Raw genomic sequence first — 50,983 nt, forward strand, 5'->3', positions numbered from 1 at the left:
AGAAAGACTTCCCCGACTGTCATGAGAGCTGTGTAACGACTTCGTTACATGCTGTCGCGCCCGGCCTCGCTGCGTGGCTCGAGCGGGCTCTGGGGCTGGCTAAGGCAGTGGGCTGACTAGAGCACGCCAGTCCTTGCAGAAGCGTTGGGGCTCAGTAATTGGAGGCTTTATCCGCTCCTTGCACTTCCGCTGCGTTGTGGTGCTCCAGCCAGGCATTCAGCAGGTCGCTTTTTGTCACCCGATAGCCCAGCTGGCGGGCGGTGCGTAGGAGCTCCTGGCGGCTATGGCACTGGCCCAGGACCTGCTGGAGCGCCGGGCTGCTTTCTGCATCAGCCACCAACCGCTCCAGATCAGACCAGCTCATCTACTCAAAGCAGAGATGGGCTCAAGCTCGCGTGAACTGGTGCCTGCTGCCAGGTTCCCTGCGGCACATTGCGGCACATTGGTGCATTGGTGGGGCGTTGCGATCGCAGGAGCGATCTGCTGAGAGCAAATCAAGCCAGTAGCAAGCCCTCAGCTCGCAGTCTTGAGGGCAGCCACCTCTGCCTTGAGGGCCTGCAGCTCATCTAAAAGCGCGCTCACGAGCTTGTCGATATAGCCCTTATTGGTCAGGTCACTGGCCGCAACCGGCGGGTCAGCTGCTGCAGGACAAGAGCCAAAGGTCACCTGGCCGCTGCTGTTCTCAATTCGCCAGGCCGATCTAGAAGACGGCAGCTGGCAGCGAAAGAAGGTGCCGTCGTAGTACAGGTAAACGTCCCGGCCATTGAAGGTTGAAACACCGCCGCTATTGGCAAAGCGCAGCGGGCCGTTCATCACATCGCCAGCCTTATTGACGTAGGTGGTTGCCATCGCAGCGCTGAGCACGCCATCGGCCGTCATGCTCAACCCAGCACCCACCTTGATGCCGCCCAACACCTTGGCCGTCGCTGCGGGCAGGACGTAAAGGGAGGAGGGCACAAACACCTTGGCGTCAGTGCCCAACCTGGCGCTGTTGCCGGCATCAGCCGACACCGCACTCGGACCAGCCGGGCCCTGCAGGTTGGCAGCAAGCGACCAGGCCACCACTCAGCTCAGGGTGTACACGTCGCCCGTGGCGTTATCTAAATACAGATCACCAGGAATCGAACCTGGGATGTCAGCTGCAGGGGCGCCGCTGCCGTTGAACCAGCCCGTACCGCGCGTGCCCTGCACGCCGGCTGGTCCTTCCACGCCTTGAGCGCCAGCAGGGCCTATTTCTCCTTGAATGCCAGCAACGCCTGCAGGGCCTTCAATTCCCTGGGGTCCCTGGATCGAGCCGCCATTCACCCAGGTGCTGCTGGCCGCATCCCATACCTGAAAGGAGTCATCGGCCTGCACGATGTACGCATCGCCCTGGGCTGCACCAGCTGGCAGCTCCGTTTCTGTCGCCACCTGGCCCTTAAAGGTGATGCCCAACCCCGCAGCACCCTGGATGCCCTGCTGGCCTTGAACACCATCAGGACCAATCGGACCCTGGATGCCGGCTTCTCCTTGTGGTCCTTGGACGCCTTGAACGCCATCAGCGCCAGCAAGGCCTTGCACCCCTTGGGCGCCCTGAATGCCTTGCTCACCCTGGGGACCTTTAAGAGAGCCGCCTGCTACCCAAGCCATGGTCAAGCGGGCCAGCAGCCCGGTGTGTCAACAGCAGCTATTGCCGTATCTCACCGCTAGCCGCTAGCAGCTAGCCGCAGCCGCGTTCAGCAAAGCTGCAGGGAGCACAGGCAGGGACGTTGAGCAAGCTGACTGGACTAGAGCGACCCGTAGGGGATCTTGCGCATGGCGCGCACAGGTGAAATAAATATCTTGGGCATCCAAGAGAACAAACCACTATCCATACTCAACACGTAGCAATCACGAGTATCCCTTTCTGATGATGTCCAGTGAATAATTGGTATAAATGCTTCTGAGCCACCCCAGTGAAATGCTGGGTTTAAGCACTGGGCTGGCACGTATGGGGGGAATAGGTAGTCACGCCTTGGCACTGCGTATGGGTTGATCCCATCTCCATAGGCTGGATCAGCTACGTTCGGCGTAGCTGTTGGCTTGAGATGGAAGTAGGCAATCTCCAGCTCGTAGTGCGCTGGCATGTACCAGTCGTCGTAGCCGTTGATATTTAGTGCCGCACACCACTGGGCAGCAGGGTGAACACCATTTTGGATCATCCACTCGGTGTTCGCCCAGCCGTCATGCCTGCTGCCGCAACCACCGCTTGGCCCATAGTCCCTATAGGTCGGGTTATAAGCCTGCGGGTAAACCTCGGGCATGCCGGTATTTGAGCCGCCAGTAGCGCCCGCATCACGCGGCGCGACAATTAGGTAATGGGTGGGGTTGCCATCTGCCGTATGGCTAATCAAGCCAGCAAAGTAACCGCCGCCAATCGGTGCGCCCACCTCTGGAATAACAGGAGCAAGCGGCTCAATGCCAAGCGGCACCCAGGTCCCCTGATTTGCCATATAGGCATGGGGAACACCAGAAAGCACCTGGAAATCACTAGTAGCTGCAGGGCCTTGCGGCCCCGCTGCACCAGTAGGGCCCATGACGCCTTGCACTCCTGCTGGACCGGGATTTCCTGCAGGGCCTTGCGGTCCCTGGGGGCCTTGAGCGCCTTGGCTGCCTTGCACGCCGGGCGCTCCTTGAGGGCCCTGGGGACCTTGAGGGCCAAGGGGACCTTGATCTCCTTGCGGGCCAGCAGGGCCCTCAGCACCAGGCTCGCCAACTGCCCCTGCTGCCCCAGCTGGTCCAGCAGGGCCTGGTGCTCCTGCCGCTCCTTGTGCACCAGCAGCACCAGCCGGCCCGGCAAGGTTGAGCGCTTCTATCCAGCTCATTGACCCTGACCCGCGCCAGAGGTGGCGCTGTCTTGGCTTATGGCTGAATCAAGGGAGCGTGCCTCAAGATTTGGATCCAGCTCAGCCATTGCAGTAGCGGGCGCAGACGCCACTGCCAAGACAGCAAGGTTTCCCCAGCGACCTTCTGCTGCTAGGTAGTACTGCGGCACACCAGCATCAACGCGGAACTCGGTATTACAGGCAGCGCCAGCGGGTCCTGCTTCTCCAGTAGGGCCAGGCTCGCCAGGAGGTCCAGCGACGCCGGGGGGTCCATCAAGGCCAGCAGGGCCAGGTTCTCCAGGTGGACCATCTATGCCAGTAGGACCAACATCACCAGCTAGGCCGGCCACACCTGCAGGGCCACTTTCACCAGCCGGGCCCGCTGGTCCAGCAGGACCCTGCTGCCCTGCAGGGCCTATTTCACCTGCAGGCCCGCTTTCTCCAGCCGGGCCAGCAGCACCTGGTTCTCCGCTTACTCCAGCAGCACCTGCAGGACCTGTTGGACCAACAAGGTTCAAGCTCTGGTTCCAGGGCATCAATCAGCTGCAACGTTGCCGCGCGCACCAAGCGGTGCGAATTTGCGTAGCGCACCTCGCGGTGCGACCTGCTCGCTATTGCCGATCAACCCTCCAGCACATAAAAGTTGCCGCTGAGGTTGTCCAGGTAGTAGTCACCTGGATTAGCACCACTGATCGTCAGCGGCGGTGGTCCAGCACCGTTAAACCACTGAGTGCCGCCGTTACTGCCAGGCGGCATGGCCCAGCTGCCATCAGCACAGAGGAACAAGGCGCTAGAGCCATCGCTGGGCGGCACACCACCAGCACTGCTGCCGCCACTCCAAGGCGTCAGGCTCCACTGCTGGGTTGCGCTGCCGTCGTAGGCACCGCCCGCAATGCCAACACCAGGGATCAACGGCAGCACGCTGCCAGGCGCTGTTCCACCGCCTCCTCCATCGGGTGGTGGGGTGACCTCGGGCTGCCAGATCGGACAGCCCGCCAAGCTCACCAGCAGCGTTGCCGTAACACCGCTGCCGGTGAGCTCTGTTGTGATCGTGTAGTTCCTACGGCTGGTGTAGCCGTGTCGCAGCCGGCCATTGCCATCGCCGCCTACGGGCCAGGGCAGGGTTTCGCTCACCCCATCGCCCCAGTCCACCGTCACCGCATTGGGAGGCGTGGTGCGCGGATTAAGCAGCAGCTCGATCGGGTTTAGGCCGCCCGACTCCGGGCCAGCTGGCTGCCAGCTCAGCTCCAATTCACCAGCTGGGATCGGCGCACGGCCAAACCCGAGCTGCTCCCAGCGCTGCACCTCATTGGACGGCACCCACACCGCCTCACCAGGGCAGCCAGCAGGTGGCAGCAGGCGGATTAGCTGCGCGCTGATGCGACCACTGCTGATCGCAACGCTGGTGCGCATGGCAATGGTCATCTGCTGATCCTCGTTAAATCAGGGGGTCATCCAGCAGCAGATCACTCAGCTGCTGCTCAACCGGTTGCTGCGCCAGTGCCGTGGCCTGCTCCACCAGCTCTGCCTTGGTTTGGCTGCCATCAAGCTCGACGCCATAGACGCTGGAGCAGTGCTCAAGGATCTGCGCCTTGGTCATGGCCTGAAAGTCAGGCGCTGGTACTGGCACTAGCTCGGGCTGGGCTTCTGGCTCGGGCTGAGCGGCTGTTTCGGGCTCTGGTTCCCATTGCGCTTCTGGCACTGCTTCTGGTTCAACAGAAAGCAGTGGCTGAGCTACTTCCTCGGGCTCTGGCGCGAGCGGAGCAATCAGATCGATCCCACCGAGAGGTGGTGAGACAGGTGTACCTGCTGCAGCCTCTTGCAGCTGCCAGCCCAGGCTTTGCCAGCCGCCTAGGTGCACCGGCCATATAAAGCGGTGCTCTGCTCCAGTACTGATCCGCACCATCCCCTCAGGAATGGCTGGATCACTTAGGTCATGGCGCACAGGAGTCACCATCAAGCAGGAATGGTGGCGGTAAGGCCCACGTGCATCCCCTCTGGGGTCTCGGGGCTCACCTCCGCTTTGGCAAAGCAGACCGCTGGCAGGTCCACATCCGCTAAATCAGCAGCATTGAGCTGGATGTCACGTCCACTGATGAACGCCTCCACCCGCCCGCCTTCTGCTGGCAGCGCCACGGTTGCTGCAACTACCCAGCTACCGGTTGTGCCATCACGCAGCACAGGAGCAAAGGAAACCTGAATTTCAACTGGAGCAGCAGAGCCTGGGTTACTTGCTACTACTGAGAAGCGTGACGCTGCATCGAGCTTGGTTGTAAGCAGCACCTCTTCTCCAGAGAGGAAGGTGCGCTCCAAGTTGCGTATTGCGCTGCGGTTGGTCCAGCCCACCAAGGTGGTCTCCGCATCAAGCAAGGGATTGCCGTTCATGGCTCAGTTAGCAGGGGTGATGTTGTAGAGGCGACCAGCAGCGCGGCTCTGCAGCACGGCAAAGCCCACGTACCAATCGACGCGGGTGCGAAACACCGGGGCATCAGGTACCTCGCCCAGGTCGCGCACCGAAATGCCATAGCGACCCTGGAAGGGGCCCTGCAGGCCGGTGACGCCTTGATCACCAAAGGTGCAGCAGTAAATCGAGCTGGTGCCGCCCGCCTCGTCGTAACCCATCACCTCAATGCCCTGGGCATCGCGGTCGACTGTGACGAGCTCGCAGTCCTGGTAGCGGTGCACCGTCATCCCAAAGGAGTTGGTGCTGGTCTGATAAACACCACCACCAATCGAGGCGCGGGCCAGGGCATTGAGCTGACGGCGCATTGCCTTGCTCATCACCAGCACCTTGCTGCCGCCATAGGCATTCACCGAATCGATTAGCTCATCGAGGCGATCGAAATCAAGCGGTGCACCAGGAGCAGTGCTGCTGCCACCGCTGCCGCCACCACTGCCTGCGTTGTCGATTGCCATCGCATCGCCTGGCTGCAGGCGCTTACTGAGGCCGTCAAATGCCCTGGGGTTGGCGCTGCTATCGCCATTGATCACCGTTGCCTCCAATGTCAGGCGCATGGAGCGCACCTTCATCTCGATCTGGCTGGCACGGGCCTCAGGGCCCATCAGGTCGACGATCGAGCGATCCACATCCACGTCACCACCAAATAGGTGCACCGCTTCTGCGCGCTGGTCCACCACGCCATAGCTCTGGGTATAGCCCTCATTGACAGCGCGGAAGCCAACAGATGGCAGCTCCTGTTCTGCGGAATAGAACAGGCCGCTGCCGGCAATATTCATGAACGGCAGCTGGGCGAGCAGTTCGCCCTCTGAAAACGTCTTGAGCACAGCTAGATGCTCAAGTCGGTTTTCGTATTTGGCTGCCTCGATCAAGGTGAGGCCCATGGCATAGGGGGCAGCGCCCCGGGGATGTCAGGGGCTATTGCCGAGCACCTGGCCTCAGCGGCGTTACCCGTTCTCGTCTCTCCTCAGAGTTGCTCCAGCGGGGTCTGCCGGCCTGGAAGTGTTTCGATCGCTAGTTGTCTGCTGCTCTGGTAGCTCTCGAAAACCAGCGCCAGCACCCGGCCGATCAAGGAGCGCGGGCGTTGGCGCTCGCAAGTGGCCGAACTCCAGAGCCGGCGGCTGATCAGCCAGCGCTTGATCGCTTCTGTGAGCCGTCCGCGGCGGCTTGCGAGCCAGAGAGAGCGCTCCAGTTTCTGTCGCCTGAACTTGCGGCGCTGGTGGATCTCATTCATCACGATGCCGTGCAGCTCCCATTCCACAGAGTTGCCACACTTCTCCCTGTAGTGGGCATCGAGCGCCAGCAGCTTCTCGTCGTCGAGATTGCGCGTCAGCTGGCAGTAGAGCTCGTGGCTCTCAGGCATGAGGCACATCAACCGACCTGTCCGACCTGCTCCACAGTCTGAGCTGAAAGACGTGAAGTGGCGGGGCGGCAACAGCAAAGGACTGCCTTGCTGCCATGACCACAACCTCTCCTGCTGCCCAGGCGCCCTTCAGCGGTGAGCGCTGGCAGCAGTTCTGGAATGCCTGGAAGTCAGAGCCACAGCAACTCGAGGGGATTGAGCAGTTGCGGCTCGCCGTGATTGCTGCCGACCCAGCGATCCTCACCGAGGCCGCGCCCTGGCGGCAGACCTTCTCATCGGCACTCCCGGCTCCAGAGACACCAGGCAATGCCAATCCCCTGCCGGTGGCCTGGGAGAACCAGAACGACAACGCATCAGGCACCGGCTACCGGGAGTGTTTCTCCAGTAGCTGCGCCATGCTCGCCCGATATTGGGGCAAGGTCAGCTCGGACGACGAATACAACGCCATCCGCGCCAAGTACGGCGACAGCACAAGTGCAGAAGCCCAGCTCTCGGCCTTGCGCTCCCTGGGGCTGACGGCGAACTTCGCGACCAACGGGGGGCAAGCAGCTTTAGAGCAACAAATCAACCTGGGAAGGCCGGTAGCCGTGGGCTGGCTGCATCACGGTTCTGTATCTGCGCCATCAGGTGGGGGTCATTGGAGTGTGGTGATCGGTTTCACCGAGGCGGTCGCCATTCACAACGACCCCAACGGAGAAGCTGATCTAGTCGCTGGTGGTTACACCGCGAATACCAATGGCGCAGGCCAGCACTACAGCTGGAAGAACTGGAAGCCCCGTTGGGAAGCAGATGGCAAAGGCACCGGCTGGCTGCTCACCTGCCAGCCGTAAGCAGGCAGTGGAAAGGGTTGCACGTGTAGATGCATGAGCGATGAGCTGACGCCCTTGCTGCCACCTGCCCAGAGGGGCGGTAAGCCTCCCTTTGATCGTGAGCGCTTTGTCTTTAAGACCCTGGCGGTAGTGATCTGCACCCAGCTTTTGATCTATTCCCTTGCTGCTGGGGTCTGCGGTCAGCGGGCCTTGGCGGGCCGGCCAGTTGGTCAGGTATGCCCCGGCACGCTTGAGAAATTGCAGATGGGTTTTGATTCCACCCTCAACCTGCTGCTGGCGCTACTGGGAGGTGCAGCGCTGACGAGGGTTGGCAGGCCGCCTGCTAGCTGAACTTCTCTGCACCTTTGACAGAAAGCACCAAGCAGTAGCAGAGCTAATCAGCCCACCAGCTGGAGGTGCCGGCTACTGAACAGCTCTCCGGTGCAGTTCACCGGCAATAACGCAGAGCGACCAGCCCGGTACCAGGCATCCACCAAAGCAGCGCTAGAGCGGGGGTAGAGCTCTCCCGCCAAGATCCAGAGCTCGTCATGCAGCACCTGCGTCTGATCTGGCGTGCCTACGTACCAAGGCGACTCAGGGTCTTGCGACAGCTCCTCGTGGAGCAGCAGCAATCCCTCAAGTACGCAGTTAGCGAGCTCAGGCGTCATCGGCTTTGCTGGCCCCACCTTGCGGTGCGGCTACCCAAGAATGTCCATCCACGCACACCAAGGTGCGCCAGATCAAGCACTGGCACCCAGAGGGTTGTGCTGCAGGACAACGCAAAGGGGGGCAAGGCAGTGGTGTTAGGGGACTAGCCCAGCAGCGCTCAAAATGAAAGGAGCTAGCGCAAGAGATCACAGCAGTGCTGCGGTCGCCGGCGGCTGCTGTGAACTTGCCACAGCGGAGCTGTGGCTGCTAGTGAGCATTTGTTGCGCGCATGCAGCCGCCAGCTGTGATCTCTTGCACAGTGAAAGAAGGCGCCAGTGAGTTAGGTGCCGGCATGAGCGCCTGCATTCCCTTGCCCGGCCGCTCCAGAGAATCCCCCGCTCACCCCGGGGGTTTTCTGTTGCTGGCCATTTGAGCAACTCTGCGCAGCCTCTTGGCCTGCCCGCTGCATCAGCGCGGCAACGGGCAAAGCAAGGGCCCTGGCATACGACAGGTACGCCAGCCCCCCTTGGTAGTGGACACCTCCACACCGATCAGCGCAGCGGGGTGGTTGCTTTCAGTGATCGGTTCAACCCAAGCAATCGCATCAGCAATTGCGTCATCAAGGCTGCTGTATTGCGCGTCGAGCTCACGGTGCGGCTCGCAGCCAGCATCGATCAGGCGGTAGCAACGCTCTGCCCCTTGGCTAGTTGAAATCTGCATCTGCTTTCTTTCAGTTCTGCCGGCCGCACCTAGCGGTGCGACCCAGCTCATCACCATGGCTAGCCAGCAAACCACTTGGCGGTATCGAGCAGAACACTTTGATCAGTCGTTACAGCCAACCCCGATAAGCACTGCGCTGCTTGCGGGCACTGGCCTTGGAGCGAGCAGAGCCGAACTGTGGACTAGTCCCGTTACGGCGGCGTCTTACCCAGCTGCCCTGGCGAATCAGGCGGCTATCGGCAGCATTGGCTTGCTGCACTGACACCAAGCTTCCATAGCCCGTCTTATGGCGAGCACTAGCGCGGCTGCGGGCCTGGCTTGTGCTGCTGGCTGGCACCACCGTGGCGGTGCTCCTGCGGCTCCAGAACGCCAGGTAGTAACGCCAGCTCGCCATGGCTTTGAGCTCACCGGCGGTTGTTGCGGCCGCCATTGGTCGTAAAGCCAGCGCGGTAGAGCTCACTGGCACTCATGGCCTGGGGGTTGAGCACCTCGCCAAAGCCACCGCTAGCTGCTGGCGTTATTGCCAGTCCAGGTGTCCCCGTGCCCATGGCACCGCGCTGTTGAAACAGGAAGCCATAGACGGGGTGGATGCGCAGCTGATCGAGGAAGTCAGCGGTGCTCAGTGGCCGCCCGTCATCGCCCAGCAGGGGCTGGCCCTGGCTGTCGAGAGGTTCGAGCACATCACTCCCGTCCTTGCCGGCGCTGAGGCGAAAGCTCTCCCCTAGCTGACCTTTAAAAACATCAAAGAACGTGCCGCGCCCATCGCCGCCGGTGCGGCCCTCGGCTTCTGAGAAAGCACGCTCCAGCAGCCGTTCCTTGCGCAAGGCCAGCACAAGAGCTTGGGCGCCATCGCGTTCGGCAGCCACGGTTGCCACCTTCTTGGCGGAGGCTTCTTCCATATGCCGTTCGCGCAGCTCAACCTGCTGCTCCAGCAGCTGCTTCTGCCGTTCTGCCTCCTGCAGCCGGGAGTATTCCTCTGGATTGATCTCAGAGAAGCGGGTCAGCTGCTGACGCACACCCCGCAGTTCTTTCTCAAGGTTGTTGCTGCGGCGCCGTTCAGCCTTAAGGGCTTCGCTGAGGCCGTCCTTCCCTTGAGAGGCCGAGTCATGGCAACTGGGCGCAGGATCGCTTGCATCTAGCGAGTAGCTATCGCTGCTGCCGGCCCGTGCATCGGCCTCAACCCCGTCGTTGGGGTCGTCGGCGTAGGTGTGCGGCTCAAGTTGGTCGTTGCCCTCACCCGCGCTGCGGGCAGTGTTGGTGCTGGAGGCTGTGGTGCTAGTGGCCATGACCCGTCTCGGCTGTCAGTGGAATCGGCAGCCCATCGCGGCGCTGTCAATACCTCTTGCCGAGGCCAATACGTCGTTGGCTCAAGAGGGTTGCCGACTACGTGCTTCCAAGCTGCGAATGGCGTCCAGAACACCGGGCAAGGCTTCCTGGCAGATCAGCAGCACCTGTTCAGCATCTAAATCGAAGTACTGGTGGGCAATGACATCGCGGAATCCCATGGCGCCCTTCCAGTCGATCTCAGGGAAGCTGGCCGCCAGGAGGCCTGGGCGGAGCTTCTCTAATCGCTTTAGAGCTTCCCCGGCTGCTAAGAACTGCATGCAGATCACATCGAGTAGGTCCTGGCCTTCCTCCTGCTCGAGCAGAGCTGGATCGTTCAGTAGGGGCTTTGCCTTGCGCTCGATCCGCTCTAGGGCCTGTCGCAGTGGCGTCAGCAGTAAAAGCAGATCACCACTCACGCGCTGATGCCCTCTTTGAGGATCGCCGCTCGTAGCGCCGGGTTCATGCGCTCTCGCAAACGCACCAGGTCAATAGGGCGCTGCAGCAGCTGCTCCAGCTCTTCTTTGAGGTGCACCGTCGCGAAGGGTGTGAGCGGGTCAAGTTCCACCCAGACATCCACATCACTGTTAGCGGTGGCTTGGTTGCGAACCGTGGAGCCAAACAGGCCGATGCGTTGCAGCTGATACCGCTGCCGCCACTCGCTCTGGCGCCCGCGCAGAAGCGAAAGGAGCTCCTGAAGGCTGGGTGATGGTTGCGCGATCGAGCTGGTCATGGAACCAGTGGCATCCAGCCAGTATCGACTAGTTCGGCCGCGCAGTCAGCTCTGCTGACTTGTGACGCCAAGTGCTGGCATACAGGATGACCACATGAGGAACAGTCAGACTTTCGCGCCTGGTTAGGAGCCTTTAAGGCCAAATCAGGTTGAGAGACCAACCAGGGGACTTCGGAGGTGGTGGGAAGTCGCTGCATGCGCTCACTCCAACCGATTCGGCTTGAGCGTGCCAAACACCCGTTCACCAATCAGCGGCTGCACCAAGCCGCCGATGCCGCCTGAGCCGTAGCTGGCACCAAACTCCAGCACGGTGAAAAAGGTGTACTGGGCATAGGGATCGAGATCCGCATCACCTGCGGCATTGAGCAGGGTTAGATCACCAAGCCAAATTGCGCCCTCGCAGGGGGCCACAACGGTTCTGCCGGCAGTGGAGACGCGCCGGCCGTTTTGACTCCACTGCAGCTCCCTACTCAGCCAGATCGCACCAGGATTGGGAGGCAGCCGGGTGGCACGGCAGATAATCCCTTGAAAGGTGAAGTCACCGGTATCAACACCAGGGCCGTTGTCTCGGGCGGTGATGTAACGGGAGCGTTCAAGGAAGCACTCGAGCACGTGGCTAGCCACCACAGCAGAGGTGGTGTCACCAGGAATGGCGTTTTCGCCCAGAAGTAGCCGGGCATTGGCAAATGGCTGCAAGGGGGTTGGGCCCCATAGCGCTGAGTTGCGGTTGTGCTTGCCACTGGTGAACTGGCGGGGTCTGATCATTACCAGCGCTCAACCCCTCAGCAGGGCCACGCTGCCAGTCATCACCGCGGCAGTAGCTGTGATCTGAAGCCAGCTGGCCAGGCCCGGCAGCAGCAGGCTCAGCTGGTCGGCATAGCGGCGCCGCTGGCTAAGCAGGGCCGCTGCGCTGGAGCGGGGATTGGCATAGACGGTCTCGCTCTCCTGCCGCAGTAGTGCTGTGTCGTAAGCGATCACATCGGCTTTCTGCAGCGGGGCATCGCCGCCGGCTGCAACCGATCCAGCGATCGGGCCGGAGGAGGAGCGCTTCTCGATTGCCTGCTCCTGCTCAGCTCCGCCCACCAACAGCTGCTGATCGATCAGGGCCACCGCATCGAGCAGGGCGCGGGCGCTGAGTACCCCAGCTGGGTGGTGGCGCTCCAAGTCCGCCATTGCCCGCCCGATGGCATCAAGGCAGGGAACTGTTGCCGGCAAGGCCAGCGCCTGGCGGATGGCTTCTTGATCCTGCGGTTGCCAGCTCACCGCGGAGCCTGAATTCAGCAACGGGCCAACTACGCAGCATCGAGGGCCATTGCCGACCATGCAAAAACCTGTATTACAGTTAGTCCATTCGTCGTACTGGGTTAGCCCTGCGGGCCATGCCGCTCACCGTCAGGCTCGATTCCGACACCGAGCACTTTCTCAATGACCTGCTTGAGGAAACCGGCCAGGACAAAAGCTCTCTGATCCGCCAGCTAATCCGTGAGCGCTGGCAGCAGGGGCAGCCACGCCCCTCCATCACCCAGCAATTGGGAGGCCATCCCGAGGCCTTCCTCGACACCCTGCCTGCAGGCAGCGCGGAGCGGCAGCAACGGCGCCGGCTTCTTGGCCAGCACCTACAAAAGCGCCGAACGGAGCGGAGCTGATGCAGCGGATCTTGGTCGATTCCGGCATCCTGCTGAGCTACTACCAGCAACAGGAGGCGCTCCATCAAGCGGTTATCGACTTCTTTGACCAGAACACGGCTCTGCTCATCACCTCACCTATTTGCATCGCTGAGGTGCTCTGGCTGCTTGGCAATCCAGGTAACCCCGGAGTGCTGGCTGCTCAAAACCACCTGCTTAGCGCCGTGAGTCGCGGTGGCATTGAGGTCATCAACCTGCTTCCAGAGGACTATGCCCGTGTCGCCGAGCTCAACGGGCGCTACGCAGATCTGCCAGGTGATTTCGCCGATCTCACCTTGGTGTCCATCTCCGAGCGGCTTGATGTCGCTGAGATCCTCACGCTTGACAGCGACTTTGATGTCTACCGGCGTTTCCGCCAGCAACCCTTTTGCCGGATCTCTCTCGGCTGAGCAAAGGCCCTAGGTAGATGCCGGGGCGATACCGGCCAGATCCCCCAGCCATTGCCGCAGGGCCTGCTCGCTAATGATTCCCCGCTCCTGCAGCTGCAACATCTCGCTCACGGTCGGCTGGGGCTTGGGTGCTGGTGCAAGCGGACTGATCTCAACGGTCAAGGCAGGGCCTTCTTGCACAGGCAGCGGTTCACCGGTGATGGCGCACCAGTGCTGCAGCAGAGAAGAGAACATCGAGGCCTTTTGTATCGCCTGGCTCTGCAGCAGGGCATAGGCCTGGGAAGCGGCCATTGAGATCTCCATCGCCGTGCGCGGTGCCCCCTGGGCAGCAGCGGGGATGAGGGCATCACGGCGCATGCCTTGATCCAGCGATTCCAGCCAGGCGCGGTGTTCCGCCAAAGACCGGGCCTGGATTTCTACAAACTGGAAGCTGGCACCTTCCGGCAGGTCGATGACGCTGTTGGGTCCCAGCACCACCGGCTCACTGGCTGAGCTGCTGCCCATCGGGCCAGCCACGCCGGTGCGTACTCCCACCGGCAGTGCAGTTCGGTACAGCAGCTCCTGGTAGTCGCTCTGGCAGCGGAAGTGGTTGAGGTACTGGTGCGCCAGACCCAGATGGGGCAACTCCCCCTCGCCAAAAGCAGCGCCATGACTGGCATACCAAATGGCGGGTAGTTGGTTGATGCCGCGGTAGTGACGCTGATCAAGGCGTTGCGTGCGCCAGCCGCTGGGGGCCTGGGGATCGGCCACCAGGGTCTCGGTGCTTAGGTCCATGCCAGCCCCGCCGGGGCCATCACCAACAAGAGAAGCCGTCAGGTACTGCCAGGGGTGGGGCAGGGGCTCCGGCGGTGGTGCTGCCTGATTGGCGGGCGCTAGTGCATTGGGGCACCGCTCCCGCCAGGTGATCGCATCTGGCAGGGCATGGTTGCCTGGCAGGTACCAGTGCAGAACATCTCCCCGCTCGATAAGCAGCAGCCGCGGCAAGGAGAGCCGATCGCCACTCCGCAACGCCTGTTGGCGATCACCCTCACTAGGCCAGAGGTGGACCGGCGGGATCACCCCTACAAGGGCAGCACCATCTCTGAGTACCAGCAGATCAGCGGCTTCTAGAAACACGCCCAGGTCGGTGCCGCAGCCATCCACATCGCTGATCACCGCCTGCAGCGTGGCTGGCAGCTCCCGCCAATGACTGGAGGCCAGCATTCCAGCAAAGGTGCGCAACGCATCGCGGAAGAACCCGGAGGGCAGGGCCGCTTCCAATCGCCGCCGGTAGGCGCTCTCGGGTTCGCGCTCTCCACGGGGCAGGTAATGGGCCTTACGGCCATTGAGGAGCTGCCAGCAGTCCTGCACTAGATCCAGCCGCGGCAGCAGTGCCGCCAGGGTTGAATTCAGGGGCCAGGGCAACAAATTAGTAATGGAGATAGGCGACACCACAGCAAGCAGCACTGCTGGCTATTGCCGGTGCCCCCGCGCTGAACCCTCAGTACAGAGCAAGAAGGCATGGCGCGTCTGGACCAAGAAATTGCGGCTGGATGGTTCTCAAACCCACGAACCACAGCTAATGTTGTCGAAAGTAAATACACAGCCGCTACCTTCAAAGACGGCTGAGGCCCCTTGATTGACACCCTGATGTTGGTTATCGGAAAGCAATCAGCATGCCGAGGCGGTTCTCGGAGTAGCCGAATATCAAGTTAGACATGCGCAGGAAATATGGAAGACACTGATAGCGGTAAACCGCGTAGACTGAAATATGCCGACATCATAGATGCTTTTCTGCTTAATGAATGGCCGATGGAGGGCCGCCTTCCCGTTGGTTTTGAGGGAAGAATATTCGAGGAAATAGTGCAACAAATTCTCGACAAGAATGGCGTTGAAAATAAAGTCGAAGAAAGGCACCTGCCAAAGACAATTAGTTCCGACTTCCATGAGGCGGCTTTTTTGGCAGGAAGACCACTTAGGGCAAGGCGTAAATACTACCTACCCGACTTCACGCTGACAGATAACATATGGATTGAGGCAACTCTTTGGGAATCCGAAGCCCACAAGAAGACATTCTTGTATGCACATCAGTGTGACCGCCTGATCGTGCTCTACCTTTGCTCTTCCGGTGCTGTCCGCTTCAGGAGTTCCTTTAAAAATACGATTGTAATCAGCGTATATGACTACTTTCCACCAGGCCAGATAGGCCAATATATCCATAGTCTACGCAGGCTTGAAACTATCGTAGGAGGTTCGTGATGTTGTTCAAAGTGACATATACTCGATGGCTAAAAACACATAATCGCAGCCACCGAGATTATAACATGAGAAAGTCTTTCCCTTGGCATATCATAAGCCGCTTGGATTTCAGTCCAGCTGTACTACAGGCAAGCACCACCGTACACAATAACAAGGGTATTCCACTTGGTTCAGTGGTCTTGGATAGGTACGAGCATCGGACACAAGACCTGCGCCACCAGTTTGATGTCACAATCAACGACGTGCGTGCCGGTAAAGCCTTCGAGTTTCGAATTGTTTTCTCTGATGATGGCGTCCTTATTACCATACATCCTTTGGGTAAGGATACGGCGGTTCGGGCAGTTAAGGATTTCTTGGCAGGCCGCTATAGCTCTTATGACGAGCGCCCCGACAAGAAACTAGCTCACGCTATCTTCAAGGAAGCAGTGTTACGGTTGCTCAGGAATGCTGGGGCAATGAGCGAATATAAGATAGATCAACCCTATCCAGGTGTTGCTATATCAGATCTATTTCAAGAAGCCGCAGCGGCAGTCAATCGAGAACTTCATCGGCGAATGACTTATACTATAGACTTGTCACAAGAGAGAAAATTGTGGAAATGTCTACTGTTGTTCCAGTATGAGGCGCATGCAGCTACGTACAAGTATGCATCGCAGTGTGGCAGGTATTTGTCTCTATATCTCATGAAAACAAGAGCCGTGCCTGATCCCAATGTATTTGACAATGCCGAAGTCGTATCCATCTATGACCATTTCGATTTTTCGGCAGAGCCGGACATCAGACGACATTTGGGAGAACTGGAAAAGCGTGTTGAAATTTTTCGGAAGTATGTATAACAACGGCTTGCAGCCGACGTTTGTCCGCCGTGCTCCGCAACGCGGCTGAACCCTGATCGTAAATATCAGAATTCCCAACTGCCTGTCCGGCATCCAAAATGTCCAAGCGAACGTGGTCAACCGTTAATTCTGCTGTTGTCCAGCTCAGTCAAGGGGAGCTGCTGAATCTTGTCGCCGAGCTCCATCGATTCTCTAAGCAGAACCAGACCTTTCTCCATGCCCGCTTTGCGGATGCAGAGGCCATTTTGGAAGAGTGCAAGGTTATTGTTGGTGATTGTCTACGTCCAGATATGCGACGCAATCGTCCACTGCAAGTCCCCAAAAAATAAGGGTGTTGCCGATTTCTGCAAAGAAATTGCCAAGCCAATCGCCCAAGCAGATCTGATGCTCGTCTTGCTGGAGCTGGGCAATGTATTTGAGGTGGAGTACGGCGATGTTGATGCGGGCTTCTACAACGCTTTGCTCACCATGGCCAGCCGAGCTGCTGAAACCATCTGCTTCCTCTCCAAGAACTGCAGCAGCCCTTCATTGATCGATTCGCTCAGGTCGTGCAGTCTTCGTCCGGCATCGGCTGGGGCTAACACGACGAGCCTGTTGAGATCTATGGCGCCGCTTTAACTGATCGAGATTGATGCACCCCTCGGCAGCGGCCATCACTCCAAGGATTCATCCGTTTGGCTTAGCGCCATCGCCACCACTCGCACTGAGCAAGCGGCTGCAATCTCAGCCCAACGCTCCGGTGTGAGCCCCAACTGCTTGGGGATCTGATCTGCGGTTATGCCCTGCCGCAGCAACTTCTGCCCCCTGGCATACAGCTCCCGCCAGCGGCCTGGCACTGAGATCAGAAACCCCTTATCGCGCAGGTAGTGGGTGATCTCACCATTAACGAATGGTCTGGCGTAGGCGATGAAGTTGGAACTGCTGCGGTTCACCCGCTTGCAGTCATAGCGGCGTGAGGCCTTGATCAACCCAATTGCAGCCAGCTGCTCGAGGTCTTCTTTGGGGTGGCCGGTGCGGCGGGCGTAGTTGCCCGCCACCTTGGCCGCAAAGTGCAGATGCTCAACCACCAGGGCATCAGCAGCGCCGTGGGGCGAACGGCAGGGTCGCTGCCGGCAGTGTTTTTGGGAGGTAGGGCTCATGGCAGGGTGGCAGTGAGGGGAGGGGGCTTTGCCCCCATCAGCGGGAGAAGAGCAGCGGTCTTGCGGCAGTGCTGCCGCTGCCACGCCAGTGCTGGTTTTGCAGCCAGATCACCCCCTGACAGAAGGCATCCACCAGGTCGTCATGGGCGGCATTGGGAAAACCCAGCAGCTCAGTGATCAAGTCGTCGTTGCCAGGGCAGAAGCCCAGTTGGCCGGCCTCAAGCAAGGGCGCAACGGCATGGGCGCGGCTCACCTTGCTGCCTGCTGGCCGCACTGCGATCAGTCCAGGGATCTGGCGCTGGAGCAGCTGACATACCGCCGGGCCATTGGCGGCGTCTTCTATCAACACCGCATCGGGGCCTAGCCCCTGCGCTTTAAGCGTGGCCAGGCACTGGCCAAGGAATTTGACAACACCCGGCAGATCCAGGTGGTGGTGCTGACTCCAGAGCACCTCAATGCGGTGACTCGGTGCTGCTGATCTGCCGAGTGCACTTACCGGTGCAACTTCTCCACTGCGCGTAGCAGCAGCGGTGCGATGCAGCTGCAGGCCCTGGCCATGGGCCTCAATTGCAGGGTGAATCGCTCGCTGCTCTGCAAGGAGACCGAGCAGGACAAAAGCGCAGTAGTCGTTGCCCTCGCCGCCCTTAAAGCTCAGGTCACAGCTGAGTACCAAGGGGGAGAAGGGCTTCTGCTGGCCTTTCTGGGGCTGGCCCCTATGGACCGGGCCCCTTTGGGGCTGCTCCCTTAGCGGTATCTGCAGCAGCCAATGCCGCTGAAACAAAAGGCCCTCAGCTGGTGATGGCCGCTGCTGGTAGAGGGCGTTCCACCAGTAGCTGCCCGCACGGATGCGGATCTGCTCAAGCTCCGCAGCAGGAAACCGCTCTGGGCATAGAGGTTGACCGGGCTGGCGCCAATCAGGCTCAAGGCTGCAGGTATCTGGAAAGCGCAGTTGCTGCACCGGATGTTCAGCAATGGCGGGCAGGTTGAGCACTTGCCAGTGCTGCGGTGCGGCGCCGCTTTCTTGGCTAAGTAGCCAGCCGATCAGGTCGTCCTGATGCCAGCGGGTGAGCACCACCACCTGGGCGGCGCCATTTACGCCTGGTTCCGATCTAGTTAGCCAGACGGACTGGAACCACTCGATCAGCTTTTGGCGTTGAGCTGCGGAGTTGGCATCTTCTGGGCCCTTGTAGGGGTCATCGATGATCCCCAGGGCATAGCCCTTACCCGTGAAAGGTCCTCGCACACCGGCAGCGATGCAGCCGCCGCGCTCGGGGGTTAGCCAGTTGCCCACCGCGGTGGAGTCTTTTGAGAGGGGATGACCAACCGCGCGGTAGTAGTGGCGAGCTTCTCGGCTATGGGCATAGGCCAGCTCGGCTGAATAGGAAGCAATGGCGCAGAAGCGTGTTGGGTAGCGGCTCACCCAGTAGGCGGGAAACAGCTTGGAAACCAGGAGCGATTTCCCCAGCCTTGGAGGACAGCAGACGATCAGGCGATTGAGCTGGCCATCAGCAATGCGCTGCAGCAGGGCGATCAGGCGCTCAGCCCAGGTGTGGAAGGCGTAGCCGGGATAGGCGGCCACGATGAAGTCACGAAAGCTCTGCTGGCCCTCCTGCTGGGTTTGGCTGCGGTTTGGATCAGGAAAATTCAGCAGGCCCCAGTCAGCCCAACGGTCGGTGGCCGGATCCAGCAGCAGGCCGGCCATCAGCTTCTGCTCCCTGCCGCCTGCCCGTCTGGTGCCTTGAGGGGAGCGCGCAGCAAGCCGCCGATCTCGGCGATGACCCGGAAGGCTCCAACAGCTGCTGAAAACTGCTCAGCATCCATGGCCCGGCGAGCGCAGTCATTGAGGGCAAAGATCTGCTCGGCCTGGTGCCGGCGGCGATCGGAGATCAGCTCCTCGACCATCCGCTCGCGGGCGAGGTTGAGGTAGCGATTGATCGTCTGGCTGTTGGTCACCCCCCAGCTTTCACGAGCTTTTTCGTAGATCAGCGCCAGAGGAATGCGCTGGGCGATCCACAACTGCCCCTCAGCCACGCGGCGCTCCACCTCCAGTCGTGACGGCCGGGGCGGTGGCTGGGCCGCATGTCCCTTGGTGCGACGCGGTGGGTTGGCGTGCCCAATCGGTCGGGCGGGATCGGTGGGCTCGTAGATGGGCTGGCCGTTGTCGTCCTCCGTGCTGGCGGCAGCGCGCAGCTCCTCCACCGGATCAGCAGCGCTGAAGTTGTGGGCGCGCGGCGGCATCAGCTCAGAACGGCAGGGGCTGGGTCTTCGGGGGGCGGATGGTCCAGAAGGGCTTGCCGCGCTTCTCCGTGGCGCTGCCCTGCTGGATCGCCGCTTCCTTGGAGGCCTTGAGCTGCTGCTCGATCTGCTGCACCACCGGTGGGAACTCGTAGCTCAGGCGCCCGGTGCTGTGGGCAAAGGCCCAGTCTTTGTGGGAGAAGGAGGGATCCAGCTGGCCGCTGGCCATCGCCGTGTTGAGGGCCTCCAGGAGCGGCTCGAGCTGCTGCTCCAGCTCCTTCTGTTGCGCCTTGATCGCGGTGACCGCGTCCAGCAGATCATCGAGATCAGCCCCAGTTACCGCATCGGCGACTGGGGCTGGGGGAGCAGCAGCAAGCAGGAGGTCCGCCATCGAGGAACATCAGAACAGTTGCCCGGATGATTCCGAGCCTGCTGAGTCTAGCGGCCAGCACCTACAAGTCAGTTTACTGAGTTAGCTCACATTGATCCTGGCTCTCAGAAGGGCCTGCGGGCGGAGCAATAGCAGCTCCAGGCGGCGGCCCAGGCGCTCAGGCACTTCTCACGGCTGTAGAAGGTGCTGCAAAAGGCCTCGCCGGGCTTGCTCCAGATCGTCTGACCAAGCTCGTAGTGGTTCCCCTGGGCTGCTTCCAGCACCATGTAGCCGCCGAGCTGGGCGGCGGTGGAATAGGGCCGGCCGTGGGCCGAGAGGGTCTTGAGGTCGTAAAGCACCCGCACCTCGTGGCCCCGGCGCTCACTCAGGGCCCGTGAGACGTAGGCGCCGTCAAAGGCCCCCGCCACGTTGCGGGTCAGACAGCAGCTGAGCCGTTCGCTGGCGATCACCTCCACTTCATCCCAAAGCGGCAGCTGCAGCAGCGGCAGGATCCAGTCCCGGTACTGGTGGTGCCCGCAGAGGGTCTCGGCGTCCAGCAGAGCTTCTCTGGTGCTCTTGCCCGCCAAGAAGCGGGCCTGGCTGTAGTGCTCAAGGGCTGCGTGCACGGTGGTGCCGCGCGGCTCCCAGATCGACCGCTTGGCCTCGATCGAGCGCTTGGCGTAGTCGCTCAGGCCATGGGCCAGCACGCCGGTGATCGACACCGGAAATAGGTGCTCGCCCAGCCAGTACCGGTGCGCTGCCTCATCCCGCCAAAGGCCGGGGATGGGGTCAAGCCAGGTGGAGGTGGAGGTGGTGGTGGTCATGGCCGTTTCAGTTGTGACGCGGTGTGACGGTGGGCGTAACAGCCGAGATGGGCGGCCTGCAGTGGCTTTTTGGGGTGCCTGTAACGATGTAACCCTTTTTCAGATATAGAGGCATTAGCAAGCAGCAGCGTCTAGTTGAGAAGGTGTGAATTTGTCTTTGAATTCATAGGGGGCTCTATGTGCTCCCTGAAGCGTTACATCGTTACGGATACCCAGATTGCTTGCGGTGCATGGGATCTGGGCGTTACCGCTGCTGTTATGTCTGGCCGTTTTGTAACGGCTGCTGGTTACAGCACGCTCAGGGGAATGGCGACTGCACGGCTGATCATGCCGGCGCCACAGAAGCGCACCGGTCCGGCCCGTTGCGCACCGCCCAAGCGCAACAGCACCACAGGCCAGCTGTTCTGCCAGGCGGAATCAGCAAGAAACTGCTCAATTGCCTTGGCGGTGTTACTCACCAGCAGGCGGTCCTGATCCACCCGCAGTCCATGGCGCCCCAGGGTCTGGGTGGCCAAGCCCGCGCTGACATCGAGGCAGGTGCTGTGGCGGGCGGCCAGCTCCACCAGTTCACCGATCGTGCGGGTGACGGGCTTGTCGTCGGTCTCCACCCGCACCTGGCGCTGCAGGATCGTCTGGATGCAGCGGGCCTCGTCTGGCACTTCGGTGCTCTGGCTGTAGCTCTCCCAGTCGTGGCAGGCAATGCAGTGCTCGGCCTCCTCCTGGGTGGGGACGAAATCACTGAGCAGCGACCAGGCGCCGGCCATCAAGGTGCCGTATTGATCACCCAGGCGCTGGGAGTCGAAGTGGCGTGCGGCGGCAGAGGAGAAGACCACCACCGATTGGCGGATCACCGGGATCAGCGACACGGTGCGAGCGATCAGCCGCCGCGCCAGCTCAGGGGTGACGTGGTGCTCGAGATCGCGATCGAGATTCTGCCAATGGGCTTCTCGTTCCTCCTTGCCCATCTCGTTGGGGCTGCGCAGGGTCAGCTGCGCGAAGCGGCTCTTGTCCGCCCCCTGCTTGAGGGCGGTGGCGATCGATGACATCAGAAACATCGAGCGCACCCGGAAGCGGCTGACATCCCCACTGGGTGAGCCCTTGAGCATCTCGGCGCTGCTCTCGCTGCTGGCAACCCGTGCCAGCGAAAGGATCGCCTGCATCCGCTGCTGGTCGCCCTTCTCGTTGCTCTCGGCCTCATCAAAGACCACCGGCACGGCATCCGAGCAGATGGTCTGACGCAGGCCCGCCTCGGTCGTGGCGCCCACTACCACCAGGCTCAGGTCGCCGAGCAGCGGTGCCACGAAGCGATCGAGGATCTGGCTCTTGCCCGAGCCGGCGCCGGCAGTGAGCCAGATATGGGGACGCCAGCGCAGGGCGCCGCAGATCGGAGCCAGCACCACCCAGCCGAGCAGGAGGGTGCCTGAGGCCGGCACCTCCCAGCGGAAGCGGTTGGCGATGCCCACGATCATTCCGGCCTCCGCCACGCTCAGGGGCTCCACTCCGCAGGGGCCCTCCAGGCGCTTGAGCCGCTGATAAATGAACCGTGAGCGAAAGGGCCTGGTGATCGGGTGCTCACCCTCAGGAGTGATCAGGCGATCGCCGAGGTGCAGCACGGTGCGGCCCTCATCCCACCAGGCCCCGCGGCCGCGGATGCGCTCCACCGCAAAGATCCCCATCGCGGCCGAGCTCTTGTGCAGATCACTGGCTGCTGCCGGCCAGTTCACACCGGTCCGGCTGGGGTAGAGGCTCTCCCAGTACTCCAGTGGTGCCAGGGCCACCAGGTGGGTGGCGGTGTGGCAACCCCGGGGCAGGCGGATCACCTGACCGGTGCTGCCGGGTTGATAGAAGTTCGCGTCCGCGTCGTAGCCAAGGCACTGAAACGGTGTGGCCGGGCTTGGGGGTGCAGCAGGCGCTGTCTCTGGCGGAGCACCAGCGTCATCGCCAGCAGCACCCGCGTCAGCGGAGCTCCATGGCTGGGCTGCTTTCGCCAGCTGTCGGCCGGCCTGCCGGGGTGTCCAGTCGGCATCGGCCAGGTCCCAGCCTTGGGGCAAGTCCGCCGGCAGGGCCACCAGTTGCAGCTGGCAGTCGAGCGGGTGCAGCAGGGCGGCCAGGCTCTGCATGGCCGCTAGGCCGGCAGCATCAGCATCGGGCCAGAGCGTCACCGAGCGGCCGGCCAGTGGCGTCCAGTCGGCCTTGGCAAGGGCTTTGGCGCCATTGGCCCAGGTGAGCACCACGTGCTGCGGGAAGAGGCGGGCGGCCGCGTCAGCAGTGCCCTCCCCTTCCACCACCAGCACCAGTGCCTCGGGGCGCTGCAACAGATCCGGCAGGCCGTACAGCGGTCTGGGGGTGGGCCAGTCGCAAGTGAATGGATCGCGGCGGCTGGGGCGGTGCCAATCGCTATCCAGCCAGACGCGATGCAGGAAGGCCTTGCCGCCGCTGCGCAGCCGGATCCGCTGGATCCAGAACAGCACCTCCCCGGCACCGTTGCGGTAGGCCCATTGGGCGGTGGCGCCGCGGTTCAACGGCGGCAGCGGCGCATCGGCAGGGGGCTTCTCGGGCATGCGCCAGGGCTTGCCGTTGCGATTGCAGCTCTGGCTGGGGATGCTGACCTTGTCGCCAGGCACCAGACCAAGGAAGGCCTCCACCTGCCGGGCGGCCTCCACAAAACTCCAGCCCTGCCGACGCATGAGCAGGTCGATGCCGGAGCCGGCACCACCGCGCTGGTCCTTGCCGCCGCACTGATTGCAGAACCAGGAGCCGCTGCCGTCTTTGTCGTCAAAGCGGTAGCGATCCGTGCCGCCGCAGAGTGGGCAGGGCTGATGGCGATCGCTCAGCTCCGCGTCGCTCAGCCCTGCTAGTGCCGCAAGGATCTCCGGCCAGCGGCCCCGAGCCGCAGCAATGGCATCGGCCATGGGATGTCGCTCACCAGCCCTGGCTGGCAAGCGCCTGGTTACCCGTAGAGCCGCGATCGGGCGCGGGAACCAGGGACTCACGGTGGATCACAGCGTCGAGCACCTGGCGCAGGGCGGCTGAGCGACTCAGGGAGCCGTGCCGACGCCGCGCATCAAGCCAGGCCAGTTGCTCTTGGGTGATCGAGACACTCACCGGCAGGGCGTAGTCAGACATGGGATCTCCGCTCGTGAACTACAGCCTAATGCTTTAGGCCAGCTCTCGCTAGGCTGAGCCAAAGAAGGATAGAGGCTAGTCACTATCCTGATCGCCTGTAATCCCAGTGGCCCCGATCGTCTTGCGCGACTACCAGCAGCAACTGCTGGCCGATCTCCGCGCCGCCCTCAAGGTCCACCGCCGGGTCTGTGCGGTCATGCCCACCGGTGCGGGCAAGGGCCAGACCATCGGCGCGATCGCCCGCGGCGCGGCCGGCAAGGGCCGGCGGGTGCTGGTGCTGGCCCACAGGGCTGAGCTGATCGAGCAGCTCACCGGCACCGTGCGGGCCTGGGGGCTTGAGCCCGATGTAATCGCCCCTGGCCGCACGCTGCAGGGCCGGCAGGTCGCCGTGGGCTCGGTGCAGACCGTGGTCCGGCGGCTTGAACTGCTGCCGGCGCCAGATCTGATCATTCAGGACGAGGCCCACCACCTGGTGGCAGGCAACGTCTGGGGCCGGATCATCGAGGCCTGGCCAGGCGCCCATCTGATCGGAAAGACCGCCACCCCCGAACGCCTCGACGGCAAAGGGTTGGGCGTAGAGGCCGGCGGCTACTTCGAGGCCCTAGTGCTCGGGCCCTCAGCGGCCTGGCTGGTCGAACAGGGCTGGCTGGCCCGGCCCAAGGTGTTCTCCTGGCCAGGGGCGCGCAACAGCAAACTGCGGCGCCGGTATATGGGCGAGTTCGACCTGGAGCAGGCGGCACGCGCCTTTGGGGATCGGGCCGCCATTGGCGATGCGGTGTCGCACTATCGCCGCCGCCTGCACCCGGGCACCGCCATCTGTTTTTGCTGCACGATCGAGCATGCCGAGCAGCTGGCCGGTGCCTTCCGCGCTGCGGGAATACGGGCCGCATCGGTGAGCGGCGCCACCCCAGCTGATCAGCGCAAACGCCTGATCGCAGGACTCGGCACCGGCGAGGTGGAAGTGCTCAGCAGCTGCATGATCATTTCCGAGGGCACCGACATCCCTTCAGTGGGTGGCGCGATCCTGATGCGCCCCACCGCCAGCCTTTCCCTTTACTTGCAGATGGTCGGCCGGGCCCTGCGGCCCGCACCGGGAAAACAGGAGGCCGTGATCCTCGATCACGTCGGCAATGCCCATCGCCACGGCCTGCCCACCGATGAGCGCCAGTGGGACCTGGCCGGCCGCCGCCGGCGTGAGGGTGTCTCGATTCCGATCAAGGACTGCCCGCACTGCTTCTGCAGCTGCCCCAGCCCGGTAAAGGTCTGCCCTGACTGCGGCTACCTGTTTCTGGTCGAAGAACGCGATGAGCGGCGCCGCGGTCTGCAGCAGCTGGAGGGCGAACTAGTTGAAGTCAAGGGCGCAGCCCGCCACCGGCCCAAACCCAAGCCCAACCAGCAGCAGAGGCCCCGGCGCACGCACCCGGCAGCTGGCTGCCGGACCTTCGAGCAGCTGCTGGAGCGGGAGCAAGAGCGGGGCTACAAGCAGGGCTGGGCCAGGTATGTCTGGGCTGCCAGGCAGCGCAGCGCTTAATGCCTGACTGGCTTGCCGCCTGCTCCCAGGAGTTCAGCCTCCAGGCCCAGCTGTTGGGCCGCCGCGACAAACGGGGCATCCAGGCTGCAGAGGGTGGCGCCACGGCCGCTGGCGATTGCTAGGTGCAGGGCATCGGCCGCTCGCAGGGACGTGCTCCAGCCGCGCAAGCAGGCGTTGGCGTTGCGGAAGTCCTGCGGCTCCAGTTCCAGCATCAGCAGGCCTGGCGCCAGGCTGCGCTCAAACCCCTGCAGCACCGTCTCGGCTTGCGCCTGGCTCAGTGCCTTGGTGCGCACCTTCAGGCCGAGGGCGGAATGGAGCTCGGTGACACTCCAGGAGCTGATCGCCAGCGGTGCACTGGCTTCAGTGAGAAACGCCGTTGCCGTGGCGGAGTGCGCTTCCGGCGTCAGCACCGCCAGCAACACGCAGGTGTCGATGTAGAGCATCAGGCGCCGGACTCATCCCGCAACGCCCGCATGGTCTCCACGCCGCTGGTCGGCTGCTCGGGCAACGAGCCACGCAGGGTTGCGAGCTGGGGCAGCAGATCACGCACGCTGCAGCGCGGCACCAGCTCGGCGATGGCTTTGCCGCGACGCGTGATCACCACCGCCTGCCCAGCCTCCACAGCATCCAACAGGCTGGAGAGCTGGGTCTTGGCTTCCGCCACCGTCACCTGCACCATGGCCGTTGACCATCTGGATGACCAACTCTAGGGCGGGCTGATGGCCCGGCAACAGGAGGCATGGCCTCCTCCCCCAGCGAACACGAAATCCAGCAGCGCATCCGCCTGGCCTGCGGCCGCGGGCGGGTACGGCTCTGGCGCAACAACACCGGTGCCCTGGTCGACCAGCAGGGGCGCTTCGTGCGCTTCGGGCTTTGTAAGGGCAGCAGCGACCTGATCGGCTTGCGCTCACTGGAGATCACGCCCGAGCTGGTCGGTCAGCGCATTGCCCAGTTCGTTGCCCTGGAGATCAAGACGGGTTCCGGAACCGTCAGCCCCGAGCAGCGGGCCTTTCTGCAGCTGGTGCAGCAGCTGGGCGGCTTGGGCGGGATCTGCCGCTCGATTGCAGAGGCCCAAGCGGTCCTGGACCTGGATCCCATGGCCGGGTCGGTCCAATGAACAGGCCCGAACTCCGCAAGCAGCTGCAGGCCTTGGCCCGTCGCTATCCCGGCATCCACCCATACACGCTGGTCCTCCGCTTCCAGGGCCAGACGGGCCGGGTTCTCACCGTTCAACAGGTCAAACAGCTCTTGGCCGAGCCAGGAAATAACCGAGACCAGCCTGCCAAGCTGTAACAAGCTATGGCTAGCAGTGCCAAGCAGCGCTTAGGATCGGGCTATGGCACAAGCAAAGAAGCCCGTCAAGCGCACCTACCAGGCCGTCCTTGACTGGCAGGACGAGTCCCGAAAAGCCTTTGGGAAGATGCTGCTCAACTGGCGGCGCCGTAACGGCTGGACCCAGTACACCGCCTGCGAATGGGGCACAGAAGCCGAGTTTGAGGTGATTTCCTACGGGAATCTCTCGGTGATCGAGCAGGGCAAGGCCGGCGAGCTGCGCCAGAAGGCCTTCTTTCAGCTCGAGGAGCTCAACCGTCGCCTGGCGGAGAAGGACTGGGGACCGGTCAAGTCCCAGCGGTTGAAGGACCAGTTGAAGGATGCGGAGCCCCTGCACGGCGATGACGACAAGCTCTGGGATGCCGTGGACTTCTGGAGCTGCTACATCGGCTATGTGCCGGTGCCCAAGGCCTTTCAAGCAGCGCCCGCGCCGACCCTCACCTCGAAGCGTGCCGAGGAGATCTGTCAGAAATGGCGCCAGCACGTGCGCCGCGTGATCAAGGAAGGCGGTCTCGACGTCACCCAAGCACTGGAGCAGCTGGTCAAGGGTGCACAGAAGGAGCACCAGAAGCGTTTCTCAGAGGTGCTGGCCATCGACGACTACAGCTCGGTTGAGCTGGCTCAGCTCTGGGTGGATGGCGAGGAGTTCCTTCCCGAGCAGTGGATCGGCGCCTGGGAGCAGAAAGCGCTGGGTGCCTGATCGGACCGCTCTGGCGGACGCAACCAGGGCCGACCTGGACGATTGCAAGCAAAGTCTGGGGTTGCGCCTAGCGTTAGCAAGCCGCTAAGCTCAGGCCAGCGGGCACAAGCCCGGCTCTCTGATGTCATGACCCAAACCCCCGCACGCGCAGGCGTGCCAACCGGCGCCCTCGCGTTGCTCGACGAAAAAGGCAGCGCCGAGCGCGCCCTTACAGCCGCCCTAGCCTCGTTCCAGGAGCAGGTGCAGGCCGTTCCTTCCCTTGATCTAGCTGCTGTGGTCGAAGCAGCCAGACCAGCCTTTGCCTCGGGCATTGCCTTCAGCGCCCAGCTGGTCGACATCCGCGGCCGCAACAAGTTGCGGGTCACCGTGATGCACTCCGGTGGAGCTGAAGTCACCAGTGAGGAGTGGGCCGACGAGGTCGACGACCTGCTGCGGGCCTCCGGGTGGATGCTGGCCATGCTGCTGGGCATCCCTTTGGCCAAACAGGCTCAGCCTGTAGAGCCTGAGAATAAAGGGGCAAAGAGCCTCGCATCTGTCGGGATTCCTGGTGCTCCTGCTGGGCCTGAACCCAGCAGAGAGAAAGAGGCTGTCCCAGTGGTTGACCTCGATGTCGCTCTGGAGCCGCTCACGCCCCAGGAGATCGAGGCCACCCACCAGCGGATCCTCGCCCTGCCCCAGGCAGCACGCCAGGAGCTGACCAAGGCGTTCCGCGAGCACTTCCAAGTGCCGCGCAATGCCCGCTCCATCGGTGATCGCATCACGCAGCACCAGCACGCCGCCTTCGTCGACCACTTCCTTGAGGAGTACGAGGGGCACGGCCTCGATGACGCCGCGACGCCGGTGGAGCCGTGAAAGGCCTTCGTCGCTACGGCGAGCAGCCACGCTCGGCCGCCGGCCGCCACTTCATCCAGACCCAGGTGCGCACAGATGTGTACCTGCGAGTCCGCGAGGTGATGGTGCGCCACAACCTCTCGGCCAGCGGGGCAGTGCATCACCTGCTGCGCGAACGCTTTGGTCTGCCGCCCCTGCCTCCTTTCGATCAACAGCCCATTTCCACCGTTCACCCCGTTTCAACCCATGGCTAAGGACATCTTTCGTACCCCCCTCGCCGAAGTGCGTTGGGCGCACCTGATCAGCCCTCGGCACCAGCTCGACAAGAGCAAGCCCAAGGCCTGGACCGCCGATCTGCTGCTGGCCAACAGCGATGAGAAAGCCCAGTCCTTCCTACTGGCGATGGAGGACCAGTTCATCGCCCTGCACGGCAGCCGCAAGCGCCGCGCCGAGAAAGGCTTCCCCTGGAAGCCCGACAAGGAGAAGCCCAGCGAGATCACCGTGGTGCGCTTCAAGGTGCCGCAGTTCCAGCGCCGTGACGGCTCTCTTTCTGAGGGGCCCCGCATCGTCGATGCCAAAAAGCAGCCCTGGGATGGGGCCGCCATAGGCAACGGCTCCAAGGTGGTCGTCGCCTTTGACATCTACGACTGGGACGGGGAGAACGGCTGCGGCATGACCTTCCAGCCCCGTGCTGTTCAGGTCGTCGAGTTCGTGCCCTACGAGCAGGTCGATCCCACCGACGGCTTTGAGGAGGTCGAGGGATACACCACGGGTGCGGGCAACGGATCCGGTTGGGCTGTTGAGGACGACGACGAGGCCCCCTTCTGATGGGCACACCGCACGTCCGCAGTAATGGGGCCTTCGGGCCCCGCCCCCAGCTGCCGGCCTTCTGCCGCACCCGCCGGCCCACCGTCATGGTCACGGTTTCCAGCCTGGCTGGCTTGCGCGCTCTGGCGCTGCTGGGCCTGGCATTTCAGCTCAGCACCCTGCTGCTGGTGCTCGCCGGGCCCGTGCCACCGCGGCCGCTGGCCAGCACCAACACCGTCTTCCACTCCGATGCCAGCGCTGACGCCGGCGAAGTTCCCGCCGTCACACCGCTCTCAGACCAATGAACACCACAACGACGCCGTTCCATCCCGCTGCACCTCTCGTCTCGATGAATCACCCCGCTCTGGTCTCCCGTTCCTGGAAAGGCACGCCGATCTCCCGCCGCACCAGTGATGGCTACGTGAATGCCACGGCCATGTGCAAAGCCAACAACAAGCAGTGGTCGAAGTACCGGGAAAGCGACCGCTGCCAGACCTATCTGGATGCCCTCGCTGAAACCTCCGTAATTCGGATGTTTGACCTGATCGAGTCCCGCCAAGGCCAGGGCGGCGGCACCTGGGTCCATCCCCAGGTCGCAGTCGACCTGGCCCGCTGGATCAGCGCACCGTTTGCGGTGTGGATGGATGGCTGGTTTCTGGAGAGCGTCCAGCAGGCGCAAAGGGCACCGGCAGAGACGAGCCCACCGCGGCTGCGGGAGGTCGATGTGATCGCCCTGGTGGAGCGCAGCATCGGGCTGTTCGAGCGGCTGGGTGGACTCGACCAGCGCGACCAGCTCCTGTTCAAGGACATCGTCCGCAGCAACATTCTCACTGCCAGCTCAGGGGTACTACCCGGCGCTCCTGTCGACGACGAGCTGACCCTCAGCGATGCCTGGCTGGAAGTGTTCCAGGAGGCGCTGCCGCGCGCCAAGTACCGCTCTGCAGGGATGCTGGTGGCCGAGGCCTACCGGACAGACTTCGGCCAGGAGCCGCCGCTTCGCCAGCAGTTCGTTGACGGGGCCCCGCGTCAGGTCAAGAGCTACCGCCGCTCCTGGTTGGTCGACACGCTCAAGCGCTTCCGCGATCAACTGGCCGGAGGCTGATGGACACCCAGGTAACGACCACTCGCCAGCGGGTCTGGGTGACAACGGCAGAGGCCTGCACTGCCCTGGGGATGAGCCGCGAAACCCTCCGCCAGCTGCGGTTGCGAGGGGTGCTCACCCCCGGGAAGCACTACCGCCGCTGGGGCTGCACCCAGGGTCGGGGGCCGCTGCAGTGGCACCTAGAAAACGTGGAGGCGACCATCACTGGCTGGAGCCGGCGGCATCTGCAGCACTGAAAACCACCAACCGGACGTAGAGTCATGTCTCTACGGGTGGCCGGGAACGGCCCAGGGCGCTCCTTGACACAGTCCAAGGCTCAAGGTCGTTCAGCTGACGCCAGCCAGCACTTCCCGCAGGCGATCCGCCGCTGGGGGAACAGCCTGGCGGTAAGGCTCCCGGCCGATTGCCTGCGTCAGGCCGGGCTGCAAGAAGGCGATGAGATCGACATTGTCATTGGACCAGACGGCCGCCTGAGCCTGGAGCCTCTGCGCAGGCTGGATCGCTCTGCTCTGGCCAGTGATTTGCGTCAACTGCAGGCCACCATGGCTCTCACCCCTTCGGTGATTGAGGAATGCCGTAGCGGTGAACGCTGGTGACGCTGACCCATCGATGATCTATCTCGACACCAGCGTCGTGGTGGCTCTGCTGACCCCGGAAGAGAGCAGCTCGCGCGCCCTCGACTGGTTTGCGCAGTCCCGCGAACCCTTAATCAGCAGCGACTGGCTGATCACCGAAACCCACAGCGCCCTGGGTATGAAGCAGCGCCTTCACGGCCTCAGTGCGGAGGCACGCCTGGCCGCTGGGGACCAATTCGAGCGCCTGCTGCAGGGCGGAGTTGAACTGCGCTCGCTCGATCGCGGCCGCTTCCGTCAGGCGGCCGAGCTGCTCCAGGATCCGGCCCTCGGCCTGCGGGCTGGTGACGCCTTGCATTTGGCGGTGGCGCTGCACAGCCGCTGCACCCAGCTGGCCAGCTTCGATATTCGGATGCAGCAAGCGGCACAGACACTGGGCCTAATGTCCGCCCTCACGTAGCCCGATGGCCAGAAAGCGCAGCCTCAACAGAGGCTCACGCTCCTACCGAAGAGTGGCTTGTCTTGCAGGCTCAAGCCATGAAGTTGCAACCACAGGAGAGATCGTGTTGAGCGAATGGCCGGCGCAGATCCGAGTTTCTCTAGGCAAAGATTCATGCCTGTAATGAATCCCCTCGTGTCGGCAGCGGCTAGGAGTGGGTTGCGCTAGGCCCTCCGATGAAAACAAGAAAAAGTGCCTTGATAGCAACTCTCGCCTGCTTTCACATTGCACTGCCTGTGATAGCGGTCGAGAACAGGCCTTCCAGCAGCAATGAAGTTGTCAACTACCTTGATTTGAACATCAGGGACTACAAGGCAAAGGCGCTACCTTTTTCAAAAGTACTCTCGGGGGGTCAAGGTGGCATCGAAAAGGTGCTGTTTGATCAGGCATACAGGGGCAGGCTTTGCTTCATCTCTTGTCATTTCTATGACGGCTACACTTCAAAGTGGAGTAGTTATTACTTGGAGCTACAGCCGTACGAGAGCACATGTTTTGCACTGGCTGGCGGCTGCAATACAATCACCTTCCCAAAGCCTGACTCTCGTATAAAGATCAGCGTCGGGAGCCAAGAGTTTGATGTGGCAATGACCGACGAGAGCCGGTATCGATATTATTTGCCACTTGCGCTAAGGCAGGCGATGGTGGCTAGTGATGGTATCCCTGTCACTATTAAGACGACATGGGATAAGTATCGCAATTACAGGGTTGGGGATGATTCTCGGAAGCTGCTAGTCGCGGTGCTCAACCGAAATGATGAAATCGAACCGCCACGCATGGTTGATTCAGCTATACAATCAGTGGAAGAAAGGCTTAACGAGCTCATGAAGCTGCGAGAGAAGGGTCTAATTGATGAGCAGGAATACAACCGGCTCAGGCAAAAAGCTTTAGGCCTCTAGGTCAATGCAAGGATCCTGCCCATCTCAGCCTGCGTCAAAGTGCTTCATCGCTTAAGCGGCGCGCTGCTTTCGCAAAGGCATCATCAACCACGTCATCTCCGCACCAACGGCTGTAAGCAGCAAGATGGGTTTCCACTGAGTGGCCCATGGCTGCTGCAACCACCTTGGGCGGTAGCTCGCAAATAACGTGAGCGCGGTGGGCATAACCGTGGCGGCAGGAATAGAGAACCAGCTTTTCGCCCTTTTCTTCATACTCGCGCCGTAGCTGTTGCCAGAGAGGACGCCGCCGCATATAGGTGCCAAGGTCCTCAGCGCCATGACCTGGTCGCATCGGCGGCATGCGGTCAGCTCGAAATGCTTTCTCGAGCTGCCAGGGCTTGGCCCATTCGTCACATGGCAGCAGTCGCAAAACCCTTGATCGGGTGCGACCTCGACTGGAAACCTTCTGGTAGGTGGTCCAGAGCTGCCCTTTCTGGATCTCCAGGTGTTGCAATTCTTCCGGCCGCAGACCGTAGGCAGCCATTAACTGAAACGCCAATCGCCAGCGCGGATCAGGTATGGCCTCTGCCAAATCCAGCACATGGCTGGCCTCAATGGGTGTTGTAATCCCCCGTTCTTCTCGCTTGCGGCCCACATAGATAGAGAGATCAAGCGGCGGTGCCCAGGATGAAGGCAAGCGTTCTGAATCGACGCCCCAACGTAAAAGTGCTGCCGTGAATTGAACCTGTAACTGACGGCCACGCGATCCTGGCCTGTCCTTCCAGGACTCAATCACGCCCTCCAGTAATTGTTTAGGTGAAATGGGTCGACGCTTTCCGCCAACGGCCTCGAGGATCACACCCATTCGCCGCCAATAGAGCTGATCCCATGTGCTCTGCTTGATTGCCCCACTGCTGAGTTTGTGATCTTTGAATCCTTGAATTAATTGAGGCCAGTTGATTGCTTCGCTAACCGTCATTCCGACATGGCTCGATTCCTCGGTAGGAATTCGCGCGTGAGTCTCGATGGCTAGATCAAGGGGTACGCCATCTCTGTAATCGGCATGAATAGCAAGAATGGCTGCATGAATGGCCTGCCGCTCAGAAGCGGCCCAATCAAATAGCAAAACCCGCTGCTGGCGTGCACCACCTGCGGCAGAAGCTGAGACGTTCAGCAGAACCCGCCCACGCATCTCAGAAACAGTCCAGCCACTGCGAGGTCCCAGATCCGAGGTGAGCGACAAGCGCAGCGCTGCTACCCAGCCACGGTCTTTGGCTGCCCGTGCTGGGCGAGAGGCAGTGGTGGCTTTTGGCACGGCTCTAGGAAATCAGGCACGCACGACACCCCTTGCAAGAGAATCTGCAAGAGAATCACCTTTTAAGCTTGGCACGCTCCGCCACTGCCCGCCATCGGCTGGCAGGGCAAAAGCCAGTGACAACAATGGTTTTGAGCCAGTAAATCCAGTTATTGCAACCGGTCCGAAGGACCCCATTTCACGAGCTTTGGGAGCACTAGGTCGCAGGTTCGAATCCTGTCGCCCCGATTATTCAAATCAGTTGCAGCACAAGGATTTTGCGTTTCTTGGCTTGCGACCTAGGTCAACCTGACGGCAGGTTTTGACGGCAGTTTGACGGCAGTTCCTCGGATCCACTGCGCTGCAGAGACTCTCAGCGCTGTCCTCTTGGTTTTGGCTGCCAATTTCTGCCGTCGCCCTGCGTTGACTGGGTTTTGGGAATTTCACAGCCTTTGCCTCTCAACACCACCTGCCTGCTTGAAGGCTCAGTTCTCGAAGTAACGCTGCACCGTTGCGGTGGTCCAGGTGGCCACGCCGGTGCCAAAGAAATCCTGGTCCTCAGTCCAGATCGCGCACTCCAGCTGTAAAGCCAAGGCCAGGGCAGGCCAGTCGGCTGGGTCCCGGATGCGTTTCAGCGCCTCGTCCTTGGCGCCTTCAATCAAGGGGGTGTCGACCCCCTGCACCACATCCATCAGGCTGAGGAAGGCCTCGTGGCAGATGTGTGGATCGAGTCCTCGACGTGTCGCCAGTTCGCCGATGTATCCAGCAGCTTCTGCTGCATTGGCCTCTGCGACATAGAAGTCAACCTCGTTAGTGAAGTCGGCGATCAGGGCGCGCACCCTGACACCCAGACAGGCGCGGATGAGGATGTTGGCGTCCAGCACCAACCGTTTGCGTTCTGCCATCAGGCGTGGGCCTGTTGCTGCTGGGCTTGCCTCCAGTCCTTGAAGTCAGCAGCCAGCTCCTCTTCTGTAAGCCCCAGCCGCTGCAGCTCGGCTTGCATCAGCCGGCCCGCTTCAATCAGCCGCTCATGCTCACTGAGATCCGACTCCTGGGGCAGGGGCACATAGAGCCCAACGGTTCGCCCATGTCGCGTGACCTCGATCGGGGTGACCGTTTCCAGGTGAGAGGCCAGGCGCGCCCGAAGCTCACGGATGCCAACACGGATAGCCACAGCAGACCCAGAGGGATGTGTACACATTGTAGACGAGCCGAACGGCTGGGCGCCAGTACATTTGTATGCATCTGTAGTGGCTCATGGGTATCCCTTCTCCCCGGCCTGCGGCCCTTCCCGCCCGGATTGATACCCCTATCGAGGAGTGGCCCTACCTCGATCAGGGCACCACGCCGGGGTGAACTGCATCCCGGTGCTCACCTTTCAGCTGCACCAGGGGCTAATCGCCCATGGCGAGCACCTCACCAGCAGCTGCCAGGGCTGGACTGACGACATGGTGCGCCAAAAGGGCTGGGCGCCGGAGGTGGCCTGAGCAGCTCTCGATGAACGTCACGAATAGTCCCGGCCGGCCGCCGCTGTCTCCGCAAGAGGGCTGGCTAAGCGATGGCCGTCAGTTGCTCCATTTCCAGCCCTGCCGCTACGACCGCTGGAGCCAGAAGCTGGAGGTGACGCTGGGGGAAGTGATGCCCAGTGGAGAGCCACCGCTGCTCAAACATCGCAGGGAGCTGATGCGAGATGAGGCGATCAAGCTCTGGGCCCAGAAGCGCAGATCCGGCTGGCAGGTCTGCACGCCGCAGTGGACGCCGCCACCATTACGCAGTGCCTGAGCTGCTGCAGGCCACAAAGCAATCCCACCTTGCTCCGATCTGCAGCCAGAAGCAATGCGTTTAAAAGCTGATTGTGCTGAGCAGCTAGCGCAGCGATGCTGTGTTTATCAACCAAGGAGGCGCCCAACATGGACGACACGCCACCCCGCCAGGTTCAAAGAGCACGCTGACGCCAGGCCCCTGCTCCAAAAGTCTTTATCTATTCGTGAGCGGGTCGTTCAGCCGGGCAAGAGAGCAGCATTCCCCAGTGCAGTTCACACCTTGTGCGCCTGACTTATCGACACTCCAGCCGCACCGCCACAGGTGCCCTCAGGAGGATCATCCGCCCCACACCTGGAATGCAAGGCCCCAGGTGCCAACGTCAGCAGCTTCGCTAGCCCATTCCACACTTCAGCGTGTGAGGACACGACGCCCCCCGGGGCAAACCTTGGGGGTTTTTTTGTTTGTTGTGATCGCGGGCTAAAGCGCACTCAGTAGTAGCGGCCGGGATATTCGCCAGGGTGGTCGATCCGGCTGATGCGGATCCCAGAAGCCGACTGGCCATGGAAGCGCAGGATGTCGCTGCCAGAGACCAGAAAGCCCCGCTCTTGGGCCAGCAGCGACACCTCATCAGCGGTGAGGGCATCAGCCATCATTTGCCGCAGGGCTGGATCAGCCTTCACCTGCGCCAGAAACCGCAGTAGCTCGCTCTGGGGCACGGCAGCTCAGCAGGTTCTGCAACATAGAACTGCCAGCAGGACAGGCTTCAGCGGCTCTTGACGCAGTAGCTGCCAGAGGAATACCAACCCAGCGGGCAGGACTTGCCGGTTTTCTGATTCGCTTCCCGTTCGTTACTGCGGCTACTGAGGCAGTAGTTGCCAGAGGAATAGAAACCCAGCGGGCAGGCCGCGCCGCTTTTCTCGATGGCGCCGCGGGTGTTGCCCCCGGAGCTGGGCACGCAGTAGCCGCCAGAGCTGTAGTAGCCAAGCGGGCAGCCCCCCACCTTGGGCAGGGGTTGCACCGGCTGCTGGGCTAGGGCACTTCCTGCCGCCAAAGTTGCAATCGCGCAGGCAAGAAGCAGCTGATTGCGGCCCAGCGTCTTTTGAGGCATAGATACAGATTGGCGCAGATCAGCCAGCTGCAACCAAGTCATGCAGGAACCGCATGAAAAGGCTGCCGGTGCAAACTCCGGCAATGGCTAGAAGGTTTCTGCTGGGTGTGGTTGCGTTGGCGGCCTTGGCCTGGCCAAGCGAGGTAGTCGCTCAGGGCGTCAAGGCCACCGTGCTCTCCATCGGTGACGGCGACACCATCCGGGTGCGCCAGGCGGGTAAGGCGCTCACCGTGCGGCTGGCTTGCATTGATGCCCCCGAGACGGCCCAAAGCCCATACGGCCAGCAGGCCCGCACTTATTTGCAGCAGCGCCTACCCATTGGCAGGGAGATAGGCCTCAACATCAAAACCACCGATCGCTATGGCCGCTCGGTGGCCGAGGTGTTCAGCGGCGTGAACATAAACCTGGCGCTGGTGGAAGACAGCCAGGCCTTTGCCTACCGCCAGTACCTGAGCGGCTGTGATGCCAAGGCTTATCTAGAAGCAGAAGATCGGGCCAGTCGTGCACGCCTAGGGGTATGGCAGGTGCCCGGCGGCATTACTCGGCCCTGGGATTTCCGGCGAGGTCGCCGCTCAGCCGTAATTCCTGATGGCACAACCCCAGGCGGCCGCCGTTACCGCTGCAGCGAGATCAGCTCCTATGCCAAAGCCCAGGAGCTGCTACGCCAGGGACACAGCTATCTAGATGGAAACGGGGATGGAGAAGCCTGCGAATCCCTGCGCTGACTGTGGGACCGGGAGTACGGGAACAGGTACTCCTGACAGCCACCACCGCTTGAAAAGCGGCGTACTTTGAAGTTGAGGGGAGGCCCGGAAGCCAACCCGAGCCGGTGCACGCAACGGAGGTGCGAATGTTTCATCAGAGTGAACGCGATGGCATGGCGCGAATGCCATCCCGCAACCGCAGAGAGCGATACGCCAGTTTTGTTTCCCGCCCATTACATCCCCGGGCTGCATAACCCGGGTCTGGATCACAACCGAGAAGGTCAAGCCCTGAGCATCTCTTCTCCCAAACGTGATCCCTATTCCTTTCCTGTCAGGCTCCAGACAGGTGATGCGTGAACCAACAGACACCCGAGCGGCAAACCTTGTGTGAGGAGGTAACCGCCGCAACCGGTGCTAAGGCGCCCCCCACGGGTCGCCTTTTGAATGCTGTGCTGCTGAGATCCGCACCATGGCCGCATCGAACTGGGACCAGCGCTACCGCGAGGGCAGTGATCGCTGGGAGCTGGGCAAGCCCGCGCCGCCTCTGGATACCTATCTGCGCACTGACAGCCGAGCACCTCAACCACCGGGTCGGGTGTTGGTGCCCGGCTGCGGCCGGGGCCATGAGGCGGCCTTGCTCGCCGATCTCGGCTACGAGGTGATCGGGCTGGACTTCAGCGGTGAGGCCATTGAGCGCGCCCAAGCGGTGCATGGTTCCGATCGCGCTGCCTTGCGCTGGCTGCAGGCTGATCTCTTCGATGGAGCGGCACTGGCGGCAGCCGGCATCAGCACCGGCAGCCTGCAGGGCGTGCTGGAGCACACCTGCTTCTGCGCGATTGATCCCGCCCAGCGCGAGGCCTATCTCGACACCGTGGCGCGGTTGCTAGTCCCCGGGGGCTGGTTGCTGGGTCTGTTCTGGTGCCACCAGCGCCCGGATGGTCCCCCTTGGGGAAGCGACTCGGCGCTGTTGGCGCAGCAGCTGGCGGCAGCCGGATTCCGCCAGGAACTCTGGGAGCCAGCGCAGGGCTCAGCCCCAGAGCGCGACAACGAGTGGCTGGGGCTCTGGCGGCGGTGATCACCTGAGCCAGAAGACCATCCACAACGCAGCCGGAGGAATAGCACTTATGGCAGAAACCAACGATGGAGCTACACCACCAAGATCCAGTTCAACGGCAATCTCATGGTGGGCAAGGCCTACACAGCCGTGCTAGACTTCAAGCCAGGCGATGAGTTCGAGATTAAGCTGGGCCGTAAGCAGATCAAATTGATTCCCCTGGGCAGCACAGAAGAGGAGTGAGCTGCTCCTCGGTTGAGCTGCTTGCGGCTCTTCAAGAGAAGCCACCGATCACCAACACAACCAGCTAGCGGAGTTGCTGCAGCTCGGTGGTAGTCACGCAGCATTCGGTGGCAGCAGATAGCTCACCTTCCTGCAGCCGTTGGTGCTGTTGGGTTGGAGCACGACAGTCAGATCGGCCATCGCCAGCGAGGGGTCGCCAGTCATCGGCACCACCAGCACTGTTTGATAGGCAGGGTCAAACAGCTCGCAGTCCTGCACGACGACAGCGGCCGGAGCTTGTTGTGCTCCGGAGGCTGAGGGTCCAGCCCAGGGTCTTTTGGATCTTTGCGCCAATCAACGGTGATGATCTGCCCAGCCCGCAAGTCCACGCCTGTCTTCAGCGGTTGAGGGGTTCAGGCGAGGCCCAGTCGGCAATGAAGGCACTGGCCTCCGCATCGGTGGCGATGTGCTCTGCCACCGCTTTGCTCTGGGAACGGATCCGTGCCCGCAGAGCATCCATAGCGCTGAGCGAGCTGCTCACCTGCACGATCCGTCGTCCCCCCCGCTGCCTGCGGCGCACGGAGAAGGGAGCCTCGGGCTGTTCAGTGGCGTAATCGGCAGGGTTCATGGCGGCAGCGCCCAGCGCTGACTGCATGGAACAATCAGCCAATTTTAAACGCCATCCCCCGTGACGTCTCAAACTCAAGCCCGGCGATGAGTTCGAGATCAAGCTGATTCCTTTGGGCAGCCCAGAAGAGGAGTGAGCCTGATAGCTGGAGGACTTCTCCTTCTACTCAGCGGTAAGGCTCGCAGGACACCAGAAAGCCGCTGACATGGTCGGACCATTGGGCTAGTGCCAGCAGCTCGCGGGGCTCCCGGGCAAAGCCTTTCTGGGAGAGAGCCGTGAGCTCGGCGAGGTTGTCGTGGGTGACCAGGGGCTTGTTCTGTTTGGCAGTTTCGCAAGCATCGACAAACTCCTGACCCTGCTCGGCCAGGCACTGGGCATAGGCCTCCTCAAAGTTCACCCCCTGCTCCTGTAGCCGCACGAAGGCATCGAGCTCAGGCGGGAGGTGCTCCAGCCATAGGGGAAGGCTGCGTACCGGCCCGATCGTGACCCCGCCGCTGTTTAGGTGCATCAGCACAATGGTGGCCTCCAGGTTCCAGCTGGGCTGGGCGAGCAGCTGGCCGGCTGCAATCACAAAGGACTCGCGGTAGTCCTCAACCAGGGCCTGGTGAATCTGGGAGAGGTCAGCCATAGCTCTGGGTTGCACGAAAAAGCTCGGTGACGAAGCCCCGCGCTCTGAAGGATTTTGGTTGAGGGGCGAAATCGCTGACGCGGGCAACTAAGGCCAGGCCATTAACGGTGTATCGCGCCAGGGAAATCAGAGAACCAAGGAGAGTGCTGGTGCAGGGCCCGGATCATCAACGATCATCTGGCAAATGGACTGGTGGTTTGTCATCCGTGATCTGGAGCCTGCCTGGGCCGGTAGCTGCCAGCCAGATCAACCTTTAAGGCCAAACCAACCCAAGCATCTTGACCCCATGGGCCTCAGTCCCTCAAGGCTTCCCGGTGGGCACTCAAGAACGCCTCCTGCTCCCGGCTAAACGGTCTAATCAAATTCGCACCTTCGATGCCCCAGCAGCGCAAGGCCTCGCCTGCCGCCTCGTGCTGCCAGATCAGCTCGCCGCCTGAATCGAAGCTGATCCAATGGCGATCAAACAGCTTGTCCACATGGGGGGAGAGCAGCAGGCCATTGGATCCGCTCAGCCGTTCGCTGTTGTCGCATGATCGCCAGGGTTTGATGTGGCTCGCCACCAGGAACTCCTGCCGCGCCAGGCCCGTAACCCGGCAGGCCGGCTCCAGATCCGCCACCCGATGGCGAAACAACCCCTGCCCCAGACGCGCCTTGGTGAGCGCATCGCGCTCGGTGCTGCTCGGCACCTCCCGCAACCGCTGCATGTCATCGAGCAGGGCCTCGGTGTAGGCGCCCTCCTCCGCCAGCACCACCAGGTGCACCCGCACCGCTGCATCTGCGTGGTCTTCGATCAGCTTCAGCAGCAACAGCCCCAGGGTTTCGCTCAGCCCCGCCAGGTACACCCCCTGATTGCCTCGGCCTGTGCTGGTGCTGATCGGGCTGTGGCGTTCCGGCAGCAGCGGCTGCAGCAACTCAAAGAATGTCTGCGGCACCAGGGCCTGGCGCAGCGGCTGCCAGTTCACCCGCACCAGCCAGCCCTCCTGGCTCCAGTTCTCCCCTGCTAAGCCGAACTCTGGGGGCTTAGTGGCCGTGACCGCCGCCGTTTCCACCAGGCCCAACTGGCTAATGCGCCCATTCGCATAGCTGAACATCACATCCCCCCGCTGGCAGCGGGTGAGGTTGTCGTAGCTCACATTGCGGGCGCCGTTGGCATTGGCCTTCGGCGACCAGATGTAGCCGCCGTCAGTCTCCTGCCGGTAGGTCTGTTTGTGGTTCACCCACCAGTAGGAGGGCATTGATCCTGGCTGGGTATTGACCTGTTGTACCCCATAAAACTGGCATGGGCTTCCTGGGGATCAAGGCCGTCGGTGGCGACCAGGGATTCCAGCAAGTCGTGCATGGATTGGTTACCCGAAGCAGGGGATCCCCCCAGTGGTAGCAGGCTGCAAGTTGGTGGGAAAGGGAACGAGCCGCTTGATGGTCGCGTAGGGGAACTCTGTAGAGAACCAACTACCAACTACCAACAACCATGGCCCCTGTAGTCAAACCTCCTGGACTGATTCAGCGTTATCGGGAATTACTTCAGACACGCCACTACGCGCGCCGCACGGTGAAGACCTACGAGCAGTGGCTGCGGCGGTTTCTGCGTTTTCATCACCTGCGCCACCCCCGGGAGATGGGGAGCCACGAGGTGAATGCCTTTCTGAGCCACCTAGCTGTGGAAGAGCAGGTAAGCGCCTCCACCCAGAACCAGGCTCTGGCGGCGTTGCTTTTTCTCTACCGAGATCTGCTGGAGTGCGAGCTGGAGCTCGATGGGGTGGTGCGTGCGCGGACGCGACAGCGGGTGCCGGTGGTGCTCAGTGAAGGCGATGTGAGGGCGGTACGGGAACGGCTGGAGGGTGAGCCTGCGCTAGTGGTTGGGCTGTTGTACGGCAGTGGTCTCCGGCTAATGGAGGCACTGAGGCTGCGGGTGAAGGATCTGGATTTCCAGCGGCGAGAGCTCGCAGTGCGCGATGGGAAAGGCGGCAAAGATCGGATGACGATGGTGCCCCAGAGCTTGGTGCCTGGGCTCCAGGAGCATCTGGAGCAAGTGCGCCAGCTGCATCTGAGTGATTTGGCGGCGGGTTGGGGCCGCGTGTTGATGCCATATGCCTTGGCCCGCAAGTATCCGAATGCGGACCGTGAATGGGCGTGGCAGTGGGTGTTCCCCCAGCAAAAGCGATGGTGCGACAAAGAATCTGGTGCTCAGGGGCGACACCACATCGATCCGAGCGTGGTACAGAAGGCTGTGAAGCGGGCACTACTTGAAGCCGGTGTGACCAAGGCGGCCAGCTGTCACACCTTCCGTCACTCTTTTGCCACTCACCTACTGGAGAGGGGCCAGGACATACGCACGATCCAGGAGCTGCTCGGTCACAAGGACGTCAGTACCACCATGATCTATACCCACGTCTTAAATCGAGGGCCCCACGGTGTACGCAGTCCCGCAGACGCTCTGTAGCCATCGGAACAGTTGGTTCGCGGACCCGTGAACCACGGCTATCTTGGGGTGTGGTTTTGAAAGACCCTATGCAGGTCAAAAAGTCTCAGAGAATTAACGACCCGAGTCGTCTTTGGTTATCGGAAAGGCACGGGGCGTGCACGCCTCGGTTCACGGAACCGTCCAATAAAGAGTTAGTAAAGCAAATGATTTCCTTCAAATCTGGCCTGTAGCAGCTCAAGCCGATTCATCAGCTTTTGGAGCTTCTGCTCCTTCCTCTTTTTGACACTAGGTGACCCATCAAAATGGCTCATCTCATTGCCCAAGAGATAGTCAACAAAGTCTTTGGGCTCGCAAGGCTTGGCTCCCATCCACTTGTGGAAGTTTCGATGAATACTGCTGCTGATGGCGATTAGGTTTTCTTCATAGGCTGCCAAATCGGGGCGTGAGCTGGCATCGAACAGATGATGCGCCTCAAGTTCAACTGAATACTGATCGGATTCAGATGGTTTGTAACCGGAGATGGCACAGCCAGATCCATCTTTTCGTAGTGCCCTCTGACGAACCTTGTCCTTTGCTTCCTTAACCCTGGCTTCATGGCTTTCGAGCAGCTTTCGCTGGACCTCAAAGCATTCCTCGGCCACATCGGCAACAGCTTTTACCCAAGCCTTTCGCGCCTTGGTGATCCTGCCTTTATCCCTCATCGTCTTTGCCAAACGCACAATGCCGCGCTGGCTCCAATGACGTTGGTCTTTGCCCTCAAAGCTATCAAAATGCACACCGATCTCTAATCCCTCAGCACCTTCTAGTCCAGAACTTTCTTCTTGAATTCTTGTAATGGTGCCAGCCATCCCTTTGCCGTTGGTGCCCAGCACCCTTACAAAAGAGCGCTGTTCAAGAAAAACCAGATCACCTCGGATTTGGATGGAGCTTCGATCTTGGGTAACTTGAATGATGCGCCGTTTGACGAGTGTGCGTGTCACCCGCGCACGATGCTGGGTGAAGAACTCATAAATCTTGGCCAGGATGCTTCCACCTTCTTTCTCCTCCAGGTACTTCGCCAGGGCCATCACGCCTTCTTCGTAAAAGCGGCGGCTGCGAGCTTGGCCAGGTTCGTATTCAAAGAACTCCCCTTCAATTAGCTCCCATTCATCATCAGCATGGGCATCAAAGAACTGGCAAATACCACTGAGCTTCTTCGCGCTGATGCCAAGGATTCTTGCTGTCTCCTGAAAGGAGAAGGCATCACGTGATCGGTTGGATGTCGTCGTCATCAGCTTGTTTACAGGAAGGCAAGAAGGGAGTCACGCATTTTTTGGAGCCGCTCCATCACTCGCGGATCGCCGCCAACATCGGGATGGTGTTCCTTGGCAAGCCTGCGGAAGGCATCTTTGATGTCATCGGCACTGGCTGTTGAAGGATCGAGTGAGAACACATGCCACGGCCTGAAATTTTCTAAGACATCGATGCCGTTAATGGATGTTTTGCCCGTTTTGGCGCGCTCGCTATGGGGAACTCCAACCCACTCCCGGTAGAGCTTGAGCCAATCTGCCTTTGTTTTCAGATCAAATGTTCGGCCCGCCATCGCGAGGTTAAACTCACTTGATTTGCGCAGCTCAGTGGCGTTCTTGCTGCCAAACACCTTGCACACTGATTCTTTGAGCTCTATCAGCGTGAGAACGGGTTCAGGGAACGGCTTTCCGTTGATGAACTCTGCGAATGCCAACAGGCTGTCGGCATCCGGAGCCCCAGCCGAGAGGATCTCTTCGATCCTTGCTAAGACCGCTGACCGATCGAGCTTCTTGCGCGCTGGCGTCTTGGTGGCCACGGCTCAGTACTGCTGTTTGCCCTTAATACCCCCTCGAACCCCTCCGCGGAGGGATTTGTCATCACCTGTTCGCATGGGAATCAGATGCCAGTGCGCATGAAACACCGTCTGCCCAACGACGACGCGGGATAGGCATCGACGGTGCAGAGCGCCAGCTCGTTCTCCAGCAGCCCCCGGGCCCTGCCAAGAACGCCGCCAACCCCAGCACTATCGACCTGGCGGATCCGCTGCCCGTCTCGGCTTGCGCGCCACGCCGTGCCGCCGAAGTGAGCCACAAATCGCTCACAGACTTCACCCTCAACAGTGCCTGCCTCCCTGCCGAGCAAACACTCCATGATCAGCGCCTGTTCATGGTCTAGGGCTCCCAAGGCCAGGCTCTGATGGATTTACTGGGGCGTCCTGAACAGGTCAATCAAGCTCTGCAAGATCTGTTCACTCGCCAGGCGCAGGGCATGGGCGCTTCCAGCTCCCTGTGCTCATCCTTGCCAGCCTTGCTGCAGGACGCGATCCGGCGGACGTTGCTGCTCGCCGAGCAGGCCGGCTTCTACTCACGGTTCGGATTCATCCCATCGCCACTGCGCCAGCAGCAACTGCTTCTGCTCTATTGCCCCTTTTTCTCGGGCCTGGGCTGTCCGCAGCAGAATGGCAAGACGGAGTCCACCACCATGCACACGTTTTCAGCGGTGATTGAGCGCTGCCCTGAGACCGGGCTCTTGGTGGGCTACGTCCCCGGCTTCCCCGGGGCTCATAGCCAGGGTGAAAGCCTTGATGAGCTACAGGCCAACCTTGAGGAGGTGATTTCCATGCTCTTGGAGGATGGCGAACCGACTCTGGAAAGTGATTTCGTAGGTCTGCAGCAAATTTCCGTGGCGGCTTAAAGGGTGGGGTCAACGCCCGTTCTCAAGCCATCGGAGGTTGCAGATATCCTCAAGAAGCTGGGGTTTGAGGCGGTTCGCCAGCGCGGCTCCCACCAGCAGTTCCGTGATGCCAAAGGCCGCTGCACGACGGTCCCGGCTTATAAAGGGCGCGACATTGCACCGCCGCTGCTACGCCAAATCGCCAAAGACATCGGCATGTCGGTGGAGGAGTTCCTCAGCTGCCGCTGAGCGCCTCCTCGACATCGGGACCGGGGTCGCCGCCTGTCGGGAAGTTATCCAGCCATTGCGCCAGAGGCAGGGTCAGCAGGTCGCTCACCACATGTCTTGCAGGCAGGTCCGGGGGGCTGTGACCTTTCATCCGTAGCGGGACAGTTTGGGCGTTGGGTTCTCTCTGCCGTCCCCAGATGGCTGCACCGCTTACCATCACTGCCCTCCGCGCCAGCGCAGCTAGCGCAGCACACCCGGGCTCAGGCCAGCAGCGGTCTGGCGGCGGGCTCTTCTTTGGCAACCTCTCCTGTCTCGGAGTCGACGGCCGCTAGCTCAGTTGTCACTGCAAACCCCACCAGCTCGTGCGCCCCGAAGGAGCGCAGAAAGGGCACATCGGCGGCATCGCGGCCGCGGGCAATCAGCACCCGGCCGCAGCGCGGGATGTTGTGCCGTGCATCAAATACATGCCAGCGGTTTTCGAGAAACACCTCAAACCAGGCGGAGAAATCCACGGGCGCCTCGCCCAGGGGGATGCCGGTGTAACCGAGGTAGCCGGTGCAGTAGCGGGCGGGGATGTTGAGGCAGCGGCAGCAGGTGATGGCGAGATGGGCGAAATCGCGGCAGACGCCGGCGCGATCGCGCAGGGTGTCGCTGGCGCTCTTCTCCGGGCTCACCGCGTCGTAGTCGAAACGGATGTGCTCGTGCACCCAGTCGCAGATCGCCTGCACCTGCCCCCAGCCGGGGGGCACCGCGGTGAATGTGTCCCAGGCAAACGTCATCAGCGCGGCGGTGTCGCAGTAGGGGCTGGGGTTGAGCAAGGGATAGGTGTCCACCGGCAGTGCCTGCACCGCGCAGGCCGTGGCGGCGGGAACCACGGGATCGCAGCTGTCGGGCAGCTCGATCCTGGCCTCATAGGTGAATGTGGTGACACCGGCGGAGGCGATCAGGCGACTCCAGCGGTTACCGGCGCTATCGCTGAGCAGCTCATAGATGCGATCGGGGCTTAGCCGCACCTGTTCAGGACTGCGCAGCTCTGGCAGCAGGCTGGTGTGGGGGTGCACCAGGGCCAGCAGGGGCGTGGCCACCGGGCAGCGGATTTCCAGCCTGCAGCCGGTGGCGAGGAGCACAGCAGCGACGTCGCGATGGCCAACTTGCCCATGGTGGCGCTGCCGTCGCGCTGAGGTTGCTGCATGGGCCGTTGTGCGTTGGGGATCAGACAGGAGCGATGCAAATGCCAGACATCACGCCTCAAGCCGGCCGGCATTGATTCCACTCTCAACCTGCTGCTGGGGCTGCTGGGTGGAGCAGTGCTGACGCGGCTGGATCGCTAACACCAATGCGATGCCGATTGCCAGGCCCAGGGCATGCAGGAACTGAACCGCAGGTTGCTGATACGGATCAGAACGGTTCGGTCGTCTGCTGGTTATCTGCGACCCAGCGCGAGAAGGCCTCGCGATCAAGCTCGCCGCTGGCCACTGCCAACACAACGGCCTCGGCAGCATCGATTGTGGCGGTCAACTCGACGCCGTTCAGCACGAGGGTCGTTTCCATGGCGGCATGGCCGATCCGCTTGTTGCCATCCACGAAGGGATGGTTCTGGATCAGGGAGAACCCCAGAGCTGCGGCTTTGGCATTCAGTCCTGGGTAGAGATCAACACCGCCAAAACTCTGGTGGGGCTGGGAGAGGGATGACTCCAGCAGGCCCAGGTCCCGCAGACCGGGCATGCCACCGCTTTGCTCGATCAAGCGACGATGCAGCTCCAGCACCTCCGCCAGGCTCAGCCAGCGCATCAGGCCAGCCGGCGATAGAGCTCCTGGTTCTTCTTAAGCACCCGATCTGCAGCGGTCTGGAAATCAACCGATTGCCGAGCAACCAGATCCCGCACTGCAGCAGAAGCGAGATCGGCCTCACTGACGTGGAGCCGGCGTGCTGTTTCGCTCAAGGCCTGGGCCTGTTGGTCATTGAGCTCGATCGCGATTCCCACTGGCGCTCTCCAACTGAAGGACTGATGGCATCCAGGTTGGCACCTCCGTTGGCGGATGGCTTGCAGCAGATTGATCGGTTACGCGGGGAAGGCTTGCTCCGGTCCTCTCCAGTTTGAGGCCCTCCTGACGCCGGACCTCCGCTGGGATCGGTCTCGTCGCTGCGCCAGCAGCTGAGCGGGGTGGAGTGAGGCCCTGTCCATCTATTGCTGCCAGGGCCGTTCAGCGCAGCAGCACTGGTAGGCGGCGAATCGGCCGCACCTGCGGCTTGTGCGGCGGCGGGATCTGCAGTTGCTGGTCGACCCAGTGGGCAGAAAGGGCCGCCAGCAGGCTGTTGCGGTCGCCGTGGATGCGGAGCATGGCGTTAGCTGAAAGTGCTGCCCGCCAGCCTGATCGGGCCGGCCCGCTCCGCCAGCGCAGAAAGCGACAGGGCCGCGCAACCAATGGCACAACCGCGGCCATCAAAAGCACCAGTTCAAGCTCCGAGAATGCATGTCAGTCCGCGCTGCTGCTTAGCAGCTCGAGATCAGCGCCATGCCGGTGTCGCACCGTGAGGTGCGACACCGGCTTTCAGGCGACATCGAAAACTGAGCCACCCAGCAGGCGATCCATCGAGCAATCCACCTGCGGTTGTCCTTGTTCCGCTCGCGCCGGAGGGAGCAGCGGCTTGGCAGCCAATCGCCTGTGGCTTTCTACGGTGCAGCGATGGCCCCAGACCTCAAGCACCCTGCCACCGGCGATTTGATTGTGTTGGCAGGTGGTGAGCAGCTTTGGCGGATTGGCTGGCCTGGTGCACCGGTCCTGGTCGTCACCAAGAACGGGCCAGACGGCAACGCCACCTAACGGCTGGCTGATCCCAAATGCAAAACCTGGAACAAGGTGGGGGAAGCTGGTTCCCTGGCTAGAAGCAGGCAGCTGAGAGAACCCGGATCTGTCCTGAGCTGCGCAGAAGACTCGCCCTGGCTGAGTGGGCTTCCGGTGGGGCTTACTCCGGGTCCTCTCCATTGTGCTTCCTTTCTGCGTCAGTACGCCTCTGGGATCGGTCCCATCGCTGCGCCACACCTGGCGCCGAATCCCATGGCCACCTATCCCGCCCAGCCCGAGTTCTGCCGGCCAGAAGAAGATCCCCTCCTGCTGCGCCGTGATCTGCCCTTTAGGGCGTCAAGCTTGCGACGGCGAAGAGGCTGGGTGCCCTCAATCTTGGCGATCAGGGACTCCTTGAGAAAAGATATATGATGAACCACAATTACTCATCCAATAAAAGAGATTCATAATGTTTAAGAAATTTACAGGAGGGATGATTGCACTTTCATTCATGGCTGCAACTCTTTCAGGGTGCACAGCAGAAACTAAGACTAAAACGCTCGTCGTATTTCAAGATGCGCCGGTGATTGTGAATGACACAAATGAAAAAATTACATCGACTAGAGCCGGTGAACGTCTATTTTTCGCTGGTGTTTTGAGAAATGCAGATAGTAAAAATATTGGAGAGGTCATTGGTCAGCTCACCACTTTTGATGTCACCATTAACAAAACCGCAGAAGTTGATCGCTTCCGCGAGCTTGCCTTCAATATGAGCAAGGGCCAGATACTGGCACTGGGCGCCTCGGAATACATTGCGTCCAAAGCACCAGGCTTCGCCAGTAATAGCGAGTCAGGCACAGCAGTCATCGTAGGTGGAACCGGTGAGTATGTCGGCGTGCAAGGCACGGTGACAAGCAAGCAAAATAAAGCTGGCACTTACCAGCACACCTTTGTCTTTGTAGAGTAAATTTCGGATGACTTGGCGCAGCAATTCTTTGCTCCTGCGATGGCGCTCTTTATAAAATAGTTACAAAAATGGTAAGGATGGCGACCTGATGGCGGTCGACCGCAATGTTTAACCTGATCCGGCCATGTTGTCGTCGTTGCCTATCAGGGCAGCTTCCTGATGCGGCCGCTGCTGCTTCAGTGGGAGCAGTGGTTGCTTGAACCGGTGAGGCCAGGCGAGGCAGCAATTCCTTTGGACCTGGAGGTATTTGATCGCTCAGGGCTATTTGGCGTGGTGGTGCATGCAGTGCATCACCTCAACAAGCCGCGCTTGAGACGAATCTAAGCTGCTTGTGTTTCACGGCTATCAGCCCGTCAAAAAGATGCGGCTGATCCTTGCCGAGAAGGCTTTTGCCTTTGCCCGCAAGCTGCAGGGCACCCCCAGCGAGAGGGCAATAAATGAGCTTGGTCATCAGTTCAGCACTCGTTAGGAGTTGAACCACGGCAGTTTCAGACCAAGTGCTTCGATTGGATCCATCACGAGCTTGTTGAGAGCACGGCCTAGAACGACTTGTGGCTCGTCTGCCCGAATAGGGAGAACGGGATGGGAGTGATCGGCTCCGCTGACAATCTTGCGTCTGATTAGGGAGTTCCCTGCCTCCAGCCCGCACACATAGGCTCGTTCCTGACACAGACCCTTGGCTCCATGTTCTTTGTCGCCCATCCGCACCCAGTCGCCAGCGCAGACGATCGACTGCACTGAGGTTTCCAAGGGTGGCCGTTTTCTGAAACTTCCCGGAGAAAAGAGCGACACCGAGCTTGGATAGCGCCGCACCTCGGCATCAACCACCCTGGCATTGGTGAATTCTGGATGAGCGATGGGGAGTAGGTCGCGCGTGAGCAGATCGATAATCTCTTGATCACTCATCGCTGCAATAGCCGATGCGTTGTAAAAGTCGCTGGCGACCACAGAGCCCTGGGGATGCTCATCACCCCAAAGAGCCTGCTGAGCATCCTTGTGCAGCTGATCCAGCATGAAAAAAGTGCCCCCAGAGCCCTTCAGTGATTCGAAGCGGGAGAACACGTTGACTGGGTAAGCGATTGGAACATAACGATCCAGCCATAGACGTGCTGACACTACATCGATGGAATCAAGCGAAGCAGCACTAACAAGCTCTGGTGCTGCCTTGCTGAGTTCTGGAGATTGAGCCATCAGAGACTTGAGACCTTTTGCACCAATGGCCAAGACCACAGCATCCACATCGTCAATCACCTGAACTGTATTAGTTGCTACGTTCTTAACCTCAACCGAGCTGATGCGCTGCGAGTCGGGCGACACATTCACCTGTCTCACCAACGTTCCCCCAAGGACCTGCAGATGATGGCGGGAGATCAGCCTGCGACTCAGAGGTGCAAACAGATGTTCGGCGATACTTTTCGACTTGATCCAGCAGACATCAAATGAGTCTTGGTGGGCCAGGGCGTAGTAATAGAGGAGCTCCATGGTGACCGCGGCCGAAAGCTCTTCGGGCGGCTTGAACAAGCCAACCAGCAAGGTGGGGCGCAAGAAATCATTGATGAGCCGATCGCTGATGCCAAGCTTGATAAATAGTGATTGCGCATCAAGATCGTCGTACTGCTGGAATGTCTTGTTGCTGCGATATAGGTCAAGCATCGCATAGAGAAGCCCTGCGATACTGAGGCGGTCTTGAATGGGCAGTCGTGTGAAGTTTGTGATTGTCGCCACCATCTGACCAAGGGGACTTGGCCATTGGGGTGCCTCTCCAAAGACAGGCGCTGTTGCTTCCAACCCATCGGGAGACCAGAAGGCACTGGTTGTGAATTCAGTGAAGATATCGCCAACGCCGAGTTCATCGGTTAGGGCATTGATGTTGGGATAGTCTTTCCAAAACCCTCTGGTTCCTGCCTCGAAAGGTTTGCCGCTTTTGGTTGTGATTGGTTGACTGCCTGTTGGATCGGCCATCCCATCAATCAAGGTGACACGAATACCGGCTTCACAGAGTGCCTTGGCTGCGCCCCAACCAGCCCACCCGGCTCCGACGACGACTACATGGGATGGTCTTCCGCCGGGCATGCTCTCGTCTGGAGTGGTCTCGTCTGGCATGGCTACTACGAAAGTCGGCTCATCTTCTGCAAGTTACTCAAAGAGTGATGGGTGAGGCGCTACGGATGCCGTGACTGCAGCAGCAGGGCTGTGCTTAGACGAACAATTCAATCTCCAGGATTTGGGAGATTTCAGAAGCACGTTGACTGCATTTTAGCGATTTCACCCTACACAACCCCTTTTTAAACACAGATTGATTGTTCTTTTTTTATTGATTTCGCTGGCTTCGGTTCGGCAGCTGCCTCCAGGCTCGACTGACAGCTGACTGCGAAGCATGCAACCGGTAGCCCTGCAGCAGCCAGGGGAACGACCGTTCCCCTGTTGCCAGACTGGGAGCATCGAGGGGGATCCGATGCTGCGCTTTCTACTCAACGTGCTCTGGTTCGTGCTCGGCGGGGTGGTGA

Annotated in this window: 77 protein-coding genes and 1 pseudogene (2 of these 78 running past the window's edge); 32 read left to right on the forward strand and 46 right to left on the reverse strand. The window is 61.1% G+C overall.

Going from position 1 to position 50,983, the window contains the following annotated elements:
- The 12 genes from KBY73_RS11365 to KBY73_RS11420 form a co-directional block, all read right to left on the reverse strand.
- Positions 1-23: the 5' portion of a hypothetical protein gene (locus KBY73_RS11365; RefSeq protein ID WP_254937205.1), read on the reverse strand. The gene continues 238 nt to the left of window position 1, outside the view; only the first 23 of its 261 coding nucleotides appear in the window; the start codon lies at positions 21-23; its stop codon lies beyond the left edge, outside the window.
- A 128-nt stretch (positions 24-151) separates the two neighbouring features.
- Complete coding sequence (locus KBY73_RS11370) at positions 152-364, reverse strand: Nif11-like leader peptide family natural product precursor (RefSeq protein WP_254937206.1); 213 nt, start codon at positions 362-364, stop codon at positions 152-154.
- 149 nt (positions 365-513) lie between these two features.
- Positions 514-1,062, reverse strand: a complete 549-nt coding sequence (locus tag KBY73_RS11375; protein ID WP_254937207.1) for a hypothetical protein — start codon at positions 1,060-1,062, stop codon at positions 514-516.
- Between the two features lie 3 nt (positions 1,063-1,065).
- Positions 1,066-1,629 (reverse strand): hypothetical protein, encoded by a 564-nt coding sequence (locus KBY73_RS11380; protein ID WP_254937208.1) that lies wholly within the window; start codon positions 1,627-1,629, stop codon positions 1,066-1,068.
- Positions 1,630-1,766: 137 nt separating this feature from the next.
- Entirely contained in the window at positions 1,767-2,408 is a 642-nt protein-coding gene (locus KBY73_RS11385) for a hypothetical protein (RefSeq protein ID WP_254937319.1), read from the reverse strand.
- Positions 2,369-2,818, reverse strand: a complete 450-nt coding sequence (locus tag KBY73_RS11390) for a hypothetical protein (protein WP_254937320.1) — start codon at positions 2,816-2,818, stop codon at positions 2,369-2,371. Before KBY73_RS11390 ends, KBY73_RS11385 begins: the two co-directional genes overlap by 40 nt.
- A gap of 176 nt (positions 2,819-2,994) precedes the next feature.
- Positions 2,995-3,153, reverse strand: a complete 159-nt coding sequence (locus KBY73_RS11395) for a hypothetical protein (RefSeq protein ID WP_254937209.1) — start codon at positions 3,151-3,153, stop codon at positions 2,995-2,997.
- Between the two features lie 311 nt (positions 3,154-3,464).
- Positions 3,465-4,256, reverse strand: coding sequence for a hypothetical protein (locus KBY73_RS11400; RefSeq protein ID WP_254937210.1), 792 nt, complete (start codon positions 4,254-4,256; stop codon positions 3,465-3,467).
- Between the two features lie 25 nt (positions 4,257-4,281).
- Positions 4,282-4,803, reverse strand: coding sequence for a hypothetical protein (locus KBY73_RS11405; RefSeq protein ID WP_254937211.1), 522 nt, complete (start codon positions 4,801-4,803; stop codon positions 4,282-4,284).
- On the reverse strand, positions 4,800-5,228 hold the full coding sequence (locus tag KBY73_RS11410) for a hypothetical protein (protein WP_254937212.1): 429 nt from the start codon (positions 5,226-5,228) through the stop codon (positions 4,800-4,802). Before KBY73_RS11410 ends, KBY73_RS11405 begins: the two co-directional genes overlap by 4 nt.
- A 3-nt stretch (positions 5,229-5,231) precedes the next feature.
- A complete protein-coding gene (locus tag KBY73_RS11415) occupies positions 5,232-6,185 on the reverse strand; it encodes a major capsid protein (RefSeq protein ID WP_254937213.1) in 954 nt (317 codons plus the stop codon).
- An 83-nt stretch (positions 6,186-6,268) separates the two neighbouring features.
- On the reverse strand, positions 6,269-6,664 hold the full coding sequence (locus KBY73_RS11420) for a hypothetical protein (RefSeq protein ID WP_254937214.1): 396 nt from the start codon (positions 6,662-6,664) through the stop codon (positions 6,269-6,271).
- A gap of 95 nt (positions 6,665-6,759) precedes the next feature.
- Between KBY73_RS11420 and KBY73_RS11425 the strand changes: the two genes are divergently transcribed.
- Together KBY73_RS11425 and KBY73_RS11430 are read left to right on the forward strand one after the other, a co-directional pair.
- Positions 6,760-7,494 carry a C39 family peptidase gene (locus tag KBY73_RS11425; protein WP_254937215.1) on the forward strand — a complete coding sequence of 245 codons (735 nt, stop codon included), beginning with the start codon at positions 6,760-6,762 and terminating at the stop codon, positions 7,492-7,494.
- 33 nt (positions 7,495-7,527) lie between these two features.
- Complete coding sequence (locus tag KBY73_RS11430) at positions 7,528-7,824, forward strand: hypothetical protein (protein ID WP_254937216.1); 297 nt, start codon at positions 7,528-7,530, stop codon at positions 7,822-7,824.
- 47 nt (positions 7,825-7,871) lie between these two features.
- Here KBY73_RS11430 and KBY73_RS11435 read toward each other — a convergent pair whose 3' ends face one another.
- The 8 genes from KBY73_RS11435 to KBY73_RS11470 form a co-directional block, all read right to left on the reverse strand.
- On the reverse strand, positions 7,872-8,141 hold the full coding sequence (locus tag KBY73_RS11435) for a hypothetical protein (protein ID WP_254937217.1): 270 nt from the start codon (positions 8,139-8,141) through the stop codon (positions 7,872-7,874).
- Positions 8,142-8,589: 448 nt separating this feature from the next.
- Positions 8,590-8,841, reverse strand: a complete 252-nt coding sequence (locus KBY73_RS11440; protein ID WP_254937218.1) for a hypothetical protein — start codon at positions 8,839-8,841, stop codon at positions 8,590-8,592.
- Between the two features lie 109 nt (positions 8,842-8,950).
- Positions 8,951-9,235 carry a hypothetical protein gene (locus KBY73_RS11445; protein ID WP_254937219.1) on the reverse strand — a complete coding sequence of 95 codons (285 nt, stop codon included), beginning with the start codon at positions 9,233-9,235 and terminating at the stop codon, positions 8,951-8,953.
- Between the two features lie 10 nt (positions 9,236-9,245).
- Positions 9,246-10,127, reverse strand: coding sequence for a hypothetical protein (locus tag KBY73_RS11450; protein WP_254937220.1), 882 nt, complete (start codon positions 10,125-10,127; stop codon positions 9,246-9,248).
- Between the two features lie 81 nt (positions 10,128-10,208).
- Positions 10,209-10,583, reverse strand: coding sequence for a HepT-like ribonuclease domain-containing protein (locus tag KBY73_RS11455; RefSeq protein WP_254937221.1), 375 nt, complete (start codon positions 10,581-10,583; stop codon positions 10,209-10,211).
- Positions 10,580-10,897 (reverse strand): nucleotidyltransferase family protein, encoded by a 318-nt coding sequence (locus tag KBY73_RS11460; RefSeq protein WP_254937222.1) that lies wholly within the window; start codon positions 10,895-10,897, stop codon positions 10,580-10,582. The genes KBY73_RS11455 and KBY73_RS11460 overlap by 4 nt, the downstream gene beginning before the upstream one ends.
- A gap of 201 nt (positions 10,898-11,098) precedes the next feature.
- A complete protein-coding gene (locus tag KBY73_RS11465) occupies positions 11,099-11,662 on the reverse strand; it encodes a hypothetical protein (protein ID WP_254937223.1) in 564 nt (187 codons plus the stop codon).
- Positions 11,663-11,671: 9 nt separating this feature from the next.
- On the reverse strand, positions 11,672-12,160 hold the full coding sequence (locus tag KBY73_RS11470) for a hypothetical protein (RefSeq protein WP_254937224.1): 489 nt from the start codon (positions 12,158-12,160) through the stop codon (positions 11,672-11,674).
- A gap of 116 nt (positions 12,161-12,276) precedes the next feature.
- On the opposite strand from KBY73_RS11470, the gene KBY73_RS11475 reads away from it, so the two are divergent.
- The gene (locus KBY73_RS11475; RefSeq protein ID WP_254937225.1) at positions 12,277-12,543 is read left to right on the forward strand and encodes a hypothetical protein; all 267 of its coding nucleotides are present in this window, start codon (positions 12,277-12,279) and stop codon (positions 12,541-12,543) included.
- The gene (locus tag KBY73_RS11480) at positions 12,543-12,971 is read left to right on the forward strand and encodes a type II toxin-antitoxin system VapC family toxin (RefSeq protein WP_254937226.1); all 429 of its coding nucleotides are present in this window, start codon (positions 12,543-12,545) and stop codon (positions 12,969-12,971) included. The genes KBY73_RS11475 and KBY73_RS11480 overlap by 1 nt, the downstream gene beginning before the upstream one ends.
- Before the next feature lie 9 nt (positions 12,972-12,980).
- Here the strand turns inward: KBY73_RS11480 and KBY73_RS11485 are convergent, their stop codons facing one another.
- Positions 12,981-14,402: a DUF4055 domain-containing protein gene (locus KBY73_RS11485; RefSeq protein ID WP_254937227.1), complete on the reverse strand. Its 1,422-nt coding sequence runs from the start codon at positions 14,400-14,402 to the stop codon at positions 12,981-12,983.
- A 279-nt stretch (positions 14,403-14,681) separates the two neighbouring features.
- On the opposite strand from KBY73_RS11485, the gene KBY73_RS11490 reads away from it, so the two are divergent.
- The 3 genes from KBY73_RS11490 to KBY73_RS11500 all read left to right on the forward strand — a co-directional run bounded on the left by KBY73_RS11490 (position 14,682) and on the right by KBY73_RS11500 (position 16,663).
- Positions 14,682-15,209: a hypothetical protein gene (locus tag KBY73_RS11490; protein ID WP_254937228.1), complete on the forward strand. Its 528-nt coding sequence runs from the start codon at positions 14,682-14,684 to the stop codon at positions 15,207-15,209.
- 65 nt (positions 15,210-15,274) lie between these two features.
- On the forward strand, positions 15,275-16,045 hold the full coding sequence (locus KBY73_RS11495; RefSeq protein WP_254937229.1) for a hypothetical protein: 771 nt from the start codon (positions 15,275-15,277) through the stop codon (positions 16,043-16,045).
- A 216-nt stretch (positions 16,046-16,261) separates the two neighbouring features.
- Positions 16,262-16,663, forward strand: coding sequence for a hypothetical protein (locus KBY73_RS11500; RefSeq protein WP_254937230.1), 402 nt, complete (start codon positions 16,262-16,264; stop codon positions 16,661-16,663).
- Positions 16,664-16,698: 35 nt separating this feature from the next.
- On the opposite strand, the gene KBY73_RS11505 is transcribed toward KBY73_RS11500, so the two are convergent.
- The 7 genes from KBY73_RS11505 to KBY73_RS11535 form a co-directional block, all read right to left on the reverse strand.
- Positions 16,699-17,184 carry a sigma-70 family RNA polymerase sigma factor gene (locus tag KBY73_RS11505; protein ID WP_254937231.1) on the reverse strand — a complete coding sequence of 162 codons (486 nt, stop codon included), beginning with the start codon at positions 17,182-17,184 and terminating at the stop codon, positions 16,699-16,701.
- 37 nt (positions 17,185-17,221) lie between these two features.
- Positions 17,222-18,886, reverse strand: coding sequence for a terminase large subunit domain-containing protein (locus KBY73_RS11510; protein WP_254937232.1), 1,665 nt, complete (start codon positions 18,884-18,886; stop codon positions 17,222-17,224).
- The gene (locus KBY73_RS11515) at positions 18,886-19,422 is read right to left on the reverse strand and encodes a hypothetical protein (protein WP_254937233.1); all 537 of its coding nucleotides are present in this window, start codon (positions 19,420-19,422) and stop codon (positions 18,886-18,888) included. The genes KBY73_RS11510 and KBY73_RS11515 overlap by 1 nt, the downstream gene beginning before the upstream one ends.
- A 4-nt stretch (positions 19,423-19,426) precedes the next feature.
- Positions 19,427-19,810, reverse strand: coding sequence for a hypothetical protein (locus KBY73_RS11520; RefSeq protein ID WP_254937234.1), 384 nt, complete (start codon positions 19,808-19,810; stop codon positions 19,427-19,429).
- Positions 19,811-19,914: 104 nt separating this feature from the next.
- Positions 19,915-20,613, reverse strand: coding sequence for a hypothetical protein (locus KBY73_RS11525; RefSeq protein WP_254937235.1), 699 nt, complete (start codon positions 20,611-20,613; stop codon positions 19,915-19,917).
- A 287-nt stretch (positions 20,614-20,900) separates the two neighbouring features.
- Positions 20,901-23,525 carry a primase-helicase zinc-binding domain-containing protein gene (locus KBY73_RS11530; protein WP_254937236.1) on the reverse strand — a complete coding sequence of 875 codons (2,625 nt, stop codon included), beginning with the start codon at positions 23,523-23,525 and terminating at the stop codon, positions 20,901-20,903.
- Between the two features lie 10 nt (positions 23,526-23,535).
- Positions 23,536-23,739 (reverse strand): hypothetical protein, encoded by a 204-nt coding sequence (locus tag KBY73_RS11535; protein ID WP_190548267.1) that lies wholly within the window; start codon positions 23,737-23,739, stop codon positions 23,536-23,538.
- 106 nt (positions 23,740-23,845) lie between these two features.
- Between KBY73_RS11535 and KBY73_RS11540 the strand changes: the two genes are divergently transcribed.
- Positions 23,846-25,270, forward strand: a complete 1,425-nt coding sequence (locus KBY73_RS11540) for a DEAD/DEAH box helicase (RefSeq protein ID WP_254937237.1) — start codon at positions 23,846-23,848, stop codon at positions 25,268-25,270.
- Here the strand turns inward: KBY73_RS11540 and KBY73_RS11545 are convergent.
- Both KBY73_RS11545 and KBY73_RS11550 read right to left on the reverse strand, forming a co-directional pair.
- Positions 25,267-25,713 (reverse strand): type II toxin-antitoxin system VapC family toxin, encoded by a 447-nt coding sequence (locus tag KBY73_RS11545; protein WP_254931001.1) that lies wholly within the window; start codon positions 25,711-25,713, stop codon positions 25,267-25,269. The genes KBY73_RS11540 and KBY73_RS11545 overlap by 4 nt on opposite strands.
- The gene (locus KBY73_RS11550; RefSeq protein WP_254931000.1) at positions 25,713-25,949 is read right to left on the reverse strand and encodes a type II toxin-antitoxin system Phd/YefM family antitoxin; all 237 of its coding nucleotides are present in this window, start codon (positions 25,947-25,949) and stop codon (positions 25,713-25,715) included. The genes KBY73_RS11545 and KBY73_RS11550 overlap by 1 nt, the downstream gene beginning before the upstream one ends.
- Positions 25,950-26,009: 60 nt before the next feature.
- Here KBY73_RS11550 and KBY73_RS11555 point away from each other — a divergent pair, with 60 nt between their 5' ends.
- From KBY73_RS11555 to KBY73_RS11605, 11 genes are all read left to right on the forward strand, one after another.
- Positions 26,010-26,387 carry a VRR-NUC domain-containing protein gene (locus tag KBY73_RS11555; RefSeq protein ID WP_254937238.1) on the forward strand — a complete coding sequence of 126 codons (378 nt, stop codon included), beginning with the start codon at positions 26,010-26,012 and terminating at the stop codon, positions 26,385-26,387.
- A 303-nt stretch (positions 26,388-26,690) separates the two neighbouring features.
- Positions 26,691-27,302: an XRE family transcriptional regulator gene (locus KBY73_RS11560; RefSeq protein ID WP_254937239.1), complete on the forward strand. Its 612-nt coding sequence runs from the start codon at positions 26,691-26,693 to the stop codon at positions 27,300-27,302.
- A 126-nt stretch (positions 27,303-27,428) separates the two neighbouring features.
- Positions 27,429-28,154 (forward strand): hypothetical protein, encoded by a 726-nt coding sequence (locus KBY73_RS11565; protein ID WP_254937240.1) that lies wholly within the window; start codon positions 27,429-27,431, stop codon positions 28,152-28,154.
- Positions 28,151-28,387: a hypothetical protein gene (locus KBY73_RS11570; protein ID WP_254937241.1), complete on the forward strand. Its 237-nt coding sequence runs from the start codon at positions 28,151-28,153 to the stop codon at positions 28,385-28,387. The genes KBY73_RS11565 and KBY73_RS11570 overlap by 4 nt, the downstream gene beginning before the upstream one ends.
- On the forward strand, positions 28,380-28,961 hold the full coding sequence (locus tag KBY73_RS11575; RefSeq protein ID WP_254937242.1) for a hypothetical protein: 582 nt from the start codon (positions 28,380-28,382) through the stop codon (positions 28,959-28,961). Before KBY73_RS11570 ends, KBY73_RS11575 begins: the two co-directional genes overlap by 8 nt.
- Entirely contained in the window at positions 28,961-29,245 is a 285-nt protein-coding gene (locus KBY73_RS11580) for a hypothetical protein (protein WP_254937243.1), read from the forward strand. Before KBY73_RS11575 ends, KBY73_RS11580 begins: the two co-directional genes overlap by 1 nt.
- A 44-nt stretch (positions 29,246-29,289) precedes the next feature.
- Entirely contained in the window at positions 29,290-30,042 is a 753-nt protein-coding gene (locus KBY73_RS11585) for a KilA-N domain-containing protein (RefSeq protein ID WP_254937244.1), read from the forward strand.
- On the forward strand, positions 30,042-30,278 hold the full coding sequence (locus tag KBY73_RS11590) for a helix-turn-helix domain-containing protein (RefSeq protein WP_254937245.1): 237 nt from the start codon (positions 30,042-30,044) through the stop codon (positions 30,276-30,278). The genes KBY73_RS11585 and KBY73_RS11590 overlap by 1 nt, the downstream gene beginning before the upstream one ends.
- A gap of 63 nt (positions 30,279-30,341) precedes the next feature.
- Positions 30,342-30,638, forward strand: coding sequence for an AbrB/MazE/SpoVT family DNA-binding domain-containing protein (locus tag KBY73_RS11595; protein WP_254930991.1), 297 nt, complete (start codon positions 30,342-30,344; stop codon positions 30,636-30,638).
- Positions 30,625-31,074, forward strand: coding sequence for a type II toxin-antitoxin system VapC family toxin (locus KBY73_RS11600; protein ID WP_254937246.1), 450 nt, complete (start codon positions 30,625-30,627; stop codon positions 31,072-31,074). The genes KBY73_RS11595 and KBY73_RS11600 overlap by 14 nt, the downstream gene beginning before the upstream one ends.
- A gap of 236 nt (positions 31,075-31,310) precedes the next feature.
- Positions 31,311-32,009 carry an SHOCT domain-containing protein gene (locus KBY73_RS11605; RefSeq protein ID WP_254937247.1) on the forward strand — a complete coding sequence of 233 codons (699 nt, stop codon included), beginning with the start codon at positions 31,311-31,313 and terminating at the stop codon, positions 32,007-32,009.
- A gap of 34 nt (positions 32,010-32,043) precedes the next feature.
- Here the strand turns inward: KBY73_RS11605 and KBY73_RS11610 are convergent, their stop codons facing one another.
- From KBY73_RS11610 to KBY73_RS11620, 3 genes are all read right to left on the reverse strand, one after another.
- A complete protein-coding gene (locus KBY73_RS11610) occupies positions 32,044-33,231 on the reverse strand; it encodes a hypothetical protein (protein WP_254937248.1) in 1,188 nt (395 codons plus the stop codon).
- Between the two features lie 536 nt (positions 33,232-33,767).
- Positions 33,768-34,187 carry a PIN domain-containing protein gene (locus tag KBY73_RS11615; RefSeq protein WP_254937249.1) on the reverse strand — a complete coding sequence of 140 codons (420 nt, stop codon included), beginning with the start codon at positions 34,185-34,187 and terminating at the stop codon, positions 33,768-33,770.
- Positions 34,187-34,456: a prevent-host-death protein gene (locus KBY73_RS11620; protein ID WP_254937250.1), complete on the reverse strand. Its 270-nt coding sequence runs from the start codon at positions 34,454-34,456 to the stop codon at positions 34,187-34,189. The genes KBY73_RS11615 and KBY73_RS11620 overlap by 1 nt, the downstream gene beginning before the upstream one ends.
- A gap of 178 nt (positions 34,457-34,634) precedes the next feature.
- Between KBY73_RS11620 and KBY73_RS11625 the strand changes: the two genes are divergently transcribed.
- The gene (locus KBY73_RS11625; protein WP_254937251.1) at positions 34,635-34,769 is read left to right on the forward strand and encodes a hypothetical protein; all 135 of its coding nucleotides are present in this window, start codon (positions 34,635-34,637) and stop codon (positions 34,767-34,769) included.
- Between the two features lie 10 nt (positions 34,770-34,779).
- Complete coding sequence (locus tag KBY73_RS11630) at positions 34,780-35,064, forward strand: DUF1651 domain-containing protein (RefSeq protein ID WP_254937252.1); 285 nt, start codon at positions 34,780-34,782, stop codon at positions 35,062-35,064.
- A gap of 470 nt (positions 35,065-35,534) precedes the next feature.
- Here KBY73_RS11630 and KBY73_RS11635 read toward each other — a convergent pair whose 3' ends face one another.
- Both KBY73_RS11635 and KBY73_RS11640 read right to left on the reverse strand, forming a co-directional pair.
- Positions 35,535-35,762, reverse strand: coding sequence for a Nif11-like leader peptide family natural product precursor (locus KBY73_RS11635; RefSeq protein WP_254937253.1), 228 nt, complete (start codon positions 35,760-35,762; stop codon positions 35,535-35,537).
- Between the two features lie 47 nt (positions 35,763-35,809).
- Entirely contained in the window at positions 35,810-36,196 is a 387-nt protein-coding gene (locus KBY73_RS11640) for a hypothetical protein (protein ID WP_254937254.1), read from the reverse strand.
- Positions 36,197-36,279: 83 nt separating this feature from the next.
- On the opposite strand from KBY73_RS11640, the gene KBY73_RS11645 reads away from it, so the two are divergent.
- The 3 genes and pseudogenes from KBY73_RS11645 to KBY73_RS11655 all read left to right on the forward strand — a co-directional run.
- Positions 36,280-36,879, forward strand: a complete 600-nt coding sequence (locus KBY73_RS11645; protein ID WP_254937255.1) for a thermonuclease family protein — start codon at positions 36,280-36,282, stop codon at positions 36,877-36,879.
- Positions 36,880-37,327: 448 nt separating this feature from the next.
- Positions 37,328-37,933, forward strand: a complete 606-nt coding sequence (locus tag KBY73_RS11650; protein ID WP_254937256.1) for a methyltransferase domain-containing protein — start codon at positions 37,328-37,330, stop codon at positions 37,931-37,933.
- 45 nt (positions 37,934-37,978) lie between these two features.
- Positions 37,979-38,155 (forward strand): annotated as a pseudogene (locus KBY73_RS11655) (AbrB-like transcriptional regulator); the annotation flags it as partial.
- A 93-nt stretch (positions 38,156-38,248) separates the two neighbouring features.
- On the opposite strand, the gene KBY73_RS11660 reads toward KBY73_RS11655, so the two are convergent.
- From KBY73_RS11660 to KBY73_RS11675, 4 genes are all read right to left on the reverse strand, one after another.
- Positions 38,249-38,413 (reverse strand): hypothetical protein, encoded by a 165-nt coding sequence (locus KBY73_RS11660; RefSeq protein WP_254937257.1) that lies wholly within the window; start codon positions 38,411-38,413, stop codon positions 38,249-38,251.
- A 118-nt stretch (positions 38,414-38,531) separates the two neighbouring features.
- On the reverse strand, positions 38,532-38,789 hold the full coding sequence (locus KBY73_RS11665) for a hypothetical protein (protein ID WP_254937258.1): 258 nt from the start codon (positions 38,787-38,789) through the stop codon (positions 38,532-38,534).
- Positions 38,790-38,928: 139 nt separating this feature from the next.
- Complete coding sequence (locus KBY73_RS11670; protein ID WP_254937259.1) at positions 38,929-39,390, reverse strand: hypothetical protein; 462 nt, start codon at positions 39,388-39,390, stop codon at positions 38,929-38,931.
- Between the two features lie 293 nt (positions 39,391-39,683).
- Positions 39,684-40,625 carry an HNH endonuclease gene (locus KBY73_RS11675; protein ID WP_254937260.1) on the reverse strand — a complete coding sequence of 314 codons (942 nt, stop codon included), beginning with the start codon at positions 40,623-40,625 and terminating at the stop codon, positions 39,684-39,686.
- A gap of 233 nt (positions 40,626-40,858) precedes the next feature.
- Here KBY73_RS11675 and KBY73_RS11680 point away from each other — a divergent pair, with 233 nt between their 5' ends.
- A complete protein-coding gene (locus tag KBY73_RS11680) occupies positions 40,859-41,830 on the forward strand; it encodes an integron integrase (protein WP_254937261.1) in 972 nt (323 codons plus the stop codon).
- 173 nt (positions 41,831-42,003) lie between these two features.
- Here the strand turns inward: KBY73_RS11680 and KBY73_RS11685 are convergent, their stop codons facing one another.
- A complete protein-coding gene (locus KBY73_RS11685) occupies positions 42,004-43,083 on the reverse strand; it encodes a hypothetical protein (protein WP_254937262.1) in 1,080 nt (359 codons plus the stop codon).
- Between the two features lie 8 nt (positions 43,084-43,091).
- Positions 43,092-43,637: a J domain-containing protein gene (locus KBY73_RS15080; protein ID WP_254937263.1), complete on the reverse strand. Its 546-nt coding sequence runs from the start codon at positions 43,635-43,637 to the stop codon at positions 43,092-43,094.
- Between the two features lie 266 nt (positions 43,638-43,903).
- Between KBY73_RS15080 and KBY73_RS15150 the strand changes: the two genes are divergently transcribed.
- From KBY73_RS15150 to KBY73_RS11705, 3 genes are all read left to right on the forward strand, one after another.
- Positions 43,904-43,996, forward strand: coding sequence for a DUF1778 domain-containing protein (locus KBY73_RS15150; protein WP_396097035.1), 93 nt, complete (start codon positions 43,904-43,906; stop codon positions 43,994-43,996).
- 132 nt (positions 43,997-44,128) lie between these two features.
- A complete protein-coding gene (locus tag KBY73_RS11700; protein WP_254937265.1) occupies positions 44,129-44,515 on the forward strand; it encodes a type II toxin-antitoxin system HicB family antitoxin in 387 nt (128 codons plus the stop codon).
- A 3-nt stretch (positions 44,516-44,518) separates the two neighbouring features.
- Positions 44,519-44,743 carry a type II toxin-antitoxin system HicA family toxin gene (locus KBY73_RS11705; protein WP_254937266.1) on the forward strand — a complete coding sequence of 75 codons (225 nt, stop codon included), beginning with the start codon at positions 44,519-44,521 and terminating at the stop codon, positions 44,741-44,743.
- Positions 44,744-44,982: 239 nt separating this feature from the next.
- Here KBY73_RS11705 and KBY73_RS11710 read toward each other — a convergent pair whose 3' ends face one another.
- From KBY73_RS11710 to KBY73_RS11725, 4 genes are all read right to left on the reverse strand, one after another.
- Positions 44,983-45,849, reverse strand: coding sequence for a transglutaminase family protein (locus tag KBY73_RS11710; protein ID WP_254937267.1), 867 nt, complete (start codon positions 45,847-45,849; stop codon positions 44,983-44,985).
- Positions 45,850-46,120: 271 nt separating this feature from the next.
- Positions 46,121-46,513, reverse strand: coding sequence for a type II toxin-antitoxin system death-on-curing family toxin (locus KBY73_RS11715; protein WP_254937268.1), 393 nt, complete (start codon positions 46,511-46,513; stop codon positions 46,121-46,123).
- A complete protein-coding gene (locus KBY73_RS11720; protein WP_254937269.1) occupies positions 46,513-46,707 on the reverse strand; it encodes a DNA-binding protein in 195 nt (64 codons plus the stop codon). Before KBY73_RS11720 ends, KBY73_RS11715 begins: the two co-directional genes overlap by 1 nt.
- Positions 46,708-46,927: 220 nt before the next feature.
- Positions 46,928-47,065, reverse strand: coding sequence for a hypothetical protein (locus KBY73_RS11725; protein ID WP_254937270.1), 138 nt, complete (start codon positions 47,063-47,065; stop codon positions 46,928-46,930).
- A gap of 345 nt (positions 47,066-47,410) precedes the next feature.
- Between KBY73_RS11725 and KBY73_RS11730 the strand changes: the two genes are divergently transcribed.
- The 3 genes from KBY73_RS11730 (at position 47,411) to KBY73_RS11740 (ending at position 48,800) form a co-directional block, all read left to right on the forward strand.
- Positions 47,411-47,548 (forward strand): hypothetical protein, encoded by a 138-nt coding sequence (locus tag KBY73_RS11730; protein ID WP_254937271.1) that lies wholly within the window; start codon positions 47,411-47,413, stop codon positions 47,546-47,548.
- Positions 47,549-48,020: 472 nt separating this feature from the next.
- The gene (locus KBY73_RS11735) at positions 48,021-48,476 is read left to right on the forward strand and encodes a hypothetical protein (RefSeq protein ID WP_254937272.1); all 456 of its coding nucleotides are present in this window, start codon (positions 48,021-48,023) and stop codon (positions 48,474-48,476) included.
- A 159-nt stretch (positions 48,477-48,635) separates the two neighbouring features.
- Positions 48,636-48,800 carry a hypothetical protein gene (locus KBY73_RS11740; RefSeq protein WP_254937273.1) on the forward strand — a complete coding sequence of 55 codons (165 nt, stop codon included), beginning with the start codon at positions 48,636-48,638 and terminating at the stop codon, positions 48,798-48,800.
- A gap of 141 nt (positions 48,801-48,941) precedes the next feature.
- Here the strand turns inward: KBY73_RS11740 and KBY73_RS11745 are convergent, their stop codons facing one another.
- Positions 48,942-50,579, reverse strand: a complete 1,638-nt coding sequence (locus KBY73_RS11745) for an FAD-dependent oxidoreductase (RefSeq protein WP_254937274.1) — start codon at positions 50,577-50,579, stop codon at positions 48,942-48,944.
- A gap of 352 nt (positions 50,580-50,931) precedes the next feature.
- On the opposite strand from KBY73_RS11745, the gene KBY73_RS11750 reads away from it, so the two are divergent.
- Positions 50,932-50,983, forward strand: the 5' end (the start) of a protein-coding gene (locus KBY73_RS11750; protein ID WP_254937275.1) for a YccF domain-containing protein. Its footprint extends 353 nt past the window's final position; the window shows 52 of its 405 coding nt (coding positions 1-52); its start codon is at positions 50,932-50,934; its stop codon lies beyond the right edge, outside the window.

Source organism: Cyanobium sp. Tous-M-B4 (assembly GCF_024345395.1).
In the GTDB taxonomy this organism is placed as follows: Bacteria; Cyanobacteriota; Cyanobacteriia; order PCC-6307; family Cyanobiaceae; genus Cyanobium_A.

Excerpts from the sequence above, each read along its gene's own strand:
- KBY73_RS11510 (WP_254937232.1), bottom strand. The coding sequence starts at position 18,886 with ATGGCCGGCCTGCTGCTGGATCCGGCCACCGACCGTTGGGCTGACTGG.
- KBY73_RS11380 (WP_254937208.1), bottom strand. The coding sequence starts at position 1,629 with ATGGCTTGGGTAGCAGGCGGCTCTCTTAAAGGTCCCCAGGGTGAGCAA.
- KBY73_RS11545 (WP_254931001.1), bottom strand. The coding sequence starts at position 25,713 with ATGCTCTACATCGACACCTGCGTGTTGCTGGCGGTGCTGACGCCGGAA.
- KBY73_RS11495 (WP_254937229.1), top strand. The coding sequence starts at position 15,275 with ATGAGAAAGTCTTTCCCTTGGCATATCATAAGCCGCTTGGATTTCAGT.
- KBY73_RS11740 (WP_254937273.1), top strand. The coding sequence starts at position 48,636 with ATGCGGCCGCTGCTGCTTCAGTGGGAGCAGTGGTTGCTTGAACCGGTG.
- KBY73_RS11590 (WP_254937245.1), top strand. The coding sequence starts at position 30,042 with ATGGACACCCAGGTAACGACCACTCGCCAGCGGGTCTGGGTGACAACG.
- KBY73_RS11715 (WP_254937268.1), bottom strand. The coding sequence starts at position 46,513 with ATGCGCTGGCTGAGCCTGGCGGAGGTGCTGGAGCTGCATCGTCGCTTG.
- KBY73_RS11370 (WP_254937206.1), bottom strand. The coding sequence starts at position 364 with ATGAGCTGGTCTGATCTGGAGCGGTTGGTGGCTGATGCAGAAAGCAGC.
- KBY73_RS11475 (WP_254937225.1), top strand. The coding sequence starts at position 12,277 with ATGCCGCTCACCGTCAGGCTCGATTCCGACACCGAGCACTTTCTCAAT.
- KBY73_RS11650 (WP_254937256.1), top strand. The coding sequence starts at position 37,328 with ATGGCCGCATCGAACTGGGACCAGCGCTACCGCGAGGGCAGTGATCGC.
- KBY73_RS11615 (WP_254937249.1), bottom strand. The coding sequence starts at position 34,187 with ATGGCAGAACGCAAACGGTTGGTGCTGGACGCCAACATCCTCATCCGC.
- KBY73_RS11680 (WP_254937261.1), top strand. The coding sequence starts at position 40,859 with ATGGCCCCTGTAGTCAAACCTCCTGGACTGATTCAGCGTTATCGGGAA.
- KBY73_RS11440 (WP_254937218.1), bottom strand. The coding sequence starts at position 8,841 with ATGCAGATTTCAACTAGCCAAGGGGCAGAGCGTTGCTACCGCCTGATC.
- KBY73_RS11425 (WP_254937215.1), top strand. The coding sequence starts at position 6,760 with ATGACCACAACCTCTCCTGCTGCCCAGGCGCCCTTCAGCGGTGAGCGC.
- KBY73_RS11525 (WP_254937235.1), bottom strand. The coding sequence starts at position 20,613 with ATGACCACCACCACCTCCACCTCCACCTGGCTTGACCCCATCCCCGGC.
- KBY73_RS11445 (WP_254937219.1), bottom strand. The coding sequence starts at position 9,235 with ATGGCGAGCTGGCGTTACTACCTGGCGTTCTGGAGCCGCAGGAGCACC.
- KBY73_RS11550 (WP_254931000.1), bottom strand. The coding sequence starts at position 25,949 with ATGGTGCAGGTGACGGTGGCGGAAGCCAAGACCCAGCTCTCCAGCCTG.
- KBY73_RS11420 (WP_254937214.1), bottom strand. The coding sequence starts at position 6,664 with ATGCCTGAGAGCCACGAGCTCTACTGCCAGCTGACGCGCAATCTCGAC.
- KBY73_RS11565 (WP_254937240.1), top strand. The coding sequence starts at position 27,429 with ATGACCCAAACCCCCGCACGCGCAGGCGTGCCAACCGGCGCCCTCGCG.
- KBY73_RS11675 (WP_254937260.1), bottom strand. The coding sequence starts at position 40,625 with ATGCCCTCCTACTGGTGGGTGAACCACAAACAGACCTACCGGCAGGAG.
- KBY73_RS11730 (WP_254937271.1), top strand. The coding sequence starts at position 47,411 with ATGGCCCCAGACCTCAAGCACCCTGCCACCGGCGATTTGATTGTGTTG.
- KBY73_RS11745 (WP_254937274.1), bottom strand. The coding sequence starts at position 50,579 with ATGCCAGACGAGACCACTCCAGACGAGAGCATGCCCGGCGGAAGACCA.
- KBY73_RS11580 (WP_254937243.1), top strand. The coding sequence starts at position 28,961 with ATGGGCACACCGCACGTCCGCAGTAATGGGGCCTTCGGGCCCCGCCCC.
- KBY73_RS11630 (WP_254937252.1), top strand. The coding sequence starts at position 34,780 with ATGAACGTCACGAATAGTCCCGGCCGGCCGCCGCTGTCTCCGCAAGAG.
- KBY73_RS11515 (WP_254937233.1), bottom strand. The coding sequence starts at position 19,422 with ATGCCGCCGCGCGCCCACAACTTCAGCGCTGCTGATCCGGTGGAGGAG.
- KBY73_RS11535 (WP_190548267.1), bottom strand. The coding sequence starts at position 23,739 with ATGTCTGACTACGCCCTGCCGGTGAGTGTCTCGATCACCCAAGAGCAA.
- KBY73_RS11640 (WP_254937254.1), bottom strand. The coding sequence starts at position 36,196 with ATGACTTGGTTGCAGCTGGCTGATCTGCGCCAATCTGTATCTATGCCT.
- KBY73_RS11500 (WP_254937230.1), top strand. The coding sequence starts at position 16,262 with ATGCCCGCTTTGCGGATGCAGAGGCCATTTTGGAAGAGTGCAAGGTTA.
- KBY73_RS11685 (WP_254937262.1), bottom strand. The coding sequence starts at position 43,083 with ATGACGACGACATCCAACCGATCACGTGATGCCTTCTCCTTTCAGGAG.
- KBY73_RS11520 (WP_254937234.1), bottom strand. The coding sequence starts at position 19,810 with ATGGCGGACCTCCTGCTTGCTGCTGCTCCCCCAGCCCCAGTCGCCGAT.
- KBY73_RS11555 (WP_254937238.1), top strand. The coding sequence starts at position 26,010 with ATGGCCTCCTCCCCCAGCGAACACGAAATCCAGCAGCGCATCCGCCTG.
- KBY73_RS11415 (WP_254937213.1), bottom strand. The coding sequence starts at position 6,185 with ATGGGCCTCACCTTGATCGAGGCAGCCAAATACGAAAACCGACTTGAG.
- KBY73_RS11460 (WP_254937222.1), bottom strand. The coding sequence starts at position 10,897 with ATGACCAGCTCGATCGCGCAACCATCACCCAGCCTTCAGGAGCTCCTT.
- KBY73_RS11490 (WP_254937228.1), top strand. The coding sequence starts at position 14,682 with ATGGAAGACACTGATAGCGGTAAACCGCGTAGACTGAAATATGCCGAC.
- KBY73_RS11400 (WP_254937210.1), bottom strand. The coding sequence starts at position 4,256 with ATGCGCACCAGCGTTGCGATCAGCAGTGGTCGCATCAGCGCGCAGCTA.
- KBY73_RS11395 (WP_254937209.1), bottom strand. The coding sequence starts at position 3,153 with ATGGTCCACCTGGAGAACCTGGCCCTGCTGGCCTTGATGGACCCCCCG.
- KBY73_RS11560 (WP_254937239.1), top strand. The coding sequence starts at position 26,691 with ATGCTGCTCAACTGGCGGCGCCGTAACGGCTGGACCCAGTACACCGCC.
- KBY73_RS11735 (WP_254937272.1), top strand. The coding sequence starts at position 48,021 with ATGGCTGCAACTCTTTCAGGGTGCACAGCAGAAACTAAGACTAAAACG.
- KBY73_RS11450 (WP_254937220.1), bottom strand. The coding sequence starts at position 10,127 with ATGGCCACTAGCACCACAGCCTCCAGCACCAACACTGCCCGCAGCGCG.
- KBY73_RS11665 (WP_254937258.1), bottom strand. The coding sequence starts at position 38,789 with ATGCAGTCAGCGCTGGGCGCTGCCGCCATGAACCCTGCCGATTACGCC.
- KBY73_RS11410 (WP_254937212.1), bottom strand. The coding sequence starts at position 5,228 with ATGAACGGCAATCCCTTGCTTGATGCGGAGACCACCTTGGTGGGCTGG.
- KBY73_RS11430 (WP_254937216.1), top strand. The coding sequence starts at position 7,528 with ATGAGCGATGAGCTGACGCCCTTGCTGCCACCTGCCCAGAGGGGCGGT.
- KBY73_RS11505 (WP_254937231.1), bottom strand. The coding sequence starts at position 17,184 with ATGAGCCCTACCTCCCAAAAACACTGCCGGCAGCGACCCTGCCGTTCG.
- KBY73_RS11585 (WP_254937244.1), top strand. The coding sequence starts at position 29,290 with ATGAATCACCCCGCTCTGGTCTCCCGTTCCTGGAAAGGCACGCCGATC.
- KBY73_RS11435 (WP_254937217.1), bottom strand. The coding sequence starts at position 8,141 with ATGACGCCTGAGCTCGCTAACTGCGTACTTGAGGGATTGCTGCTGCTC.
- KBY73_RS11480 (WP_254937226.1), top strand. The coding sequence starts at position 12,543 with ATGCAGCGGATCTTGGTCGATTCCGGCATCCTGCTGAGCTACTACCAG.
- KBY73_RS11670 (WP_254937259.1), bottom strand. The coding sequence starts at position 39,390 with ATGGCTGACCTCTCCCAGATTCACCAGGCCCTGGTTGAGGACTACCGC.
- KBY73_RS11575 (WP_254937242.1), top strand. The coding sequence starts at position 28,380 with ATGGCTAAGGACATCTTTCGTACCCCCCTCGCCGAAGTGCGTTGGGCG.
- KBY73_RS11725 (WP_254937270.1), bottom strand. The coding sequence starts at position 47,065 with ATGCTCCGCATCCACGGCGACCGCAACAGCCTGCTGGCGGCCCTTTCT.
- KBY73_RS11465 (WP_254937223.1), bottom strand. The coding sequence starts at position 11,662 with ATGATCAGACCCCGCCAGTTCACCAGTGGCAAGCACAACCGCAACTCA.
- KBY73_RS11530 (WP_254937236.1), bottom strand. The coding sequence starts at position 23,525 with ATGGCCGATGCCATTGCTGCGGCTCGGGGCCGCTGGCCGGAGATCCTT.